41 protein-coding genes are annotated in these 46,252 nt (G+C 65.9%); 26 read left to right on the top strand and 15 right to left on the bottom strand.

The annotated features are described in order from the left end of the window. Positions 1-377: 377 nt before the first annotated feature. Together DFR45_RS13150 and DFR45_RS13155 are read right to left on the bottom strand one after the other, a co-directional pair. Positions 378-2,375 carry an acetyl/propionyl/methylcrotonyl-CoA carboxylase subunit alpha gene (locus tag DFR45_RS13150; protein WP_114484208.1) on the bottom strand — a complete coding sequence of 666 codons (1,998 nt, stop codon included), beginning with the start codon at positions 2,373-2,375 and terminating at the stop codon, positions 378-380. Positions 2,376-2,386: 11 nt separating this feature from the next. Further along, the gene (locus tag DFR45_RS13155; RefSeq protein ID WP_114484209.1) at positions 2,387-3,961 is read right to left on the bottom strand and encodes a carboxyl transferase domain-containing protein; all 1,575 of its coding nucleotides are present in this window, start codon (positions 3,959-3,961) and stop codon (positions 2,387-2,389) included. 180 nt (positions 3,962-4,141) lie between these two features. Here DFR45_RS13155 and DFR45_RS13160 point away from each other — a divergent pair, with 180 nt between their 5' ends. The 5 genes from DFR45_RS13160 (at position 4,142) to mazF (ending at position 9,005) form a co-directional block, all read left to right on the top strand. Then, positions 4,142-5,668: an acyl-CoA carboxylase subunit beta gene (locus DFR45_RS13160; RefSeq protein WP_421782803.1), complete on the top strand. Its 1,527-nt coding sequence runs from the start codon at positions 4,142-4,144 to the stop codon at positions 5,666-5,668. 119 nt (positions 5,669-5,787) lie between these two features. Further along, positions 5,788-7,320: an FAD-linked oxidase C-terminal domain-containing protein gene (locus DFR45_RS13165; RefSeq protein WP_114484242.1), complete on the top strand. Its 1,533-nt coding sequence runs from the start codon at positions 5,788-5,790 to the stop codon at positions 7,318-7,320. Positions 7,321-7,628: 308 nt separating this feature from the next. Then, complete coding sequence (locus DFR45_RS13170) at positions 7,629-7,952, top strand: helix-turn-helix domain-containing protein (RefSeq protein ID WP_114484211.1); 324 nt, start codon at positions 7,629-7,631, stop codon at positions 7,950-7,952. Between the two features lie 430 nt (positions 7,953-8,382). Beyond that, positions 8,383-8,619, top strand: a complete 237-nt coding sequence (locus tag DFR45_RS13175) for an AbrB/MazE/SpoVT family DNA-binding domain-containing protein (RefSeq protein ID WP_114484212.1) — start codon at positions 8,383-8,385, stop codon at positions 8,617-8,619. An 8-nt stretch (positions 8,620-8,627) separates the two neighbouring features. Then, positions 8,628-9,005 carry an endoribonuclease MazF gene (gene mazF, locus DFR45_RS13180; RefSeq protein ID WP_241659465.1) on the top strand — a complete coding sequence of 126 codons (378 nt, stop codon included), beginning with the start codon at positions 8,628-8,630 and terminating at the stop codon, positions 9,003-9,005. 35 nt (positions 9,006-9,040) lie between these two features. Here the strand turns inward: mazF and DFR45_RS13185 are convergent, their stop codons facing one another. Both DFR45_RS13185 and DFR45_RS13190 read right to left on the bottom strand, forming a co-directional pair. Next, positions 9,041-9,283 (bottom strand): toxin-antitoxin system HicB family antitoxin, encoded by a 243-nt coding sequence (locus tag DFR45_RS13185; RefSeq protein WP_114484213.1) that lies wholly within the window; start codon positions 9,281-9,283, stop codon positions 9,041-9,043. Beyond that, complete coding sequence (locus tag DFR45_RS13190; protein ID WP_241659464.1) at positions 9,280-9,921, bottom strand: putative toxin-antitoxin system toxin component, PIN family; 642 nt, start codon at positions 9,919-9,921, stop codon at positions 9,280-9,282. The genes DFR45_RS13185 and DFR45_RS13190 overlap by 4 nt, the downstream gene beginning before the upstream one ends. Before the next feature lie 789 nt (positions 9,922-10,710). On the opposite strand from DFR45_RS13190, the gene DFR45_RS13195 reads away from it, so the two are divergent. From DFR45_RS13195 to DFR45_RS13230, 8 genes are all read left to right on the top strand, one after another. Further along, positions 10,711-12,831 carry a flagellin N-terminal helical domain-containing protein gene (locus tag DFR45_RS13195; protein WP_114484244.1) on the top strand — a complete coding sequence of 707 codons (2,121 nt, stop codon included), beginning with the start codon at positions 10,711-10,713 and terminating at the stop codon, positions 12,829-12,831. Positions 12,832-13,052: 221 nt separating this feature from the next. Next, positions 13,053-14,552: a flagellar filament capping protein FliD gene (fliD, locus tag DFR45_RS13200; protein WP_114484215.1), complete on the top strand. Its 1,500-nt coding sequence runs from the start codon at positions 13,053-13,055 to the stop codon at positions 14,550-14,552. 85 nt (positions 14,553-14,637) lie between these two features. After that, positions 14,638-15,159: a flagellar export chaperone FliS gene (gene fliS / locus DFR45_RS13205; protein ID WP_114484245.1), complete on the top strand. Its 522-nt coding sequence runs from the start codon at positions 14,638-14,640 to the stop codon at positions 15,157-15,159. A gap of 19 nt (positions 15,160-15,178) precedes the next feature. Continuing rightward, a complete protein-coding gene (locus DFR45_RS13210) occupies positions 15,179-15,466 on the top strand; it encodes a flagellar protein FliT (RefSeq protein WP_114484216.1) in 288 nt (95 codons plus the stop codon). Between the two features lie 260 nt (positions 15,467-15,726). Next, positions 15,727-17,847 carry a flagellin N-terminal helical domain-containing protein gene (locus tag DFR45_RS13215; protein ID WP_114484217.1) on the top strand — a complete coding sequence of 707 codons (2,121 nt, stop codon included), beginning with the start codon at positions 15,727-15,729 and terminating at the stop codon, positions 17,845-17,847. 166 nt (positions 17,848-18,013) lie between these two features. After that, complete coding sequence (locus DFR45_RS13220; RefSeq protein WP_114484218.1) at positions 18,014-18,313, top strand: flagellar protein FliT; 300 nt, start codon at positions 18,014-18,016, stop codon at positions 18,311-18,313. Between the two features lie 241 nt (positions 18,314-18,554). Next, a complete protein-coding gene (locus DFR45_RS13225; protein ID WP_114484219.1) occupies positions 18,555-18,827 on the top strand; it encodes a type II toxin-antitoxin system Phd/YefM family antitoxin in 273 nt (90 codons plus the stop codon). After that, positions 18,824-19,153 (top strand): type II toxin-antitoxin system RelE/ParE family toxin, encoded by a 330-nt coding sequence (locus DFR45_RS13230; protein WP_114484220.1) that lies wholly within the window; start codon positions 18,824-18,826, stop codon positions 19,151-19,153. The genes DFR45_RS13225 and DFR45_RS13230 overlap by 4 nt, the downstream gene beginning before the upstream one ends. An 86-nt stretch (positions 19,154-19,239) precedes the next feature. Here the strand turns inward: DFR45_RS13230 and rsmA are convergent, their stop codons facing one another. From rsmA to DFR45_RS13245, 3 genes are read right to left on the bottom strand one after another with little or no spacing between them, the layout of a single operon-like run. After that, positions 19,240-20,055 (bottom strand): 16S rRNA (adenine(1518)-N(6)/adenine(1519)-N(6))-dimethyltransferase RsmA, encoded by an 816-nt coding sequence (rsmA, locus tag DFR45_RS13235; protein ID WP_114484221.1) that lies wholly within the window; start codon positions 20,053-20,055, stop codon positions 19,240-19,242. Next, the gene (locus DFR45_RS13240) at positions 20,052-21,473 is read right to left on the bottom strand and encodes a peptidylprolyl isomerase (RefSeq protein ID WP_114484222.1); all 1,422 of its coding nucleotides are present in this window, start codon (positions 21,471-21,473) and stop codon (positions 20,052-20,054) included. Before DFR45_RS13240 ends, rsmA begins: the two co-directional genes overlap by 4 nt. Positions 21,474-21,481: 8 nt before the next feature. Next, positions 21,482-23,941, bottom strand: a complete 2,460-nt coding sequence (locus tag DFR45_RS13245) for an LPS-assembly protein LptD (RefSeq protein ID WP_114484246.1) — start codon at positions 23,939-23,941, stop codon at positions 21,482-21,484. A 145-nt stretch (positions 23,942-24,086) separates the two neighbouring features. Between DFR45_RS13245 and DFR45_RS13250 the strand changes: the two genes are divergently transcribed. Together DFR45_RS13250 and DFR45_RS13255 are read left to right on the top strand one after the other, a co-directional pair. After that, positions 24,087-25,289, top strand: coding sequence for an aminoglycoside phosphotransferase family protein (locus DFR45_RS13250; protein ID WP_114484223.1), 1,203 nt, complete (start codon positions 24,087-24,089; stop codon positions 25,287-25,289). Positions 25,290-25,347: 58 nt separating this feature from the next. After that, positions 25,348-26,181 carry a 16S rRNA (uracil(1498)-N(3))-methyltransferase gene (locus DFR45_RS13255; protein WP_114484224.1) on the top strand — a complete coding sequence of 278 codons (834 nt, stop codon included), beginning with the start codon at positions 25,348-25,350 and terminating at the stop codon, positions 26,179-26,181. Between the two features lie 351 nt (positions 26,182-26,532). Here DFR45_RS13255 and DFR45_RS13260 read toward each other — a convergent pair whose 3' ends face one another. From DFR45_RS13260 to DFR45_RS13270, 3 genes are read right to left on the bottom strand one after another with little or no spacing between them, the layout of a single operon-like run. After that, positions 26,533-27,342 (bottom strand): SPOR domain-containing protein, encoded by an 810-nt coding sequence (locus DFR45_RS13260; RefSeq protein ID WP_114484225.1) that lies wholly within the window; start codon positions 27,340-27,342, stop codon positions 26,533-26,535. An 11-nt stretch (positions 27,343-27,353) separates the two neighbouring features. After that, positions 27,354-28,361, bottom strand: a complete 1,008-nt coding sequence (locus tag DFR45_RS13265) for a biotin--[acetyl-CoA-carboxylase] ligase (RefSeq protein ID WP_114484226.1) — start codon at positions 28,359-28,361, stop codon at positions 27,354-27,356. Next, on the bottom strand, positions 28,358-28,894 hold the full coding sequence (locus DFR45_RS13270) for an SET domain-containing protein (RefSeq protein WP_114484227.1): 537 nt from the start codon (positions 28,892-28,894) through the stop codon (positions 28,358-28,360). Before DFR45_RS13270 ends, DFR45_RS13265 begins: the two co-directional genes overlap by 4 nt. A gap of 286 nt (positions 28,895-29,180) precedes the next feature. On the opposite strand from DFR45_RS13270, the gene DFR45_RS13275 reads away from it, so the two are divergent. The 3 genes from DFR45_RS13275 to DFR45_RS13285 all read left to right on the top strand — a co-directional run bounded on the left by DFR45_RS13275 (position 29,181) and on the right by DFR45_RS13285 (position 34,922). After that, positions 29,181-32,183: a DNA topoisomerase III gene (locus DFR45_RS13275; RefSeq protein WP_114484228.1), complete on the top strand. Its 3,003-nt coding sequence runs from the start codon at positions 29,181-29,183 to the stop codon at positions 32,181-32,183. Between the two features lie 131 nt (positions 32,184-32,314). After that, positions 32,315-33,154 carry a tyrosine-protein phosphatase gene (locus tag DFR45_RS13280; RefSeq protein ID WP_114484229.1) on the top strand — a complete coding sequence of 280 codons (840 nt, stop codon included), beginning with the start codon at positions 32,315-32,317 and terminating at the stop codon, positions 33,152-33,154. Positions 33,155-33,251: 97 nt separating this feature from the next. Beyond that, positions 33,252-34,922: an acyl-CoA dehydrogenase family protein gene (locus DFR45_RS13285; RefSeq protein ID WP_114484230.1), complete on the top strand. Its 1,671-nt coding sequence runs from the start codon at positions 33,252-33,254 to the stop codon at positions 34,920-34,922. A 139-nt stretch (positions 34,923-35,061) separates the two neighbouring features. Here the strand turns inward: DFR45_RS13285 and DFR45_RS13290 are convergent, their stop codons facing one another. Beyond that, positions 35,062-35,616, bottom strand: a complete 555-nt coding sequence (locus DFR45_RS13290) for a Spy/CpxP family protein refolding chaperone (RefSeq protein WP_114484231.1) — start codon at positions 35,614-35,616, stop codon at positions 35,062-35,064. A gap of 209 nt (positions 35,617-35,825) precedes the next feature. Here DFR45_RS13290 and DFR45_RS13295 point away from each other — a divergent pair, with 209 nt between their 5' ends. Beyond that, positions 35,826-36,821 carry a recombination-associated protein RdgC gene (locus DFR45_RS13295; RefSeq protein ID WP_114484232.1) on the top strand — a complete coding sequence of 332 codons (996 nt, stop codon included), beginning with the start codon at positions 35,826-35,828 and terminating at the stop codon, positions 36,819-36,821. Positions 36,822-36,845: 24 nt separating this feature from the next. Here DFR45_RS13295 and DFR45_RS13300 read toward each other — a convergent pair whose 3' ends face one another. Together DFR45_RS13300 and DFR45_RS13305 are read right to left on the bottom strand one after the other, a co-directional pair. Beyond that, positions 36,846-37,292 carry a type II toxin-antitoxin system YhaV family toxin gene (locus tag DFR45_RS13300; protein WP_114484233.1) on the bottom strand — a complete coding sequence of 149 codons (447 nt, stop codon included), beginning with the start codon at positions 37,290-37,292 and terminating at the stop codon, positions 36,846-36,848. Beyond that, on the bottom strand, positions 37,292-37,609 hold the full coding sequence (locus DFR45_RS13305; RefSeq protein ID WP_114484234.1) for a type II toxin-antitoxin system PrlF family antitoxin: 318 nt from the start codon (positions 37,607-37,609) through the stop codon (positions 37,292-37,294). Before DFR45_RS13305 ends, DFR45_RS13300 begins: the two co-directional genes overlap by 1 nt. 116 nt (positions 37,610-37,725) lie before the next feature. Between DFR45_RS13305 and DFR45_RS13310 the strand changes: the two genes are divergently transcribed. Together DFR45_RS13310 and DFR45_RS14570 are read left to right on the top strand one after the other, a co-directional pair. After that, complete coding sequence (locus tag DFR45_RS13310) at positions 37,726-38,421, top strand: class I SAM-dependent methyltransferase (protein WP_114484235.1); 696 nt, start codon at positions 37,726-37,728, stop codon at positions 38,419-38,421. Positions 38,422-38,527: 106 nt separating this feature from the next. Then, positions 38,528-38,686 carry a hypothetical protein gene (locus tag DFR45_RS14570; RefSeq protein ID WP_158637006.1) on the top strand — a complete coding sequence of 53 codons (159 nt, stop codon included), beginning with the start codon at positions 38,528-38,530 and terminating at the stop codon, positions 38,684-38,686. Here the strand turns inward: DFR45_RS14570 and DFR45_RS13315 are convergent. Further along, entirely contained in the window at positions 38,650-39,438 is a 789-nt protein-coding gene (locus tag DFR45_RS13315; protein ID WP_114484236.1) for an enoyl-CoA hydratase/isomerase family protein, read from the bottom strand. The two genes, DFR45_RS14570 and DFR45_RS13315, sit on opposite strands and share 37 nt — an antisense overlap. 305 nt (positions 39,439-39,743) lie before the next feature. Here DFR45_RS13315 and DFR45_RS13320 point away from each other — a divergent pair, with 305 nt between their 5' ends. After that, positions 39,744-41,345, top strand: a complete 1,602-nt coding sequence (locus DFR45_RS13320; RefSeq protein WP_114484237.1) for an AMP-binding protein — start codon at positions 39,744-39,746, stop codon at positions 41,343-41,345. A gap of 332 nt (positions 41,346-41,677) precedes the next feature. Here the strand turns inward: DFR45_RS13320 and DFR45_RS13325 are convergent, their stop codons facing one another. Continuing rightward, positions 41,678-42,181, bottom strand: coding sequence for a flavodoxin family protein (locus DFR45_RS13325; protein WP_114484238.1), 504 nt, complete (start codon positions 42,179-42,181; stop codon positions 41,678-41,680). A 550-nt stretch (positions 42,182-42,731) separates the two neighbouring features. Here DFR45_RS13325 and rpsL point away from each other — a divergent pair. The 4 genes from rpsL to DFR45_RS13345 form a co-directional block, all read left to right on the top strand. Beyond that, entirely contained in the window at positions 42,732-43,109 is a 378-nt protein-coding gene (gene rpsL, locus DFR45_RS13330; RefSeq protein WP_114484239.1) for a 30S ribosomal protein S12, read from the top strand. A 175-nt stretch (positions 43,110-43,284) separates the two neighbouring features. Beyond that, positions 43,285-43,758 carry a 30S ribosomal protein S7 gene (rpsG, locus tag DFR45_RS13335; RefSeq protein ID WP_114484240.1) on the top strand — a complete coding sequence of 158 codons (474 nt, stop codon included), beginning with the start codon at positions 43,285-43,287 and terminating at the stop codon, positions 43,756-43,758. 134 nt (positions 43,759-43,892) lie between these two features. Next, positions 43,893-45,995, top strand: coding sequence for an elongation factor G (fusA, locus tag DFR45_RS13340; RefSeq protein WP_114484241.1), 2,103 nt, complete (start codon positions 43,893-43,895; stop codon positions 45,993-45,995). 166 nt (positions 45,996-46,161) lie between these two features. After that, positions 46,162-46,252, top strand: a 91-nt coding sequence (locus tag DFR45_RS13345) for a GTP-binding protein (protein WP_032978997.1), incomplete at its 3' end; no start/stop codon positions are given.

The following is a 46,252-nucleotide window of genomic DNA, read 5'->3' on the forward strand; positions in this document are numbered from 1 at the left end:
CAAGAGTTGGGCCAAAGAACAACTCTTGGCAGAGGTGCAAGCGCTGCTGGATGGTTACGGTAAGACATTCCACATCAGTTTCAAGTGATTACTTATTTCAAATTCGTAGTCGTAGTAGAGCCGCGCCACCTCTGTGGACAAGCGCGGTTTTCTTTGGTTTGACGGGCACTTGCGGGCCTGCAAAGGCTGTGCGCTGGTGGGCTGGGGGCCCGTGCGTGAAAGGGGACAACCCGGCCGCAGCGCGTGCGCCTGTGGACAAGGCACGCTTTGCCCGATTTTTGTCCCCAGCTTTTTGCACAGCGCCACGCCCGGCGAACGGGAAATGGGGAACCTGCCCCCATTCCTGGCCACGAATACCCGTGGCAATCCATGCGGCCTCAGGCTTCCTCGTCCGGTTCGATGACCGCAACGATGGCGTTGCGCTCCACCGTCTGTCCCGGCTGGCAGTGGATCGCCGTCACGGTGCCTGCGCATTCGGCGCAGATGCGCATTTCCATCTTCATCGACTCGAGCAGCGCCACCACGGCGCCTTTTTCGACATGGTCGCCCACGGCGGCGTTCACCTTGAGGATCAGGCCCATCATCGGCGCCTTGAGCTCGCCGCTGGCCTGCGCCGCAGCGCTGATGTATGACAGATAGGGCACGGCCTGAAACGCATGCACGCCCTGGCGGTCGTGCAGGTACAGCGTGTCACCGTCCTGGTACAGGCGCACGCGCTCGCGCCGCGCCGCAACGATGGCCAAAAAGTCGTCCCCGCCCGCGGGCTGCAGCGCCACGCGCAGGCTGTCTTCGCCCACGCCTATGCACATGCTGCCGTCGGCCTGCAGCGGCGCAAAGCGGATCGCCACGCTGCCGCCGCGATACGCCATGTGCAGGCTGGGCGCGGCGCTGAGGCTCTCGTCGCCCGTGCCCAGGCTCCAGCCGCTGCAGCCCCAGCCCTGCCACAGCGGCCGTGTCGTGTTGCGGCGCTGCGCGTAGAGCCAGTAGTAGGCCGCGAGCGCGAGCGTCTGGCGCGTCTGCTGCGCGGCGCGCAAGTCCCAGCTTGCGATCTGCTCGTCGATCAGGCGCGTGTGAAAGCGCGCGCTGCGCGTCTCGGGCAGGTCGATCAGGCGCTTGAGGAAGTCGCAGTTCGTCGTCACGCCGAAGATTGCCGTGTCGTCGAGCGCCAGGCGCAACCTGTCGAGCGCGGCGTCGCGCGTGTCGGCGTGCGTGATGAGCTTGGCGAGCATGGGGTCGTAATAGGGCGTGACTTCCATGCCCGCCTCGATGCCGGTTTCCACGCGCACGCCCTCACGCGGAAAACGCACCTGCACGAGCCGCCCCGTCGAGGGCAAAAAGCCCTGCGCCGGGTCTTCGGCGCAGATGCGCGCCTCGACCGCATGGCCGTGCAACTGCACGTCCTCCTGGCGCAGCGGCAGGCCCTCGCCCGCGGCGATGCGCAGCATGAGCTCGACGATGTCCAGGCCCGTGACTGCTTCGGTCACGGGGTGCTCGACCTGCAGGCGTGGGTTGACTTCGAGGAAGTAGTAGTCCTCGCCGCCGACGATGAACTCCACCGTGCCCACGCCGCGGTACTTCAGGCGCTGGCCCAGGCGCACGGCGTCGGCCGTCATGCGCGCGCGCAGCTCGGGGTCGAGCTGGGCCGCGGGCGCTTCTTCGATGAGCTTCTGGTGGCGGCGCTGCAGCGTGCATTCGCGCTCGAACAGGTGGATCACGTGGCCCTTGCCGTCGCCCACGATCTGCACCTCGATGTGGCGGCCGCGCTCGACCAGTTTTTCGACGATCAGCCCGGCGCTGCCGAACGAGCTCTTGGCTTCGCGCATGGCGGCGTCGATTTCGTCCTCCAGCCCCGCGAGCTGCGCGATCGCGCGCATGCCCTTGCCGCCACCGCCGGCCGCGGCCTTGAGCATCACGGGCAGGCCGGTCTGGCGCACCAGCGCGGCGATTTCGGCGCGGTCTTCGCTGGGCGTGCGGCTGCCGGGCACCGTGGGCACGCCTGCGGCCTGCGCCTCCTGCTTGGCCGCGGCCTTGTCGCCCAGGCGGTCTATGACCTCGCCCGTGGGGCCGATGAAGACCAGGCCCGCGGCCTCGACGGCGCGCGCGAACGCGGCGTTCTCGGCCAGAAAGCCGAAGCCCGGGTGGATGGCCTGCGCGCCCGTGGCCTGGGCCGCGGCGATCACCGCGTCCATGCGCAGGTAGCTCTCGGACGCCGGCGCGCCGCCGATTTCGATCGACTCGCCGATCTCCTTGACGTGCAGCGCGTCGCGGTCGGCCACCGAGTGCACGCCCGCCACTTCCACGCCCAGGCGCCGGCAGGTGCGCGCGATGCGGCAGGCGATTTCGCCGCGGTTGGCTATCAGTATTTTCTTGAACATGACAACGGCCCTCACATGCGATAGACGCCGTAGCGCGTGGGAACTTCGGGCACGCAGCCGGCCAGATCGAGCAGCATGCCCAGCACGGGGCGCGTCTCCACGGGGTCTATGACCATGTCGCACCAGGTGTGGCGCGCGAAGTTGTAGGCGTTGGCGAAGTCTTCGAAGGTCTTGCGCACGGGGGCCTTGTAGGCTTCGCGCTCCTCGTCGGTCCAGCTCGTGCCGTCGCGCTTGTGCTGGTCGTCCTTGACCATCGCGAGCGTGGTCGCGGCCTGCTCGGGGCCCATGATGGCGGCGCGGCCGTTGGGCCACATGAGCAGCGCGTTGGGCTTGAACGGGCGCCCGCACATCGCCAGGTAGCCCGCGCCGTAGGAGCCGCCGATGATCAGCGTGTATTTGGGCACGTTGGCACTGGTCATCGCGGTGATCATCTTCGCGCCGTGCTTGGCGATGCCAGCCTCCTCGGCCTCACGCCCGACCATGAAGCCGTTGATGTCGGCCATGAACAGCAGCGGAATGCCGCGCTGGCAGCACAGCTCGATGAACTGCGTGGCCTTCATCGCGCTTTCAGAAAACAGCACGCCGTTGTTGCACAGGATGCCGATCTCGAAACCCATGATGCGCGCAAAGCCGGTGATCAGCGTGTCGCCGTAGCCGGGCTTGAACTCGTGCAGCTCGCTGCCGTCGATCAGGCGCAGCACGATCTCGCGGTTGTCGGTGGGAATGCGCGGGTCGGCGCTGACGATGCCGTAGATCTCGCGCGGGTCGTGCAGCGGCGCGCGCGGCGGCGCCACGTCACGGCGCTGGCGCGGCAGGTCGCCGAGGTTGGCGACGATGTCGCGCAGCATGGCCATGGCGTGGTTGTCGTTTTCGGCCAGGTTGTCCGCGGTGCCGCTGAGCGTGGTCTGGCGCTCGGCGTCGCCGGCGGCCAGCGCGGGCTCGGGGCCGAAGGCCAGCGCGCCCTGCTTGCGCACCATCACCACCTGGTCGCACAGCGCGGGTGCAAACGCCAGGATGTCAGCCGCCGGGCCGTGCACGCTCGCGATCTGCGGCACGCCGTCGCGCGACATGCGCAGCTGGTAGTAGTAAATCGAGCCAAACTGCCCGTCGTCGGGGAACACGCCCGGTTCTTCCTTTTCAGCCGGCGGCGCGGGCTGGGCGAGCATGATGCAGGGCAGGCGGTGCTGCCAGGCAAAGCGCAGCGCGCGCACGTGCTTTTTGCAGGTGATGGCGTTGTAGCTGCCGCCATCGACGCTCGCGTCGTTGGCAATCACCATGCACGGCCGCCCCGCGACCACGCCCACGCCCGTGACGATGGCCGCGCCGGGCGGCTGCCCCGGGTACAGCCCCTCGCCGCCGAGCTGGCACAGCTCCAGAAACGGCGAGCCCGCGTCGAGCAGCGCCGCGACGCGCTCGCGCGCAAGCAGCTGCTTGGCCTGGCGCAGCTTTTCCTGCGCAGGCAGCGGGCCCGCGGCCAGCGCGGCGGCGCGGCGCGCGTGCAGGTCGGCGATGCGCGCCGCGTATGCGGCCTGGTTGGCCTGAAACTCCGGCGTGCCGGCCGAAAGCGAGGATTTCATGACACTCATTGCAAACTCCTCTCGGGCCGGGGTACGTCAGCGGCGATGGGCGCGACGTGGGGGGCGCTGCGGTCGTGGTTCATGGTGCAAGGATGGTGGGGGAAAACTGCGTTGCAAAAATCGTCCGAAGGTAGGTAAGATAACAAACATTTGTTAGTTCACCAAGCCCAAGCCATGACTTCGACTGCACTGCCCACGATCGCGTCCCAGGTCGCCACCGACGATCCGGCCTTCCAGCAACGGTGCGCGGCCTACCAGCGCTTTCTGGCGCAGCTGCAGGAGCGCAGCGCCGAAGCCCTGCAGGGCGGCAGCGCCAAGGCGCGCAAGCTGCACCAGGAGCGCGGCCAGATGCTGCCGCGCGAGCGCATCACCGCGCTGACCGACCCCGGCACGCCGTTCATCGAGCTCGCCCAGCTCGCGGGCGCCGACATGTACGAGGGCGTGCCGCCGGGCGCAACCATCATCACGGGCGTAGGCTGGGTCTGTGGGCGCGCGTGCATGCTGATCATCAACGACGCCACCGTCAAGGGCGGCACCATGTTCGGCATGACCACCAAAAAGCACACGCGCGCGCAGCTGTTCGCGTGGCAGCACCGCCTGCCCTGCATCACCATGGTGCAGTCGGGCGGCGGCTTTCTGCCCGATCTGGCCAACATCTTCCCCGACGAAGGCCAGGCCGGCTCCATCATGTACAACCAGGTCAAGATGTCGTCCGAGGCCATTGCGCAGATCGCCATCGTGCACGGCCCCTCGACCGCGGGCGGCGCCTACATCCCCGCGCTGTGCGACGAGGTGGTCATCATCCGCAGGCAGGGCGCGATGTTCCTCGGCAGCCCGCAGCTCGTGTTCGCCGCGACCGGAGAGGTGATCGACAGCGAAGCCCTGGGCGGCGCCGAAATGCACAGCCGCGTCTCGGGCGTGACCGACCACATCGCCGACGACGACCGCCACGCGCTCGAGATCACGCGCCACATCGTCGCGCACCTGGGCGAGCCGCCGCGCCTGCGCTGGACGCGCGCCGCCGCAGAGCCGCCGCGCTACGAGCCGGCCGAGCTCTACGGCCTGGCGCGCACGCACGCAAGCGACCCTTACCACGCGCACGAAATCATCGCGCGCCTCGTCGATGGCAGCCGCTTTCAGGAGTTCAAGCAACTGCACGGCGAGACGCTGGTCACCGGCTTTGCGCACATCGAGGGCATCGAAGTCGGCGTGCTCGCGGGCAACGGCGCGCTCACCGCGCAGGCCGGCGCCAAAGGGGCGCACTTCATCGAGCTGTGCTGCCAGCGCGACATTCCGCTGCTGTTCCTCGTCGATTCACCGGGCTTTCTGTCGGGCGAGGATTCCGAACGCCAGGGCGTGGGCAAGCACGGCGCCAAGCTCATGAACGCCGTGGCCAATGCCGACGTGCCCAAGTTCACGCTGATCACCGGCCACGCCTGGGGCGCCGCCTACTACGCGCTGTGCGGGCGCGCGCTCAAGCCCAACGCACTGCTGATGTGGCCCAACGCGCGCGCCGCGCTGCGTGCCCCCACAGGCGCCCCCACGGGCACGGCCAGCGGCGCGGCCGAATACGCCGGCGCCATGGACTGGGCACGCCAGCTGTGGTGCGACATGGTCATCGACCCCGTGCAAACGCGCCCCGTGCTCGCCGAGCTGCTCGCCATGGCCGGACGCACTCCCGCCAAAGACACGCAGTACGCGGTGTTTCGCATGTGAATCGCCGCTGCGCGGCCAAGGCACAATGCGCGGACTGCACTGCCCGTGCTTGCTGCAAGGGTGCGCCGCTACAGCAGGCTCGCGGCGGCACCTCCTGCGGCGCCAAGGATGAGCCCACCATGTCCACTGCCGCTTTTTCTGCCCTGACCGCGTCCCCGCAAGACCCTTCCTCCCCGCCCTCCCCCCATGCGCGCCAGCAGCGCCAAGCCGAAGTCGTGCGTGCGCTGCAGCGCGTGCTGCCCGCGCACATGCTGCTGTGGCACAGCGAAGACACCACGCCCTACGAGTGCGACGGCCTCACGGCCTACCGCCAGCGCCCACTGGTCGTGTGCCTGCCCGAAACCGAGGCGCAGGTGCAAGCCGTGCTGCAAACCTGCCACGCGCTGCAGGTGCCCGTGGTGGCACGCGGTGCAGGCACGGGGCTTTCGGGCGGGGCGCTGCCGCATGACATGGGCGTGACGCTCTCGCTCGCGCGCTTCAACCGCATCCTGCAGATCGACCCGCTTGCGCGCACCGCGCGCGTGCAATGCGGCGTGCGCAACCTCGCCATCAGCGAAGCCGCCGCGCCGCACGGCCTGTATTACGCGCCCGACCCAAGCAGCCAGATCGCCTGCACCATCGGCGGCAACGTGGCCGAGAACTCGGGCGGCGTGCACTGCCTCAAATACGGCCTCACGGTGCACAACGTGCTGCGCGTGCGCGGCTTCACGGTGGAGGGCGAGCCCGTCGAATTCGGCAGTGAGGCGCTCGATGCGCCCGGCTACGACCTGCTCGCCGCGGTGATCGGCAGCGAAGGCATGCTGGCCGTGACCACCGAAGTCACCGTGCGCCTGATCCCCAAGCCACAGCTTGCGCGCTGCATCATGGCGAGCTTCGACGACGTGCGCAAAGCCGGCGAGGCCGTGGCCGAAGTCATCGCCGCCGGCATCATCCCGGCCGGGCTGGAGATGATGGACAAGCCCATGATCGCCGCCGTCGAAGACTTCGTGCACGCCGGCTACGACCTCGACGCCGCCGCCATCCTGCTGTGCGAAAGCGACGGCACGCCCGCCGAGGTTCAAGAAGAAATCGAGCGCATGACGCAGGTGCTGCTTGCCGCAGGCGCTACGAAAATCGCAGTAAGCCAGTCCGAGGAAGAGCGCCTGCGCTTTTGGAGCGGGCGCAAAAACGCCTTCCCCGCGAGCGGCCGCATCAGCCCCGACTACATGTGCATGGACTCGACCATCCCGCGCAAGCGCCTCGCCGACATGCTCCAGGCCATCGCCGCGATGGAGCGCAAGTATCAACTGCGCTGCGTCAACGTGTTCCACGCTGGCGACGGCAACCTGCACCCGCTGATCCTGTTCGACGCCAACGACCCAGACCAGCTGCACCGCTGCGAGCTGTTCGGCGCCGACATCCTCGAAACCAGCGTGGCCATGGGCGGCACCGTGACCGGCGAGCACGGCGTGGGCGTGGAAAAGCTCAACTCCATGTGCGTGCAGTTTTCCGCCGAGGAAAACGCGCAGATGCATGCCCTCAAGGCCGCCTTCGACCCCGCAGGGCTGCTCAACCCCGGCAAGGTCATCCCCACGCTGCACCGCTGCGCCGAGTACGGCAAGATGCTGGTGCGCGGCGGGCAGCTCGCGCACCCGGAGCTGGAGCGGTTTTGAGCACCCCCCGTCATTGCGCGGGCCGCAAGGCCCGCGGCAATCCATGCGCCTTGACAACAGCACCAGCGCACGCCGCGAAGGGCAGAACTGGATTGCCGCGCCCCTATGGGGCTCGCAATGACGGCTTGCTTTGCAGCAGTCCCAATGACCGTCAGACGTTCGCCAACGCCTGCTTAGGTGCGCAGCGCCGCCGAATGGACAATCTGGGTTCCACTTGACCGAGCAGGAAGTCGTGCTGCTGGTAGCGGCATATGCCAAGGCCGACCGAGCCAACATGCTTGCGGCAGAAATCAAAAAAGGGGTGTGACATGGACATCCAGAAAATCGACATTGCAAAAGTGGCAGCGGCCATCGAAGCCGATGCCGGCGAGGCCCTGCCCGATCTGCATCAGGCGCTCGCTGAAGCAAGGGCCGGCCTTGGCCGGATGACGACGCCCGCACAAATGCTGGTGCGTCAAGCACGTGAAAGAACCGGCCTGACGCAAGCGGCGTTCGCGGCGCGGATAGCAACCCCTGTGGCCACGCTGCGCGACTGGGAACAGGGAAGATTCGCCCCGCCGGGCGGAGTGGTTTGCCTGCTGAAGCTCATCATCAAGCACCCGGAGCTGGTGCAAGAACTGGCCGCTGCATAAGCAGCGCCCCCTGTCGGCGTCGGCAAGCCAGACCTGGGTTACCTCAACTCCATCAGCTTTCGCGCCTGCCCATCCCGTTCAACCTGGATGGTTCATTCGGACGCGGGATGATCGTTCCCCGTCATTGCGAGGGCCCCAAGGCCCGCGGCAATCCATGCGGCCATGGCAACAGCACTGGCGCACGCCGCGAAGGGCAGAACTGGATTGCCGCGCCCCTGCGGGGCTCGCAATGACGGTTTGCTTTGCAGCGCCGCCGAGCGCACCTCCCGGCATCCTCCCTGCGCATTCGCAGCCGACGATTCCAAAGTCCGACAGGCTCCTAGCTTCACCCGGAAATCGGGGGCAAATTCCAACTTCCACCCATGCGCAGTTGTCAGACCTTACGTCCACCGGTATAGTATCTACATTTGTTGCTACACCAAGGTGAATCGTGAAAGTTCTCGTGAAAAAATGGGGCAATAGCGCTTCGGTACGCATCCCGGCTGCTGTCATGGCGGCAAGTCGGTTGCGTATCGATCAGCCCGTGGATGTTCGCGAGGAAGGTGGGTGCATCATCATCGAGCCGCTGCGCGAAGACGAGCTCGAGACGCTCATTGAGGGCATCACGCCCGACAACCTGCATGGCGAGGTCGGCTTTGGCCCGGCGGTCGGCAAAGAGGCTTTCTGATACAGAGGGTGGCGCAAGCGATCGATCCCCCGATGGATGAGGCACGAGAGATGGGGCTCTACGTTCCGGATGCCGGCGACATCGTTTGGCTGCTGTTCGACCCCCAGGCAGGGCACGAACAAGCCGGACACAGGCCAGCACTGGTGCTGAGTCCGGCGAGCTACAACGCGCGTGCCGGACTCATGCTGTGCTGCCCGATGACCACACAGATCAAAGGCTACCCGTTCGAGGTCTTGATCGCCGGCGCCAAGCCCAGCGCCGCGCTCGCCGATCAAGTGAAAAGCGTGGACTGGAGGGCGCGCAAGGCAACGCGCAAAGGCAAGGTAACTGCGACAGAACTGTCGCAGGTGCGCCGTAAAGCCATCGCGTTGATCGGAAAGCCCTGAGTAGAACCTTGGCATCCTCTCGGGCCCTGCCGCACTCACTTCGGCAATTCATCGCCTTCCAGCGGTTGGCGATTTTTCACCTGCAACAAAAGCTTGGCCAGATCGTCTTTTTGGGCGTTCGCGGCGCGCTGTGCAAAAAATTCGGCCGTCTCCAAGGCAGACACCTTTTCGGCCACAGCCACGGTAATGAATTGATTCAACGATGCCTGATCCCGCTCGGCCAATCGCTTGGCATGGGCGTAAAGAGATTCTGGCAAACGCAATGCAAAAGTGCTCATCGCTGCTTCTCCAGCATCAGCAGTAATTCTGCAGGGGTCAGCACCTGCAAACCAAAACTTGGGGCAACCCGCACAAAATCACGGGTGTTGTGCGTGACTATGGCCTGGACTTGCCCATTCACGGCTGCCTCCAGCACCATCTCATCGCCAGGATCACGCAATTGGGGCCGCCAAACGTAGTGCAGCATCACCGGATGCACCCAAACGGCCAGTGCCGAAAGCACGGCATCCATCTCCGCGGCACTGAAGCCGTGCAAAGCCCGGATTTCATCCCGCTTGAGCACGGATTCATACTCCAGCCAAAGTGCCGTCGATGCCGCGATTTGTATCTCCTCAGTGGCGATGGCTTGCAAAACAGCATACGAAGCGCCACGGGAACTCGTCAGACCAGCGACCAGCACATTGGTATCCAGCAACACGCGGATCATGATGCTGCCGATGGTATCACCAACCACTTCGGGGAAATTGACGCTCTGCCGTGCGGCTTCCCACGCTTGACCAAAGGCCGAGCGCAGCGTAGGCCCGTTTGGTATCCCCGCCCTTTCTGGCTGCGCCGAGGAGCGCAGCGCCCGGCGGATCAAGGGCGCGCGATTGTTTGAGCGCAGCGAGTTTCGCGCGACCCCGCCGGGCGCGAGCACCGCAGGTTGCCCTGGGCGCCGAGCAGGCGCACAGGGACGCAGACAGCAGGGTCGCCTTCTTTTGCCTACTTTTCTTGGCGAGACAAGAAAAGTAGGTGCGCCGCCGGGCGCACATCCCGGCATCCTCCCTGCGCACCATTTCCACCACCCAGAAATCGGAATCTGCCCCCCCATTCCCCGATCCCCCCGTCATTGCGAGCCCCGCAGGGGCGCGGCAATCCAATTCTGTCCATCGTGGCATGCGCCTGCGCTGTTGCCAAGACCCCATGGATTGCCGCGGGCCTTGCGGCCCTCGCAATGACGGGGCGGGGGCAGGCGTGGCGGCGCACCTTCGGCGCTTTTCCCCCGTCCGAACGGCGCTGCCACTTGTCTTTCTTATGTGCTATTTCAAATTCGTAGTCGTAGTAGAGCCGCGCCGCCTCTGTGGACAAGCGCGGTTTTCTTTGGTTTGACGGGCACTTGCGGGCCTGCAAAGGCTGTGCGCTGGTGGGCTGTGGCTCCGTGCGTGAAAGGGGACAACCCGGCCGGAGCGCGTGCACCTGTGGACAAGGCACGCTTTGCCCGATTTTTGTCCCCAGCTTTTTGCACATCCCAATCCAGCGCTGCGCCTGGCAAAAAATTTGCACAAAAAGTTACACCAGCCCTCAAGTTTTGTGCGCGTCTGGCCGAAAACCCATGCATCAAGGCCAGCGTGCCTTGTGCGAAGCGGCAGCGCAGGGTGCAGTGCCCTGGGGTGCCACCAAGGCAGCAATGCCGCACATCCGGTTTTCTCTCGAAGGAGCTATCACCATGCCATCGGTCGTCAATACCAACCTGCAGTCGCTCAATGCGCAACGCAACCTGGCCACTTCCCAAAACTCGCTCGCCACCGCAATGCAGCGCTTGTCCTCGGGCCTGCGCATCAACAGCGCCAAGGACGACGCCGCGGGCCTCGCGATTTCCGACCGCATGACGGCGCAAATCCGGGGTCTTTCGGTGGCCAGCCGCAACGCCAACGACGGCATCTCGCTGTCGCAGACCGCCGAAGGCGCGCTCGGCTCGATCACCGACAGCCTGCAGCGCCTGCGCGAACTCGCCGTGCAATCGGCCAACGGCACCAACCAGGGTGTGGACCGGGCCGCCATCAACAGCGAAGCCAAACAGCTGCTCTCCGAAATCAACCGCGTGGCCACCACCACGACCTTCAACGGCAAGAAGTTGCTCGACGGCTCGTTCAAAAACGTCAGCTTCCAGGTGGGTGCGAACGTGGGCGACACCATCTCGGTGTCGGTGGGCAAGATGGACGCCAAGTCGCTGGGCAGCGCCGCCACGGCAGCCATCACCTCGGCGCAAAATGCTTCAAACAAAGCTTTGAAAGAAGGCGACCTGTTCATCAACGGCGTGGCCATTGGTGCCTCGGTGGCGAGCGCAGACACGGCGTCTTCTACCGGCAATGACTACAGCGCCATCGCCAAAGCCGCGGCCATCAACGCCAAATCGGCACAAACCGGCGTGACCGCGCAGGTCAACGCCACCGAAGTCGGTGGCAGCGCCATGACTGCCGCGGCCAGCAGTGGCAAGGTCACCATCAATGGAGTCGATATCGACGTCAGCACGACCACGGACGCCGCTGCTTCGCGCGCTTCGGTGGTGGCGGCCATCAACGCCAAGGCCCAGCAAACGGGCGTGACAGCCATAGACACGGGGCTGGACAGCGGCGGCGTCAAGCTCGTCGCGGCCGATGGGCGCAATGTGACCGTGGAATTCGGCACCGGTGTCAGCGCTGATACCACCGGTCTGGCTAAAGCAGATACCTACACCGGCTCCTACACCCTGGTGTCCGACAAGGACATCACCATCGCCAGCAGCAATGCCGGCAACATCACGAACTCGGGCCTGCGCGCCGGCACCTTCAGCGCGCAGACTGCGTACGCCTCGGGTGTGCCGCTGACGACGGCTTTGGGTACCTCAACCACCACGGCGATCAAGGCCGGTGATTTTTCCATCAACGGCACGCTGGTGGGCGATTCGCTGGCCAGCAGCGACACGGCGTCGTACAACGCTAAGAGCAGCAGCGCCATCGCCAAGGCGGCAGCGATCAACGCGATCTCGTCCAAGACCGGCGTGACGGCTGTGGCCAATGCGAACGAGGTGGCGGGTGCGGCGATGACGGCAGCTGCGACCCAAGGAACCCTGACCATCAATGGTGTGACTACGGGAACGATCACTACCGCCGGCACCTCGGCCGCCGATGATCGCCAGGCCGTGGTCGATGCGATCAACAAAATCTCTGCGCAAACGGGCGTGGTGGCCATCAACACCAATGACGACGCCACGGGCGTGAAGCTCGTGGCCGCCGACGGGCGCAACATCACGGTGACGCAAAACACCGCAGGCACCCTGACGGCTGCATCCACGGGCTTGAACAGTGCATTGCTGGCTAATCAGACCGGTGCCACTGCCACTCCTGCAGAGAACAACGCAGGCACCTTCCTCGGCAGCGTCACGCTGTCTTCGGTCAGCGCCTTCACGATCGAGCGCGGTACCACGACGGGCGCCGTGCTCACGGACAGCCTGGGCCTCAACGTGGGCACCTACGGCGCGGGCCGCAGCGGGCAGGCACTGGACACCATAGACCTGGGCACGGCGGACGGCGCCACGGCAGCGCTCACGGCCATCGACAACGCCCTGTCCACCGTGAACAGCGCGCGTGCCGACCAGGGTGCGATCCAGAACCGCTTCAGCGCCGTCACGGCGAACATTGCCTCGACGTCGGAAAACCTCACGGCCGCACGCAGCCGCATCCAGGATGCCGACTTTGCGGCCGAGACGGCCAACCTCTCGCGCGCCCAGGTGCTGCAGCAGGCCGGCACGGCCATGGTGGCGCAGGCCAACCAGCTGCCGCAAGGCGTGCTGACGCTGCTGCGCTAAAACGCGGCGGGCGGTGCTGGCTGCGCGGAGGGTATCCGCGCAGTCGGCGCTGCCAGAAAATGGAAAGTGCAATGGGCAAAAAGCGGTGTATCGGCAGGTCCGGTGGCCGCTTTTTGCGCTTTTCAAGGGTGGCAATGCTGGCATGATGCGGCTTTTGCCGGGGCGCACGGGGGCGCGCAGGTTTGCGCGCTTTCGGCCGCCCGTTTGTTGGGAGTTTCACCATGGCGACTTCTTCTGTCGGTTCCGCTTCGGGCTCGCTGTCCTCCATCGGTCTGGGCAGCGGCCTGGACGTGAACACCATCATTTCGCAGCTGCGCACCATCGAGGAAAAGCCGCTCACGACGCTGCAGACCAAGGCCACGCTGCTCGACACCAAGATTTCGGCGTTCGGGCAGATTCAGTCGCTGTTTGCTTCGCTCGGCGATGCGGCGGGCAAGCTCGCGCAGTCTTCGACCTGGAACGCGCGCACGGTGACTTCATCCAACCCCAGCGCGGTGAGCGCCACGGCCAGCAATGCGGCGGCCGTGACCACGCTCACGGTCGAGGTGCAGCAGCTTGCCAAGCCGCAGATCGCCACGACCACCGCCGTGCCCGCAGGCAAAACGCTGGGCGCGGGCACGCTCACGCTGCAGCTGGGCACTTGGGCCGACGACGGCAACGGCGGCAAGACCTTCACCGCGGGCAGCAGCACGCCGGTGACGCTCAACATTGCGGCGGGCACCAGCCTCTCGGGCGTGGCCGCGCAGATCAACCAGGCCAACGCAGGCGTCAGCGCCACGGTGGTCAGCGGCACCAACGGCGCGCAACTCGTGCTGCGCTCCAAAAATACGGGCGCGGCGCAGGGCTTTCAGATGAGCACCACGAGCAGTGGCACACCTGCTGCTGACCAAGTGGCACTTGACACGCTCACGCTCGACCAAAGCTCGCCGGGCATGCAGTGGGCGCAGGACGCCCGGGCCAGCATCAACGGCATCGCCGTGCAGTCGGCGAGCAACACGCTCAACGATGCCGTGACCGGCATGAGCATTACGCTGGCCCAGACCACGGCAGCGGGCGCACCGGTGCAGATCGACGTGGGCAACGATACGGCATCGATGCAAAAAGCCGTGCAGGACTTCGTTTCTGCCTACAACGCGCTCAACCAGATGATCACCAACCTCACCTCATTCGACAGCAGCGCGCCGCAGGGCCAGGGCGGCTCGCTGCTGCAGGGCGACTCGACGGTGCTGATGCTGCAAAGGCAGCTGCGCAACATCGTCGGCTCGGTCGTGGGGGATGGCGGTGCTTATGGCAGTTTGGCCGACATAGGCATCAGCATGCCCAAGAGCACGGGCGGCAAGGTCACGAGCACGGACTTGCAGATCGACACCGCCAAGCTCTCGGCAGCCTTTGCCGCAGACCCGGACAAGGTCAAAAATCTGTTCACCGCCGACACGGGCAATTCCGACACCAAGGGGATCGCGCTCAAGCTGAGCGATTTCACGACGGGTGTGCTGGGCGCCCAAGGCATTTTTGCAACCAAGTCGCAGTCCTTGCAAACGCAAAAAAAATCGATCACCGACCAGGAAGACCGCATCAGCGCACGCATAGACCAATGGGAGACGAACCTGCGCAAGCAATACACGGCGCTCGATTCGACCATGGCGCAGATGACGGCGCTCAACAACTACGTGTCGCAGCAGATCGCGCAGTGGAACAAGACGGGCAATAACAACAATTGAGGCTGGCTACAGAAGGCTTTGGGCTTGAGTTTTGCGCATTTGCGCCGATACCTAAGGCATCTGCTTTTGTTGCATGGACACCATCATGACGAACCCCGCTTTTTCACGTGCTGCCACTGCGTACCAATCCACCGGCATAGAAACCAGCGTGAATGGTGCCAGCCCACACCAGCTGATCGTGCTTTTGTTCGACGGCCTGCTGCAGGCCCTGAATGCAGCGCGCGTGGCCATGCAGCGCAAAGACATCGAGGCCAAAGGCAAACAGATCGTGCGTGCGGTGCGCCTGCTGGAAGAGGGTCTCAAGGCCGGCCTCGACATGGAGCGCGGCGGCGAGATCGCACGCAATCTGCGCACGCTCTACGACTATTGCACCCAGCGCCTCACGCACGCCAACCTGCACAATGACGTCGCCGCGATCGAAGAGGTGCAGCGCCTGATCGCCCCCGTGGCCGACGCCTGGAAGCAGATCGGCACGCAGGCGCAAGAAGCAACGCCCATGGCGCAGGCGGCGCAAAGGGCGGCATCGTCGGTGCCCCCTCAGGCGGCAAAGCAGCGTCCCGGTGGCGCTTACGCTGCGGGCCTGTCCGCCTACAGCGCAATGGCTTGAGATCAGGCGTGAGCTTTTTATGCTGATAGATCGCTACAAAGCCATAGAACGCAGCAGCCAGCAAATGCTGCAGGCCGCGCAGGTCCAGGACTGGGAGGGTATGGCCCGCTGGGAGGGGGTATGCAGTGCGCAGATCGCGCAATTGCAGCAGCAGGCCCAAAACGAATCCCTCGCACCTGAACAGCGCCAGGAAAAGACGGGGATTTTGCTGCGCATTCTGCGCAATGATGCGCAAGTGCGCACCCTCATGGAGCCATGGATGGGCCGGTTGGAGCCCCTGTTGCGCCCACCCCCGCAGACGCACTGAAGTCTCGACCCTGCCGGTCAGCCCCTTTGCAGCCCAGGCCATATGGCCTGGGCTGTTTTGTTTTATCTGCCCTATAGCAGCGAACAAGGCGGTGAACAGGTGTTTTATTGACGAATTGAGTTGCCGCGTTGGCTCCAAAAATCGAGCCATCGACAAATCCGGCGGAAGTGCCCTGGGTTTTCGAGGTGTGGCCAGCGCCAACAGCTGGCGCTGGTTCGGCAGCAATGCCGATTTTTTGGTTTACCTCAAGGACTTGGATCATGCCTTCGATCATCAATACCAACCTGCAGTCGCTCAACGCGCAGCGCAACCTGGCCACTTCCCAAAACTCCCTGGCCACGTCCATGCAGCGCCTGTCCTCGGGCCTGCGCATCAACAGCGCCAAGGACGACGCCGCGGGCCTCGCGATTTCCGACCGCATGACGACGCAAGTCCGCGGTCTGGCCGTGGCTGCGCGCAACGCCAACGACGGCATCTCGCTGTCGCAGACCGCCGAAGGCGCGCTCGGCTCGATCACCGACAGCCTGCAGCGCCTGCGCGAACTCGCCGTGCAGTCGGCCAACGGCACCAACCAGGGCGTGGACCGGACCTCGCTCAACGCCGAAGCCAAACAGCTGCTCTCTGAAATCAACCGCGTGGCCACCACCACCACCTTCAACGGCAGAAAGCTGCTCGACGGCTCGTTCAAGAACATCAGCTTCCAGGTGGGTGCGAACGTGGGTGACACCATCTCGGTGTCGGTGGGCAAGATGGACACCAAGTCGCTGGGCAGCGCCGCCACGGCAGCCATCACCTCGGCGCAAAATGCCTCGAGCAGCCCATTGAAAGACGGCGATCTGTTCATCAACGGCGTAGGCATAGGCCCCTCTCTGGCCAGTGCCGACACGGCTTCTTACACCGCCAAGGACTCCAGCGCCATCGCCAAAGCCGCGGCCATCAACGCCAAATCGGCACAAACCGGCGTGACCGCGCAGGTCAACGCCACCGAAGTCGGTGGCAGCGCCATGACTTCGCCTAATACAGCGACCAGCGGCACTGTCACCATCAATGGAGTCGATATCGGCGTCAGCACGACCACGGACGCCGCAGCCTCGCGCGCCTCGGTGGTGGCGGCCATCAACGCCAAGGCCCAGCAAACGGGCGTGACGGCCATAGACACGGGGCTGGACAGCGGTGGTGTCAAGCTCGTCGCGGCCGATGGGCGCAATGTGACCGTTGCATTCGGCGGCACCGTCACCGCCGCCACCACCGGTCTGGCTGCACCAGATACCTACACCGGCTCCTACACCCTGGTGTCCGACAAGGACATCACCATCGCCAGCAGCAATGCCGGCAACATCACGCGCTCGGGCCTGCGCGCCGGCACCTTCAGCGCGCAGACCGCATACGCCTCGGGTGTGCCGCCGACGGCGGGTGTAACAACCACCACGGCGATCAAGGCCGGTGACTTTTCCATCAACGGCACGCTGGTGGGCGATTCGCTGGCCAGCAGCGACACGGCGTCGTTCAACGGCAATAGCAGCAGCGCCATCGCCAAGGCGGCAGCGATCAACGCGATCTCGTCCAAGACCGGCGTGACGGCTGTGGCCAATGCGAACGAGGTGGCGGGTGGCACGACACCCATGACCGCGGGAGCGAGCTCGGGAACGCTGGTCATCAATGGTGTGACTACGGGCGCCATCTCCACGACGGCTTCATCAACGACAGCGGACAACCGCCAGGCCGTGGTCGATGCGATCAACAAAATCTCCGCGCAAACGGGCGTGGTGGCCATCAACACCAATGACGACGCCACGGGCGTGAAGCTCGTGGCCGCCGATGGGCGCAACATCACGGTGACGCAAGCATCTGGTAATTTATCGGATGCATCCACGGGCTTGAATGCTGCACTACTCACGGTGGCTGGCACACCGACACAAGCGCAACTGGACGCAGCCACCTTCCTCGGCAGCGTCACGCTGTCTTCGGTCAGCGCCTTCACGATCGAGCGCGGTACTTCGACGGGCGCCGATCTGAGCCAAAGCCTGGGTCTTGGCGTGGGGACGTACGGCGCGGGCCGCAGCGGGCAGGCGCTCGAAAGCCTGGACTTGAGCACGGCAGAAGGCGCGACGGCAGCGCTCACGGCGCTGGACAATGCCCTTTCTACCGTGAACAGCGCGCGTGCCGACCAGGGTGCGATCCAGAACCGCTTCAGCGCCGTCACGGCGAACATTGCCTCGGCATCGGAAAACCTCACGGCCGCACGCAGCCGCATCCAGGATGCCGACTTTGCCGCAGAAACCGCCAACCTCTCGCGCTCGCAAATTCTGCAGCAGGCGGGCACGGCCATGGTGGCGCAGGCCAACCAGCTGCCGCAGCAGGTGCTCAAGCTGTTGCAGTAATTCTTCTCCGGCAAATAAGCCAAAACCGCGCAGGCAGTTGTTTGCGCGGTTTTGTTTTTGGGGCGGCAGCCTTGAGTTTTCTGGTGTGCAGCCGATAAAGAGGATACGACGATGACATAAGAATTTTGTGAGTGTGCAATCCGTACACTCGATAGGAAATTGATCCATGCCGAGTCAATTGATCGACTACTACAAAGCCCTTGAAGACAGCAGCCAAAAGATGTTGCAGGCCGCGCAGCTGCAAGACTGGGAGGGCGTGGCGCGCTACGAGGGCACTTGCGCGGTGTTGATCGAGCAGTTGCGCTACCAGGCCCAGCACGAAACCCTGGCGCCCGAGCAGCGCAAGCTCAAGGCCGCGATCATGCGCCGCATCCTGCGTAACGACGCCGAGATCCGCCTCTTGGCCGAGCCCTGGCTCGCGCAGTTCGAGCACCTGTTCGAAGGCCAGCCGATGGCGATGCACTGAGGCTTTTTTCGTAAGGGACTGAATTTTGACTATATTCGGTCCTTTGAACCCAGATTGTTCGTTAGGACGCGGGATGGTGGCGAGGCGGCTGGCGTGGCAGTTTGGTCGCGGGTGAGAAGTCCATGGCCAGTGCCATGGATGCCGAAGCCGCGGCCAAAATGACCGGCAGACGTCCGCCAACGCCCGCGTAGGTGCGAAGCACCGCCTAATGGACAATCTGGGTTGAATCATCAGCCGCGCCATGAAGCTATCCACCCAGGTCAAACCCATCAGCTACCTCAAGAGCCACGCCGCGCAGATCGTGAAAGACGTTTCCGAATCGCGCGAGTCCATCTTGATTACCCAGAATGGCGAGGCCAAGCTGGTGGTGATGGACGTGCATTCTTACGAGCAGCAGCAGGAAGCCTTGGCGCTGCTGAAGTTGCTCGCGCTGGGCAAAAGCGACATCGCACAAGGGCGCTTTCGCGATGTACAGGATGTATTTGCGGAGCTGGATCAGGAAGACAGCAAGTGAAGGCGGTTTTTCTGCCGGGTGCGGAAGAAGACCTGAAGGAACTGCGCCGCTATGTCATCCAGCGCTTCGGAAAAAACACCTGGAGTGACACCTACGGAAAAATCAAAACCTCTGTGCGCAGCCTCCAAGCATTTCCTTTGGCAGGTTCCGTTCCAGAGGAATTAGCCGATCTGGGCCTCGGGCAGTACCGCCAGGTGATCTCTGGCATGAACCGCATCATTTACGAGGTGGGCAATGAGGTGCTCTACATCCATATCGTTTGTGATACGCGCAGGGATATGCAAACGTTGCTCGTCAACCGCCTTCTGCGAATGACGAAAAAATAACGCAGAACGTTCATCCCCTGTCCTTATGAACAAGCAGGGTTTACCATGTTTTATGCTTCTAGTGCCCTAGCGATGGGCGCTAATTGCTATTTTTGAAATAGCAATTCACGCGCCAGCGCCAGGTATTCGTGCACCGGGACTTCCTCGGCGCGGCGCTGGGTGTCGAAGTGGCCCGCGTAGGCGCGCCCTTCGAGCCAGCGCCCCAGCGTGTGGCGCAGCAGCTTGCGGCGCTGGCTGAACGCGACTTGCACCAGCTCGCTCAGCAGCGCCGGCGGCAGCTCGGGCGCGCCGGGCAGCGGCAGCATGCGCACCACGGCGCTGTCCACGCGCGGCGGCGGCTCGAAGCTCGCGGGCGGCACGTGCAGCAGGTTTTCCATGGCGTAGCGCCATTGCAGCATCACCGACAGGCGCCCGTAGTCGGCCGTGGCGGGCTGCGCGACCATGCGTTGCACGACCTCTTTTTGCAGCATGAAGTGCTGGTCTGCAATCACGCCGACGTGATCGAGCAGGTGGAACAGGATGGGCGTGGAGATGTTGTAGGGCAGGTTGCCGACGACGCGCAGTTTGTGCGCCGGGGCGGCTGCGGCAGGGTTTGCGCCGGCGCCGCCCAGGCGCGCGGCGAGCGCGGTGAAGTCAACCTGGAGCACGTCGGCTTCGATCACTTCGAGCTGCGGGTGCTGGCGCAGACGCGCGGCCAGGTCGCGGTCGAGCTCGATCACGGCGAGCTGGCCCAGGCGCTCGACCAGCGGCTGCGTGAGCGCCGCGAGGCCGGGGCCGATTTCGACCATGGCCTGGCCCGGCTGCGGCGCGATGGCGCGTACGATGGCGTCGATGATGGCGCTGTCGGCCAGGAAGTGCTGGCCGAAGCGCTTGCGCGCGCGGTGTTGCCGGGGTTGCGTCACTGTGGCGGGTCGCGGTATTCGATGTAGGCGCGGCCGCGCAGCTCTTGCAGCCAGGTGGTGTAGGCCTGCTCGGCTTTTTGCTCGCGCACGGTGTCGCGCGCCATGTCGCGCAGCTCGCGCTGGCTGGGTTTGACTTCGCGGCGTTCGAGCACCTGGATCAGGTGCACGCCAAAGCGCGTGACCACGGGTTCGCTGATCTCGCCGGGTTTCAGGGCGTTCATGGCTTCTTCGAATTCGGGCACGAAGCGGCCGGGGTTGACCCAGCCCAGGTCGCCGCCTTGCTTGGCGCTGCCGTCTTGCGAGTATTCGCGCGCGAGGTCGGCAAAGTCGGCCGTGCCCGCGAGCATGCGCCGGCGCAGCTCGGCCAGGCGCGCGGCGGCGGCGGTTTCGCTCAGTTGCGGGCCGGTGCGCAGCAGGATGTGGCGCACGTGGCTTTGCGTGATGACGGCAGGAATGCCGGCGTTGTTGCGCTCCACGACCTTGAGGACGTGAAAGCCCGCACCCGAGCGCAGCGGGCCGGCGATGGCGCCCACGGGCAGCGTGGCGACGGCGTTGGCGAACAGCTCGGGGTAGCGCTCGAGCGGGCGCAGGCCCATGAGGGTGCCGGCGGCACCGAGCTGCGCATCGGCAAGTTCGCGCGCCACGGTGGCGAAGTCTTCGCCTGCGCGCAGGCGATCGGCCGCGGCCTGGGCGCGCGCCTGGCGCTGGGCGACTTCGGCAGGGGCAGCGTTTTCGGGCACGGGCACGAAGAAATGTGCGAGGTTGACTTCGGCCTTGGCCGCGGCGTTTTCGGAGCGCTGCTGTTGCAGGTATTGATCGACGTCGAGGTCGGTCACGCGCACGCGCGACTGCACTTCGCGGTCGCGCAGGCGCTGCAGGAGCAGCTGGTTGCGCAGCTCTTCACGAAAGCTCTTGCGGCTGATGCCTTGCTCGGCCAGGCGGCGGTAGAAGTCTTCGACGCTGAGCTGGTTTTGATGCGCGACGTTGCGTTCGGCCTGATCGACGGCGTAGTCATCGACGCGGATGCCGGTTTCCTTGGCCTCTTGCAATTGCACTTTTTCGAGGATGAGCTGCTCGAGCACTTCGCGCGCGAGCACTTCGCGCGGCGGCGCGGCAGCGCCTTGCTGGGCGATCTGCCGCTCGATGCGCGCCATGCGGTTGCGCACCTCATTGTTGGTGATGGGCTCGGAGTTGACGAGTGCGACGATGTAGTCGGCCTGTTGCTGCGTCTGGCTCGGGTTTGCGCTGAATGCGGGCGTGGAAATGGACGTGGACGCGGGCGTTTGCGGCGCGGGGCGCGTGAGGCCCTTGCCGGCGCCGGCCGCTGGGCGCAGGCCCTGCGCGGCGGCGTTTTGCAGCGCAAGGCCGCAAAGGCAGGCCAGACACGTCAGGAGCAGGGCAAGAAAACGGTGGTTCATGGTGGCGGTCAATCGTAATTGCTGAAGCGGCTGGGCAGCGCACGCGCCGCAGGGTCGTGCAGGGCTTGGTAGCGCGGCACATTTTGCTTGAGCGCCGCGAGCGGGTCCTGGCCCAGGCTCAGGCGCGAGAAGCCGACGAATTCGATCTGGAACAGCAGGCGCGTGTTGGCGCTGATGAGGCTGTTTTGCAGCCGGTCGATGACCACGCGGCCGACCCAGCAGCAGCCGTCGTACTCAAACCCTACGACCATGTCGACGAGCTTTTTGTCGCGCATGCTGTAGTCCAGCCGCCCCACGGTGTACCAGCGGCCGCTGCCCGTGTGCGCGGCTTTGCCGTCCTTGCGCGCGCCGGCGTCGGACGCGCTTGCACTAGCGCTGGAGCTCAAGGGCCATTGCCAGCCCAGGTCGATCTGCTCGCTGGTGCCGCGCTGCAGCCGGTACGCGGCGCTGAGGGTGCGGTAGTTGCCGGGCGTGTAGTTGGCGCTCACGGTGGAGCTGATGGAGCGGTGCGTATGCGGGTTGTATTGCACGACGGAGTCGAAGCCCCATTGCGGCGTCCAGTTCAGGCCCGCGCCCAGCAGGATGTCGGAGACGCGATCGGTGACGGGCGCTTCGCCGGGCATGGTGACTTGCTGGTCTTTGAAGCGCAGGCGCTGCGCGACGCCCAGGCGCAGCGAGTCGGCGCCGGTGTCGGGGTCGAGAAAGCGCGTGGTCACGCCCAGCGTGAGCAGGTTGTTGTCGGCGATGCGGTCGTCGCCGACGTAGGAGTTCTCGGTGTAGATGTTGGCAAAGTTGTAGTCCTTGGCCGCGGTGTCGTAGATGGGCAGCAGGTGCTGGTCGCGGTAGGGCGTGTAGGTGTAGAAGGCGCGCGGCTCGAGCGTCTGCAGGAAGTTGCGCCCGAGCAGCTGCGTGTCGCGCTCGAACACCAGGCCGCTGTCCAGACTGAAAGTGGGCACGGTGCGGCTCGCGGATTTGCTGCCGTTGATGAGCGGGCTATCGAATTGGTAGTTCGTGGCGTTGAGCTGCAGGCGCGGCGTGATGAAACTGCCCGGGGTCAGAAAGGGGCGGCTGACTTGCGCCTGCAGGTAGCTGCGGTCGGCGTTGGGCTGGTTGGTGAGAAAGCGGTCGGCCTGAAAGCGCGTGGTATCGACTTCGACGCTGGTCTCGAAGCCGTGGCGCAGGTCGCTCGGGGCGTAGCGCCATTGCAGCTGCGGCATGCGGTCGTAGGGCGGCACGATGGGCGCGTTGATGTCCTGCTGGGTTTGCCACTTGAGCGTGTGCACCTGCGCCGTCATGTCGTTGGCCGCCCAGGAGAGCATCATTTCGCTGGGCAGCAGGCGCTCTTGCGTGGGGTTGGTGCCCACGGTGGCGGCATGGCCGAAGTCGCGCCAGTAGTCGTTGTCGCTCACACGGTTGAGGTTCAGGTGCAGGTTCAGGTTGCCGATACCGGTGGCGTCTATGCTGCCGTCGTGCTTGGCGGTGTAGGTCCAGCGGTCGCGGTCGCGCAGGGAATCCGAGGGCATGTATTGGGCCTTGAGCTCGCCCTGGTAGTTGCTCTCGAGGTAGCGGAATTCGCCCCCCGCGTTCACGCCGCGGCGCGCCATCACGGTGCCGGTGAAGGTGGCGTCGCGGTTGGGCGCGATGTTCCAGTAGTAGGGCTGCGAGTATTCGAAGCCGCTGCGGCTGTCCAGGCCGAAGGTGGGCGGCAGAAAGCCGGACTTGCGCTTGTCCGACAGCGGGAAGCTGATGTGCGGTATGGGCAGCACCGGCATGCCCTTGAATTCGAGCACGCCGTCGTCGGCCACGCCCACGTCCTCCTCCTGGTCGAGGTGGATGGTCTTGGCGCGCAGGATCCAGGCGGGCTGCCAGCTCGCGCTGTCGTTTTTCTCGCAGGTGGTGTAGGTGGCGTCGTGCACCACGGAGCGGTCGGAGTCGATGAAGTCCACGCGCGCGGCGTCGCCGTAGGCGCCATTGGCCAGAAAGCGGTAGTGCGCGTCGGTGAAAAAGCCCTGGAACGCATCCACGTGCAGGTCGAGCGCGGTGCCCTCGAAGATGTTGCCCTCGCGGTTGATGTGCACATGGCCGCGCGCTTTGGCCAGGTCTTCGGGCGCGAGGTATTCGAGGCGGTCGGCGCGGATCATGGTGTCGCCGCGGCGCAGCTCGGCGTTGCCCTCGACCTGCACGTTCAAGTCGGTCTGGCCCGTGACGCGGTCGCCGCGCACGTAGATCGGCAGTTGCCGGCGCAGGTCGCGGGGGATGGTTTCCTGCAGCTGCACGCTCGGGTGCAGGCGCGGCCGGCCCCAGCCGTCCAGCGCTGCGCTGTCGGCCCCTGGGGCGCCAGCGCCGGAGGCGGATGCTGCGGCTGCGGGCGGCTGGGCGACATCCTGCGCGAACGCGCCCGCCGGCACGCAGCACCAGGCGAGCGCGAGCGCATAGGCTAGGGGGCGCAACCTTGGACGCGAGAGCATCCGCTGCGCTGCGGCAGCCGCAGCACGGGGGGTGGGTGGTTTCTGCACGGTGGAAAACTGGCAGCGGGGCACGGACGAGAAGGCGGTGAAGTGCGATGGAATGCGATCGAGAAACGCAAACGCGGCAAATAGAATCCGATTATCCATGAGCCATCCCAAGCCCTTGCCCCCGACCCCCGAGCGGGCCACGAATTGCGGCCCTGCTACCCCATCGGCGGCCGTCTCCGTGGCCGCCCCCGCTGCGCTACCCGCCGCTGCCACCGCTGCCCCCAGCGCCATCGCCTGGCCCGGCGCGGCGCGGCAGGCGGCCTTCGAAGCCTGGCTTGCGCCGCTCGCCGCCACGCACGGTTTGCGCCCCGAGAGCCTGCGCCCGGCCTCGGCGGACGCGAGCTTCAGGCGCTATCTGCGCATAGACCGCGCCGCGGGCGGCAGCTGCATCGTCATGGACGCGCCGCCCGAGCTCGAGGACTGCCGCCCTTTCGTGCGCGTGCAGGCGCTCATGGCGGCCGCGGGCCTGCGCGTGCCGCAGATCCTTGCCTGGGACGAGGCTGACGGCTTCATGCTGCTGAGCGACCTGGGCGCGCACACGCTCATCGAGGCGCTAGCCCCGGCTGCGCCTGCGGCCGCACAAGGCTGGTATCTGCAGGCCGTGGAAGTGCTGATCGAGTGGCAAAAAGCCTCGCGCCCCGGCGTGCTGCCCGCCTACGACGAAGCGCTGCTGCGCCGCGAGCTTGCCCTGTTCCCCGACTGGTACTTGGTCCGGCACCGCGGAATCCAGCTCGACGAGGCACAGCAAAACACCCTCGCGCGCGCCTTCGACGCCATCGTCGCGCACAGCCTGGCCGCGCCCAGCGTGTTCGTGCACCGCGACTTCATGCCGCGCAACCTGATGCTGCCCACGCGCGAAGGGGAGCCGCTGGGCGTGCTCGATTTTCAGGATGCGGTGTACGGCCCCATCACCTACGACATCGCGAGCCTGCTGCGCGACGCCTTCATCAGCTGGGACGAGGAATTCGTCATCGACATCACCGTGCGCTACTGGGAAAAGGCGCGCCGCGCGGGCCTGCTGGGCGCGGCCAGCGCCTCGGGCTGGGGCGCGGACTTTGGCGATTTTTACCGCAGCGTGGAGTGGATGGGGCTGCAGCGCCACCTCAAGGTCGCGGGCATTTTTGCGCGCCTCACGCTGCGCGATGGCAAGCCCAAATACCTCGCGGACGCGCCGCGCTTCATCGCCTACATCCGCGCCACCGCGAGCCGCTACCGCGAGCTTGCGCCGCTGTTGCGCCTGCTCGACCAGATCGAAGGGGTGCAGGAGCAAAGCGGCTGGGCCTTCGGCCGGGTTTCATGAGTCAAATCGGTCTCTAGTGCCCATCCAGCAAGCGCTAGCAGCTATCAGTATAGAAGCAATGCCGCGTTTTTACTGCCCCCTCGCGCTGCAGCTTGGCAGCGAAATCGACCTGCCCGCAGGCGCCGCGCGCCACGTGCAGGTGCTGCGCCTGCAACCGGGCGATGCCGTCACGCTGTTCCACGGCGGGCTCGAAGACGTGGGGGTGGACGCCGCAGCGCTCGCGGGTGAATTCGACGCCACCATCGTGCACATGGGCCGCAGCGCGGTGCGCGTGCGCGTGCAGCGCCAGCACGCCGTCGAACGCGAGGCCGCGCGCGCCGTGCATCTGGCCGCCGCCATCATGGCCAACGAGCGCATGGACTGGCTCATCGAAAAAGCCACCGAACTCGGCGCCGCGAGCCTCACGCCGCTGCTGGCCGAACGCAGCGTGCTGCGCCTGGCGGGGGAGCGCGCCGACAAAAAACGCGCGCACTGGCAGGCCATCGCCGTGGCCGCCTGCGAACAATGCGGCCGCAACCGCGTGCCGCGCGTGCACCCCGTGCAAACCCTGGCCGATTGGCTGCGTGCGCAGGGCGCCGGTCTGGCGCTTGCACCATCCGTTGCACCATCCACCGAGCCATCCGACACGGCACCCAGCGCCGCAGCGCAGCGCCTGCTGCTGTCGCTGCAGCCCCACGCCATCGCGCTGCGCGCCGCAGCCGCAAGCGGAGCCGCGGAAGGCAAAGACGGCAAAGCGGCGCCCGTGCACCTGCTCTCCGGCCCCGAAGGCGGCCTGAGCAGCGCCGAAGAAGCGCTCGCGCTGCGGCAGGGCTGGACCCCCGTCACCCTGGGCCCGCGCACCCTGCGCGCCGAAACCGCCCCGCTTGCGGCGCTGGCGGTGTTGACGATTTGAGAAAAAAATTCGAATCTGACCCCGCTTTCCCGCCCGTCATTGCGAGGGCCGTCAGGCCCGTGGCAATCCATGCCCCCGAACCCACGCAACGCCCCGAGCGCAGGCCGTAATGGATCGCCGCGCCCCTGCGGGGCTCTCAATGACCGGTACCTTGCAAAAGGCCGAGCGAAGCGCAGGCCCGTGAGGTATCCCCGCCCTTTCTGGCTGCGCAGACAGCAGGGTTGCCTTCTTTTGCCTTCTTTTCTTGGCGAAACAAGAAAAGAAGGTGCGCTGCCGGGCGCATCTCCCGGCATCCACCCTCAGCCCGGTCAGCTGCGCAAATAATCGGAATCTGACCCCAAATCCTGCGCCTCACCCCTCGCAACTACGCCAAGCCCTCCCCCCGAGCTGCGGCCGCAGCGCGTCGGCTTGGGGGCGCAGGGCCTCGGTGACGGCGGGCAGGCGCAGCACGTAGGCCGTGCCGGCGGGGCGCTCGGGCACCACGCGGGCGGTGCGCACGCCCTTGGCGCGCAGATCGGCCAGGGCGCGTTGGGCGGCTTCCTCGGTGCTGTAGCGGCCCAGCGACAGGCCGGGCTCCCAGGCGGCGCCGGGGCGGTCGAAGGCGATGCCGAGTTCGCGCAGCTCGGCCTTTTTCTTGTCGAGCACGTCCGCCTGCGGAAAGCGCCCCAGGTACACCATCCAGCGGCCCGCGACCGGGATCGGCTCCAGCGTCCAGCTGCCTTGCGGCCAGCGCGCCAGGGCCTTGCGCAGCGTCTCGGCCTGGTGCGCGTCGAAGGTGCCGGCCTGCAGGCATACCGCGGGCGCCGCTGCGGGGCGGGAGGCCGCGGCAAGGGGGGGCGGATGGGGGGTGGGAGGGGCCACGGAAGCAGCCACGGAAGCTGCCTCGGCAGCGGGGGCTGAAGCCGCAACGGGGGCGACACCGGCGCCGGGGTTCGCAGACGCAGCGGCTGTCGAATCCGCAGAAGCGGCAGAGCCCGGCGCCGAGTCGCTGGCCGGTGCCGTGCGCAGGATTTGCAGCGTCTCGGGGCGGATCTGCTGCAGCTGGTGCTGCGGCTCGGAAGTCTCGGCGGGCGCGAGGCCGAGCGCACGCAAGGCGCCGTGCGACCAGGCAAAGTAGCCGAGGTTCAGCAAAAAAAGGAGCAAGACGAAAAGGCGCAGCATGGGCAAATGGCTTATTCGATTGCGGATTGTGGCGCTGCGGGATGATCTGCAGTGGCCGCACGGATGGCATTGGAGTCATCCGCAGCGCCCGCATCGGCACCGGCGCCAGCAACAGGCGCTTCACCAGCAGCGCTGGCGCGCGGCCGCACGCTGACCTCGGAACTCGTGACGCTGCGCAGGCCCGCCGGCGTTTGCACCTGCAGCGCGCCGTCCGCGCCAACGCCTTGCGCCACGCCGCTTGCGCCGTCGCTGAGCAGCACTTCGCGCCCTGCCAAAAGATCACGCGCGGCGTAGCGTGGACGCAGCGGCGCAAAGCCGTGTGCGGCGAAGGCTTGCACGCCCTCCAGCAGCGGCGCCAGCAGGCGCAGCAGCGCGGCGGGCGCGTCCATTTCGGGGGCGATGTCTTGCAGGCAGGCGGGCGGCGTGGCGAGCCCTTGCGCGTCGCGCGGGCGGATGTTGATGCCAATGCCTATGACCACGTAGCGCGCCGCTGCGGCCGCGGCCGGCGCCCACAGGGAGGACGGAAAACCGCTGCCCACGCCCGGCAGCACGAAGCTCGCGGTCTCGATCAGGATGCCGCCGAGCTTGCGGTCGTCGGCCAGCCACAGGTCGTTGGGCCACTTGAGGCCGAGCTTCAGGGGCAGGGCAGACGCGGGAAGCTCCGGCTGCAGGCTCTCGGCCACGCTCAGGCCCACGGCCAGAGACAGGCCCGACCAGTCGCGCGGCGCGAGCGCCAGGCCGAGCGAGAAGGTCAGCGAATCGCCGGGGCTGCTGAGCCACTGCCGCCCCAGGCGCCCGCGCCCCGCGGTCTGCTGCTCGGCCACGAGCAGCGTGGGCGCGCAGCGCCCTTCGCGCGCGCGGCGCATGAGCTCGGTGTTGGTCGAGTCGATGCGCTCGAGCACTTCGACGCTGCCGCCCGGCAGGTGCGCCGCGAGCGCCTGCTGTAGCGCGGCGATGGGCCAGGCGGGCGGGGCCGCGCTTGCCGCGTCGCTTGCCGCGTGCAACGGCGCGCCTGTCATGGCTGGCCCCGGCGCGCGCCGCTGCGCCTGCGTTTGGGCGCGAGCAGCGTGCCGCGGCAGTCGGGGCTGCCGCAGCGGCAGGCGTATTCGGCCTTGAGTTTGGCCGTCTGGCGCGCGTCGATCACGAGCGCGTAGTCGAAGCTCAGCTCCTCGCCCGCGCGGATGTTGCGCAGCGCGGTGATGAAGATGCGGCCCGCGCGTTCGTCCGCGTAGCAGTTGGGCGCGCAGCTGTGGTTGATCCAGCGCGAGGCGTTGCCGCCCACCTTGCCGTCGATCACATGTTCGTCATCGATGTGGAAGTAAAACGTGTGCTGCGGCTGCGCCGGATCGTGCGGGTGGCGCGCGAGTGCCTCCTGCCAGCTGATGATTTCGCCGGTATATTCGATCAGCACTTCGCCCTCGGCGATGTCCTGCAGCGCGAATACGCCCCTGCCGTGCACGGGCGAGCGCCGCACCTGCAGGCGCCGCCCGCGGCCCCGCGCGGCAGTGGCAGGGAAATTTTCGGCCGCCGCGGCGGCATGCGTGCAAGACATGGCAAAACTCTGTTAACTTGAAATTTGCACCTGCGCGCGCGTATGTACGCATGCGTGCGCGCAAGGCCGTAAAGCCCTAAGGCTCCTGGCAGCCTGTCGGACTTTGGAATCGTCGGCTGCGAATGCGCCGCAGCGGCCCATTTTTTACCGTCTTCTTGCCCCATAGTCCCGCTATGGGGCGGCGAATCCGGCAAAAACTGGCCTCGCTGGGGCACCTTCTCGCTTTCGACGCCCAAAGTCCGACAGGCTGCTGGGCATTGTAGAAAACACTCCAAAGCATTCCCGCATGAGCAAAACCCTGGTCATCGCCGAAAAACCCTCCGTCGCGCAAGACATCGTGCGCGCCCTCACGCCCGTCGTGGGCAAGTTCGACAAGCACGACGATTACTTCGAGAACGAGCGCTACATCGTCACCAGCGCCGTGGGCCACCTGGTCGAGATCCAGGCGCCCGAAGACTACGACGTCAAACGCGGCAAGTGGAGCTTTGCGCACCTGCCCGTGATTCCGCCGTATTTCGAGCTCAAGCCCGTGGACAAGACCAAGAGCCGCTTGAACACCATCGTGCGCCTGGCGCGGCGCAAAGACGTGACGGAGCTCATCAACGCCTGCGACGCGGGCCGCGAGGGCGAGCTGATCTTTCGCCTGATCGAGCAGTACGCGGGCGGCAGCAAGAACGGCCGCCCCGTGCCGCTGGGCAAGCCCGTGCGGCGCCTGTGGCTGCAGTCGATGACGCCGCAAGCCATCCGCGACGGCTTTGCGGCGCTGCGCTCGGACGCGCAGATGCAGGGCCTGGCGCAGGCCGCGCGCAGCCGCTCCGAGGCCGACTGGCTCGTGGGCATCAACGGCACGCGCGCGATGACGGCGTTCAACTCGCGCGATGGCGGCTTCTTTTTGACCACCGTGGGCCGCGTGCAGACGCCCACGCTCTCGCTCGTGGTCGAGCGCGAAGAAAAAATCCGCCGCTTCGTGAGCCGTGACTACTGGGAAGTGCACGCGAGCTTTGCCGCGCAGGCCGGCCACTACCCCGGCAAATGGTTCGACCCGCAATGGAAGAAAAGCGACGACCCCGAAGCCCGCGCCGACCGCCTCTGGTCCGAGCCACAGGCGCGCGCGATTGCCGACGCGGTGCGCGGCAAGCCGGGCCGCGTGCACGAAGAAAGCAAGCCCAGCACGCAGGCGAGCCCGCTGCTCTTTGACCTGACCAGCCTGCAGCGCGAGGCCAACAGCAAGTTCGGCTTCAGCGCCAAGACCACGCTCGCGCTCGCGCAAAGCCTGTACGAGCGCCACAAGGCGCTGACCTACCCGCGTACCGACGCGCGCGCCCTGCCCGAAGACTACCTGCCCGTGGCGCGCGACACGCTGCGCATGCTCGCCGCAAGCGGCCTGCGCCACCTCGCGCCGTACGCGCAGCAGGCGCTCGATGGCGACTACGTGCGCCCGAGCAAGCGCATCTTCGACAACAGCAAGGTCAGCGACCACTTCGCCATCATCCCCACGCTGCAGCCGCCCAGCGGCCTGTCCGAGGCCGAGCAAAAGCTCTACGACCTCGTGGCGCGGCGCTTTCTTGCGGTGTTCTTCCCGAACGCCGAATACCTCGTGACCACGCGCATCACCACGGTGGAAGACACGCACCACTTCAAGACCGAAGGCAAGGTGCTGGTGCAACCGGGCTGGCTCGCGATTTACGGCAAAGAGGCCGCGGCCGAGACCGAAGACGGCAAAGAGGCAAAAGAAGGCGAGAAGAACCAGAGCCTCGTGCCCGTGCAGCCGGGCGAGCAGGTGCGCACCGAGCAGGCCGAGCCCAAGGGCCTGAAAACCCGCCCGCCCGCGCGCTACACCGAAGCCACCCTGCTCAGCGCCATGGAAAGCGCGGGCAAGCAGGTCGAGGACGAGGAGCTGCGCGCCGCGATGCGCGAAAAAGGCCTGGGCACGCCGGCCACGCGCGCGGCCATCATCGAAGGCCTGATCGCCGAAAAATACCTGCTGCGCGAGGGCCGCGAGCTCGTGCCCACGCCCAAGGCCTTCCAGCTCATGACGCTGCTGCGCGGCCTGGGCGTGGAAGAACTCTCGCGCGCCGACCTCACCGGCGAGTGGGAATACAAGCTCGCGCAGATGGAAAAAGGCCAGCTCAGCCGCGACGCCTTCATGGCCGAGATCGCCGCCATGACCGAGCGCCTGGTGCAAAAGGCCAAGGAATACGACCGCGACACCATCCCCGGCGACTACGCCACGCTGCAAACGCCGTGTCCGAACTGCGGCGGCGTGGTCAAGGAGAACTACCGCCGCTACGCCTGCACGGGCGCGCACGGCGACGGCGCGGGCTGCGGCTTTTCGTTCAGCAAGTCGCCGGGCGGGCGCACCTTCTCCACGGCCGAGGCCGAGCAGCTGCTGCGCGACAAGCGCATCGGCCCGCTCGAAGGCTTTCGCTCCAAGGCCGGCTGGCCCTTCACGGCCGAGCTCGCGCTCGTGTTCGACGAGGACAGCAAAAATTACAAGCTCGAGTTCGACTTTGGCGACGCCGCCAAGGCCGACGAAGCCGGCGCGCCGGTGGACTTTTCCGGCCAGGAAAGCCTGGGCCCGTGCCCGCGCTGCGGTGCGCCCGTCTATGAGCACGGCAGCAACTACGTCTGCAGCAAGTCCGTGCCCACGCCCGAGCAGCCCGTGCCGAGCTGCGACTTCAAGACCGGCAAAATCATCTTGCAGCAGCCCGTGGAGCGCGCGCAGATGCAAAAGCTGCTCGCCACGGGCAAGACCGATCTGCTCGACAAATTCATCAGCACGCGCACGCGCCGCCCGTTCAAGGCGCACCTGGCCTGGGACAAGGACGCGGGCAAGGTCGGCTTCGAATTCGCGCCGAGCAAATACCCGCCGCGCGCGAATGCTTCTGAATCAGGAGCTGCTAGCGCAGGTGCAGCAAGCGCTGGAGGGCAAATAGGCTCTAAATCTGCAGGCGCCAAAACCGCGGCGAAAACCACGGTGAAAAGCGCAGCAAAAACGGTCGCCAAAACGGCGACCAAAACCGCGGTCAAGTCCAGCGCCGCCAAAACCCCACGCGCCCCCGCCGCAGGCCGCACGCCCAGCCCCGAGCTCGCCGCCGTGATCGGGGCCGAACCCGTGGCGCGCACCGAGGCGCTCAAAAAAGTCTGGGACTACATCAAGGCCCACGGCCTGCAAGATGTCACGAACAAACGCGCGATCAACGCCGACGCCAAGCTGCTGCCGCTGTTCGGCAAGCCGCAAATCTCGATGTTCGAGCTCGCAGGCATTTTGGGCAAGCATTTGGGCTGAGCAGGTGCGAGCCCTTCTGCGCCCCTCGTGACCGCGATTGGCACCAATCGCGGCCCGGGCAAGGGGCGCCCTCCTTGTTTGCGTAAGGCAGGTGACATCTGCGAGTCAACGGCTGCGCGCAAAATACCTGCATGACTTCTTCTGCTCCTCCTTCTGCCCCCGCTTCTGCTCCGCTTTTTGCAGACGCCGCTGCGCCATCGCCCGCGCCCGCTTCCGACGCCTCCACCCCGCCGCGCGTGCTGGCGCTCGAAGGGCTGACGAACTTTCGTGACCTTGGCGGCTACCCCGGATTGCAGGGCCGGCCCGTGAAATGGCGGCGGCTGTTTCGCTCCGACCAGCTCGGCGCACTCACGCCGGCCGACCAGCAGCGCCTTGCAGAACTGGGCATCGCACGCGCGGTGGACTTGCGCGGGGTGCACGAGCGCGCGGCGCAGCCTTACGCGCTGCCGGGCGTGGCGCAGTACGCGCTGCACATCGAGCCCACGGTGGTGCAGCGCGTACAGGAGCTGCTGCAAAAAGGCAGCGCGCCCACCCCCGCCGAGACCGTGCGGCTGATGCAGGACACCTACCGCGCCTTCGTGCACGACAACGCGCCGCGCTTTGCCGAGCTGCTGCAACTGCTGCTGGCGAGCGACGCGCCGCTGGTCTTTCACTGCACCGCGGGCAAGGACCGCACGGGCTTTGCGGCCGCGCTGATCCTGCTCGCGCTCGGCGTGCCGCGCGCGCTGGTGATGCAGGACTACCTGCTGACCAACGCGCTGTACCGCCCGCCGTTCCTCGCGTCGTCCAGCACGCCGCGCGAGGTGCTCGAGGTGATCTGGTTCGTGCGCGAGGATTTCCTCGACGCCGCGCTGCGCCAGATCGACGCCGAATACGGCGGTATAGAGCCCTACCTGGAGCGCGTGCTCGGCCTGAACGCCGCAGCGCGCACCAAGCTGGCGCAGCTATACCTGCAGCCGCCCAAGGGGTGATTGCTTTTTTTTATGTAGCTGCTTACGCTTGATAAATCTGGGCTCACGGCCAAAAACACCTATACCCCGCCACCATCCCTACCGCTGAGGAGACCCCATGACCACCACCCTCGCCAGCCCCCAAGTGGGCGTCCACCCGGACAACCAGGTGCCCGAGCTCAAGGACTACAACCTCTACAGCAGCGACCCGGTGCTGCGCCGCGCCGTGGCGCGCGGCGGCGCGCAGTGGCGCGAAGCCGAGCTGCTGCGCCAGGGCGCCGAATACGGCGCCGAGGCCACGCTGCGTGCCGCCGAGGACGCGAACCGCTACGCGCCCGAGCTCGTCGCCTTCGCGCCCCTGGGTCAGCGCATCGACCAGATCAAGTTCCACCCTGCGTGGCACCAGATCATGGCGATCGCGCGGCGCAACGGCATCGCCAACCTGCCCTTCACCGACGCGCGCCCCTCGGCATGGACGGCCTACGGCGCGTCGCTGTTCATGCACAGCCAGATCGAGGCCGGCTCGGCCTGCCCGACCACCATGACCAAGGCCTGCATCCCGGTGCTGCGCCGCAACGCGCCGCTGTACGCGCTCACGGCGCCGCTGCTCGCCTCGCTCGAACACGACGCGCGCGACATTCCGCTCGTGCACAAGCGCTCGATCGCGGTCGGCATGGGCATGACGGAAAAGCAGGGCGGCAGCGACGTGCGCACCAACACCACGCGCGCCGTGCCCGCAGGCAGCGGCCCCTGGGGCGACGAATACCTGCTCACGGGGCACAAGTGGTTTTTCTCGGCGCCCATGTGCGACGGCCACCTGGTGCTCGCGCGCACCGACGCGCACGGCCCGAGCTGCTTTTTCGTGCCGCGCTGGCGCCCCGACGGCAGCAAGAACCCCATCCACCTGCTGCGCCTCAAGGACAAGGTGGGCAACCGCTCCAACAGCGGCTGCGAGGTCGAGTTCCACGAGGCCTGGGGCGTGCGCGTGGGCGACGAGGGGCGCGGCATCCCGACCATCATCGAAATGGCGACCTACACGCGGCTCGATTGCGCGCTCTCGAGCGCGGGGCTGCTGCGCCAGGCTTTGGTGCAGGCGCTGCACTATGCTCGCAACCGCCACGCCTTCGGCCGCGCGCTCGCCGAGCAGCCCATGATGACCGAGCTGCTCGCCGACCTCGCGCTCGAGTCCGAGGCCGCGACGCTACTGGCCATGGACCTGGCCGGGCGCTTCGGCTCGGCCGACGCGCTCGACGGCGCGTGGCGGCGCATCATGACGCCCGCGGCCAAGTTCTGGGTCTGCAAGCGCGCCGTGGCCCTGACCGGCGAGGCCATGGAGGTCTGGGGCGGCAACGGCTACGTCGAAACCAGCGGCCCCATGGGCCGGCTGTTCCGCGAGGCGCCGGTGAATTCGATCTGGGAGGGCTCGGGCAACGTGATGTGCCTGGACGTGCTGCGCGCCATCGCGCGCCAGCCCGAGGACGCGCAGCGCCTGCTCGAGCACCTGCACGACGTGGCCGCGGCTGCCGCCGCGCCGCAGCTCGTGGCGCAGGTGTGCCAGCTGCGCGCCGCCCTCGCGCAGCCGCCCGCCGAACTCGAACGCCAGGCGCGCCGCTTCACCCAGCGCCTCGCGCTCAGCGCGCAAGCCTGCCTGATGCTCCAGCACGCGAGCGCCGAAGCCGCCGGCGCCTTCATCAGCAGCCGCTTCGACCCCGACTGGGGGCCCGTCACGGGCATCAGCAGCGGCACGGGCGACCCGGCCGCGCTGCTGCGCGCCGCCTGGGCGGGCTGACGCTGAAAGAGGCCGCTGCTGCCAACCGTGTGCGCGGTGGCGTCCACGGCAGGGCGCAAAAAAGCCCGGCCCCATGGAGTTGGGCCGGGCAAGGCGGAGGAAATCGAGAAGAAAAAAGTCCGGCAGTGCGCGCGGAAGGTCAGCGGCTGGGCGCCGGGCCCTGACCATCGCGCATGCCGGCGTGGCCGGGGTGTTTGTCGTGCGAGCCCGTCATGCCTTGGTGCGGCATGAATTGCGCGTCGAAGGTTTTTTGCTGCTGCGGGCTGAGCTTGGCGTAAAAGGCCTTGATGGCTTCGGCGCGCTGGTCCATCTCGGCGATGTGCTGGGTGCGCAGCGCGCGCATGCGGTCCAGGCGCTCGGGGGTGCTGAGCTTGGCGAACTCGTCGGGGTTCATGTCGAGGCGCGCATGCTGCGGTTTGTGCTGCATGGCGTTCATGAAGTCTTGCCACGCGGGTTCCTGCTCGGGTGTGAGTTTGAGCGCTTCTTTGAGCGCGGCGGCGCGCTGGGCAAAGTGCTGCTCGTGGCGCTCTTGCCGGTCGTGCATTCTTTGTGCGCGCGGCGTGTCGGCGCCGGGGCCTGCAGCGGGTGCGGCGGGCTGGGCGAATACGGGCAGCGCGAGCGTGCCGAGCAGCGCGGCGCCCGCCAGACAGCGACGCAAGCGTTGCGGGCCTTGGAATCCTTGAAAGTGGGTCATGGTGTCGTCCTTTCTTGCAAAAGCATTGCTGTGACGCGATGCAGTGTACGCCGGCTTTGTGTCGCTTGCGTGATCCGCGGTTGAGCCTGTGTAAAGTGGCGCCCTCGGCTGGCGCATGGGGTTCAGGGCCGAATTGGCCGTTAGCCCTTTATTGATGTGCATAAGCAGCTATTTATTTGATACTCATTTTGTCGTTACAAAGGTCATCCATGTTCAAGAACATGATCGTTTACCGCATCGCGCAGCCCTGGAACCTGCCGCTCGATGCGGTGGATGCGGCGCTGGCGCGCATGCCGTTTGCGCCCTGCGGCGCCACGCAGGAGCTCGCGCTCGGTTGGGTGCCGCCGCGCGGCGAGGCGCACGGCGCGCTGGCCGAATCGGTGGGCGGGCAATGGATTTTGCGGCTCGTGCGCGAGGCCAAGCTGCTGCCCGCCGCAGTGCTGGCGCGCAAGGCGCAGGAAAAGGCCGCGCAGATCGAGGCCACGACGGGCCGCAAGCCCGGCAAGAAGGAACTGCGCGAGCTCAAGGAGGAAGCCAAGCTCGACCTGCTGCCCATGGCGTTCACGCGGCAGGCAGCGGTGTGGGTGTGGCTAGACCCCGAGGCCGGCTGGTTGGTGCTCGACACCGCGAGCCAGGCACGCGCCGACGAGGTCACGAGCTTGCTCGTGGAGCTGCTGCCGGGCCTGTCGCTGCGCCTGCTGCAGACGCAAACCGCGCCCGCGACGGCGATGGCGCATTGGCTCGCCACCCAGGAGCCGCCCGTGGGCTTCTCGCTGGAGCGCGAGTGCGAGCTCAAAAGCCCCGACGAGTCGCAGGCCGTGGTGCGCTACGCGCGCCACCCGCTCGACATCGCAGAGGTGCAGGCGCACATCGCCGCGGGCAAGCGCCCTACGCGCCTGGCGCTGGCGTGGGAGGGGCGCGTGTCTTTCGTGCTCACCGAGGGGCTGCAGCTCAAAAAAGTGACTTTGCTCGACACTGCGCTGGCCGAGCAGACGGGCGACGATGGCGGCTTCGACGCCGACGTGGCGCTGGCCACGGGCGAGCTGGGCCGTTTGCTGCCGGATTTGGTGGCGGCGCTGGATGGCGAGGCGGACTTGGCCGGGCCGGCAGGGGCGGCGCCTGGGGTGGCCGAGGGGCAAGGCGCTGGCGCGGCAGCCGGGGGAGACGGTGCCGCAGCAACCATGGAAGAAGGCCCGCCGTTTTGAATCGTGCTGCTGGTGGGTCGCCAGCTACGGCTGTGTGTCCCAATCTTGCCTGCTCGCGCTCACCAGATTGTCCCAATCCTCTGGTGGGTTGCCGCGCGCGAGCATTTTTTGGAATACGGCATAGGGGTCGGATTTGTCGCCTGCCGAGCGCAGCGTCTGGGCGTCATTGATCCAGGCATAGACGATGATTTTCGACTTCGAGTCGTAGCGGAAGAACAGCCGATAGCGCCGGCCGAGCTTTGCACGTCGCCAGTGTCGGTGTGCAGGCCCCAAGGTGTTGCCTTGGCGGTATTCGTCGCGTGCCGGATCGTTGGGCACCACGTCTTGCACCAAGTGAAGCAAGGCGCGGAAGAATTTGACGTTGAAGCCCTCGGGGTCGCCTTCTTGTGCGCGCAGCACGGCGGCGCGCAGCTTCAGCAGCTGCCCTATGAAGTGGTCGTGAAACAGCAGCGTCCAGCCATGCCTTTGCATCACAGGTCCACGTCTTCGTCGAAATCGTGGCCAAGGTTTACCGGGTGGCCCGCATGCTCGCGTAAGGTGCGGGCCAATTCCTCGGGCAAATCCCGCACGTGCCGGCCAGATGCGATGTCGCGCTCCAGCAGGTCCAAATATGCACCGATGGCCGGGTCCTGGTGTTCGGCCTCGGCACGGGTGACGACCACTTCGCCTTCGCGCAGTTGAAACGCGACCTTGCCGCCGGCATCGACGCCGAGCAGCAGACGGATGGACTTGGGGAGCGTGATCTGACCTTTGGAGGTCAGCGTGGCGACTTCATGAATGGCTGACATGGGAATTCTTTCGTCTGTGGGGGCAAAAGTATATGGTAAGGAAGATTCCTTACCTTTTCAATTCCCGGATTTTGGTGCCTGCGGTTATACATAGGGCTTTTCCCCGGAGCCTGCCCATGAACCCCCCTTTGATCTCCGACGAACTTGAACTTCTGCAGCAGCTCGTCGACTTGCCAAGCCACCCGCGCATCATCGAGCTCGGCTGCGGCGCGGCGCAGCTCGCGCGCAAGTTGTTGCAGCGCTTTCCGCAGTGCACGGTGGTGGGCTTGGAGGTCGATGCGCGCCAGCATGCGAAGAACCTGCAAAACCCCGCCGAGCGCCTGCGCTTCGTGCAGGCCGGGGCGCAGGCGATTCCATTTGCGGCGCAGTCTTTCGACCTCGCGCTGATGCTCAAGTCCTTGCACCACGTGCCGCTCGCTGCGATGGACCAGGCGCTGGCCGAGGTGCACCGCGTGCTGCGCGCGCAGGGGCTGCTCTACGTGTCCGAGCCGGTGTACGCGGGCGCGCTCAACGAGGTCGTGCGCCTGTTCAACGACGAGGGCGAGGTGCGCGCGGCGGCCTTGGCGGCGGTGCAGCGCGCCGTGGCTTCGGGCGGGTGGGAGCAACTCAGTGAGACGTTTTTCGACATGCCCGTGCACTACGACGACTTCGAGGACTTTGAGCGGCGCATGATCGACGTGACGTTTGCCGAGCGCCACCTCGACGCCGCCACGCGCGCGGCGGTGCAAGCGCGCTTCCTGCCGCACATGACGGCGCAGGGCGCCGACTTCGTGCGGCCCATGCGCGTGAACCTGCTGCGCAAAGTGGGCTGAGACCACCCACGGCCGCCTAGGAGGCTGTCCGACTTTGGGCGTCGATAGCGAGAATGCGCCCCAGCGAGGCCAGTTTTTGCCGGATTCGCCGCCCCATAGTGCTGCTATGGGGCAAGAAGACGGTAAAAAATGGGCCGCTGCGGCGCATTCGCAGCCGACGATTCCAAAGTCCGACAGCCTCCTAGACGTGCAGCGGCGCAATAGCGCAGCGGCGCGCAGTGACGGAAATCAGCGTGCCTGGAAGGTCGGCTTCTGGCGCGCGTAGAAGGCTTCGACGCCGGCGCGGAAGTCCTCGGTGCCCATGCAGTGCACGAAGGATTGCTTTTCGGCGTCGAGCTGCGCGGCAAAGCTGCGCTCGAAGGACTGGCGCATGAGCCGCTTCAGCGCGCCGTAGGCGAGCGTGGGGCCGGCGGCCAGGCGCTGCGCGAGCTCTTGCGTGGCGGCTTCGAGCTGGTCGGCGGGCAGCACGCGGTTGACCAGGCCCATTTGCAGCGCCTCGGCGGCGTCGAAGGGCTCGCCGAGCATGGTGATCTCGAGTGCGCGGCGCAGGCCCACGATGCGTGGCAGGTTCCAGGACATGCCCACGTCGCAGCAGGTGCCAAGGTGGATGTAGGCCGGGGCAAAGCGCGTGCCCTCGGCCACGAGGATGAAGTCGGCGAGCAGCATCAGACTGAGCCCCGCGCCCGCGGCCACGCCGTGCACCTGGGCGATCAGTGGTGCGTCCATGGCCGTGAGCAGCGGCAGCGCCTCGTTGAGCAGCGTGAGGATGTCCGACGCGCCCTGCACGGGGTTGGCGCGCAGCGTGGCCAGGTCGCCGCCCGCCACGAAGCCCTTGCCCGCGCCGCGCAGCACCACGGCGCGCACGCTGGCGTCGGTGCTGATGTCTTTGACGGCGCGGCAAAACGCCTCGGCCAGCGTGTAATCGACGGCGTTGAGCGCGGCGGGGCGGTTCAGGCACAGCGTGACGACGGCGCCTTGGCGTTCGATCAGCACGGGGGATTCGGCAGTTGCGGTCATGGACAATTCCTTCACGGTGGGGTAGTGCGGGTCGCATCAAGCGTCGAACACTGCACTAGTGCAGTGTTTGACGCTATCTGCGACATAAAACCGCGTCTTTTCGGCCTGGGCCGCGTTGCAAATCCTCGCGATACCGCCCGGTATCGCTGTGGTTTGCGCCTTGCCCAGACCAAAAATCCAACGGTTTTATTTGTCGCATCAAGCGTCGAACACTGCACTGGCAATCAGGGTTTTCGCCCTTGCGCATGGGCGCTTGCGCTGGGAGCATGGGTTTTCTACGGGTTTTTCACAAGAGGGTTTGTCCTATGTCCGCTCTGACACCGCTGCAGCGCTGCGATGCGCATCCTTTCATGGGCATGGACGTGCCCGGGCTGCTCGAGCAGCGTGCGCACGCGCGGCCCGACCATCCGTTCATCGTCTGGGAGCCGTTCGAGGGGCTGCCGGAAGTCATCAGCTACGGCATGTTTTGCGAGCGCGTGCGGCGCATCGCGGGCGGCTTGCAGCAGCGCGGCGTGCGCGCGGGCGACTGCGTGCTGATCCACCTCGAAAACTGCCCCGAAACCCTTTTGGCCTGGTACGCCTGCGCGTGGCTCGGCGCGATTGCCGTGACCACGAATGCGCGCGCTTCGGACGACGAGCTCCACTATTACGCCGAGCACTGCGGCGCCGTGGGCGGCATCACGCAGCCCAAGTTTGCCGCGCGCGTGGCGGCCTCGTGCAAAGGCTTGCGCTGGCTGGCCGTGACGGCCACCGACAGCGGCCACGCGCCGCTGCAGGGCGCGCCCGACGCGGCGAGCAGCTTTGCCGCGCTCGACGCCACGCCCGCGCCGCGCCGCCCGGCCGATCCGCTCGCGCCGTGCAGCGTGCAATACACCTCGGGCACGACCTCGCGCCCCAAGGCCGTGCTGTGGACGCATGCCAACGCGCTGTGGGGCGCGCGCATCAACGCCGCGCACGAGGACTTGCGCGCCGAGGACGTGCACCTGGTGCACCTGCCGCTGTTCCACACCAACGCGCAGGCGTATTCGGTGCTCGCGTGCCTGTGGGTGGGCGCCACGGCGGTGGTGCTGCCGCGCTTTTCGGCGAGCCGCTTCTGGCCCGTGTCGATCGCGCGGCGCGTGACCTGGACTTCGATGATCCCGTTTTGCATCCAGGCCCTGCTCGCGCACGAGGTGCCGGCCGAGCACTACTACCGCCTGTGGGGCGCCGCAGCCTGCGCGCTGCCCACGGACGCGCACTTTCGCGTGCAGACCATAGGCTGGTGGGGCATGACCGAGACCATCACGCACGGCATCGTGAGCGACCGCCACCTGCCCAGCCCGAGCATGAGCATAGGCCGCCCCGCGGCGGAATACCGCATCGCCATCGTCGAGGACGACAGCGTGCCGGTGCGCGAGGCGCGGCATGTGGAGCCGGGCGGCTCGGGGCAGTTGCTGATCCAGGGCGTGCGTGGTCTGTCGCTGTTCCAGGAATACCTGGGCAACGCCAAGGCCACGGCCGAGAGCTTCGACCCCGACGGCTGGTTTCGCACGGGCGACCGGGTGGACTTGCTCGAAGAAGGTTCGATCCGCTTCGGCGACCGCACCAAGGACATGCTCAAGGTGGGCGGCGAAAACGTCGCAGCCTCGGAAATCGAGCGCGTGATCCAGGCCGTGCCCGGCGTGGCCGAGGGTGCGGTGGTGGGGCGCGCGCACCCCATGCTTGATGAGGTGCCCGTGGCCTTCGTGATTGCGGCGCCGAATGCGCCGGCGGACCTGGCCGAACGCATCCTCGCCGCGTGTCGCCAGCAGCTCGCGGACTTCAAGTGCCCGCACGAGGTGCGCATCGTCTCCGAGCTGCCGCGCGCCACGCTCGAAAAAGTCGCCAAGGCGCAGCTGCGGCAGATGCTGGCGCAGGAGGGCGCTTGAACCCAGATTGTCCGTTAGGCGGTGCTGCGCACCTACGCGGGCGTTGGCGGACGCCTGCCGGTCATTTTGGCCGCGGCTTCGGCGTCCATGGCACTGGCCATGGACTTCTCACCCGCGACCAAACTGCCACGCCAGCCGCCTCGCCACCATCCCGCGTCCTAATGAACCATCTGGGTTGAACCCAGATTGTCCGTTAGGCGGTGCTGCGCACCTACGCGGGCGCAGGGGGTAGGTGCCGGTTTGCCTTCACTATCCAAAAGAGAGCTGCCTGCGCTTGATGGATCTGCTTTGGCTGGCAAAAACACCCCAAATTCTGCGCGGCTGGACGTCGGTCAGAAAACCCCGAGTTCTAGGCCGCAGGCCAGGGTGGCGCCGAGCTCGCTGCAGCGCGCGAGGTCTTGCGCGCCGATCTGCTTGGGCGCGAGGATGGCCTCGGGTGTTTGCGCGTGCGTGCAGACGATGAGTGCATCAGCCACGGCGTGCAAGCGCCAGCCCGTGGCGATGCGCTCGATCTGGCGCACCGCGTTGCTGCCGTCGCTGCCCGCGCAAACCATGGCGGCGTAGGGCCGTGCGGTGATGCGTTCGAGCGCCGCGTAGTAGCAGCGATCGAAAAAGTCCTTGAGCTGGCCGCTCATCGCCGCGAGATTTTCGGGGGTGGCGAAAAGAAAGCCGTCGGCCTGCAAGACGTCTGCCGGCTGCGCGGCGCTCGCGTGCAGCAGGCGCACCTGTACGGCGTGCGCATCGACCGCCTGCCGCGCACCCGCGCAAGCGGCTTCGACCATCTGGCGCGTGCCGCCGGTCATGGAGTGGTACACCGCGAGCAGGATTTTGGGCATGTGGGGTCGGGGGCGGCGCTGCCGGCCTGGCCGTAGGTGCCGTTTTGTGAGAGCAGGGCGGTCTTTTCCAGGCCCAAGTGCGCGCGCTGCCTGACGCTCAGGGCGGATGCATTGTCCTTGTACGAGGCGAGAAAATGATGCACGACTTACGCAAATCTGGCTCAGGCAAGGCGCTCGCCCAATGGCAAAACACTTTGTTGCATCCTTGTTTGCGTAAGTCCAGTCATGGTAACTCACGACGTGCCCAGTCCCGGCAAGGCCTAGGAGCCTGTCGGACTTTGGAATCGTCGGCTGCGAATGCGCCGCAGCGGCCCATTTTTTACCGTCTTCTTGCCCCATAGTCCCGCTATGGGGCGGCGAATCCGGCAAAAACTGGCCTCGCTGGGGCCCATTCTCGCTTTCGACGCCCAAAGTCCGACAGGCTCCTAGGTGCCGCCCCTTGCATCAGGCCGGGGCTTGTTCAAAGAGCCTGGGCCTGTTATATTCAAAAGCTTTTCGGAATTTCCGAAGGGCCTCACGTTTTCGTATTTTTACGTTCAGGGACGAATCAATGCCAACCATCAACCAGCTCGTGCGTCAGGGGCGCAAGGTCGAAACGACCAAGTCCAAGAGCCCCGCGATGCAAAACTGCCCGCAGCGCCGTGGCGTCTGCACCCGCGTCTATACCACGACCCCCAAAAAGCCTAACTCCGCCTTGCGCAAGGTTGCCAAGGTGCGCCTCACCAATGGCTTCGAGGTCATTTCCTACATCGGTGGCGAAGGCCACAACCTGCAAGAGCACAGCGTCGTGCTGGTGCGCGGCGGGCGCGTCAAGGACTTGCCTGGCGTGCGCTACCACATCGTGCGCGGTTCGCTCGACCTGCAAGGCGTGAAAGACCGCAAACAGGCGCGCTCCAAATACGGCGCCAAGAAGCCCAAGGCCAAATAAGGCTGGCGGTTCCAAGTTTTCATTTTCAGTCATCGGTGCTGCAGGCTGCGTGGCGCAGCGTGGCAGCGTAGTGGCCCACAACGCAAAAAATGCGCGGGTCGAGTAAGTGAGAGTCCCGTATGGCTCTCGCGGCACTGCGAAACGGTGTCAACTGAAGCAAATCAAGAGGTAAAAAATGCCACGTCGTCGCGAAGTCCCTAAACGTGAAATCCTGCCGGATCCCAAATTCGGCAATGTAGAGTTGTCCAAATTCATGAACGTGATCATGGAAGGTGGCAAGAAAGCCGTTGCAGAGCGCATCATATATGGCGCCCTGGAACTGATCGAGAAGAAAAATCCCGGCAAGGATCCGCTGGAAATCTTCACCACAGCCATCAACAACGTGAAACCCCTCGTTGAAGTCAAGTCTCGCCGTGTGGGTGGTGCGAACTATCAAGTGCCCGTGGAGGTGCGTCCTGTCCGGCGTCTGGCGCTTTCCATGCGCTGGATCAAGGAGGCGGCCCGCAAGCGCGGCGAAAAGTCCATGGCCCAGCGTTTGGCCAACGAATTGCTCGAGGCCACGGAAGGTCGGGGCGGTGCCATGAAAAAGCGCGATGAAGTGCACCGCATGGCCGAGGCCAACAAGGCTTTCAGCCACTTCCGTTTCTAAGCGCTTCATTCTTTTTGCCTACACAGGCCGCCGGCGATTTGCCTGCGGCCTTGTGTTGATTCTGGCTACTAAAAATTCACGGGCTGCCCTCTCAAGCGCCCACCCTCACGCACACGATCAACGAGGAACCTATCATGGCTCGCAAGACCCCCATCGAGCGCTATCGCAACATCGGTATTTCTGCGCACATCGACGCCGGCAAGACCACCACCACCGAACGTATCCTGTATTACACCGGCGTCAATCACAAGATCGGCGAGGTGCATGACGGTGCTGCCACCATGGACTGGATGGAGCAAGAGCAGGAGCGCGGCATCACCATCACGTCCGCTGCCACCACCTGTTTCTGGCGCGGCATGGACATGTCGTATCCCGAGCACCGTTTCAACATCATCGACACCCCCGGCCACGTGGACTTCACCATCGAAGTGGAGCGCTCCATGCGCGTGCTCGACGGCGCCTGCATGGTGTATTGCGCCGTGGGCGGCGTGCAGCCGCAGTCTGAAACCGTGTGGCGCCAGGCCAACAAGTACAAGGTGCCGCGCCTGGCCTTCGTCAACAAGATGGACCGCACGGGTGCCAATTTCTTCAAGGTCTATGACCAGATGAAGGTGCGCCTGAAGGCCAACCCCGTGCCCATCGTGATCCCGATCGGCGCCGAAGACAATTTCAAAGGCGTGGTCGATCTGCTCAAGATGAAGGCCATCATTTGGGACGAGGCCTCGCAGGGCATGAAATTCACCTATGAGGACATTCCGGCCGATCTCGTGGACAGTGCCCAGGAGTGGCGCGAGAAGATGATCGAGGCTGCAGCCGAGGCGAACGAAGAGCTGATGAACAAGTACCTCGAGGAGGGCGACCTTTCCGAGGACGAAATCAAGCAAGGCTTGCGCATCCGTACGATCTCCACCGAAATCCAGCCCATGCTGTGCGGCACGGCCTTCAAGAACAAGGGCGTGCAGCGCATGCTGGACGCCGTGATCGATTTTCTGCCTTCGCCGGTGGATATTCCGCCCGTGTCGGGACTCGATGAAAACGACCAGCCGGCAACGCGCAAGGCCGACGATAACGAAAAATTCGCAGCACTGGCTTTCAAGCTGATGACCGATCCATTCGTGGGCCAGCTGACTTTCGTGCGTGTGTATTCGGGTGTGCTCAGCAAGGGAGATACCGTCTATAACCCCGTCAAGGGCAAAAAAGAGCGCATCGGCCGTATCGTGCAGATGCATGCGAACAATCGCCAGGAAATCGAAGAAATCCGTGCCGGCGACATTGCCGCCTGCGTGGGTTTGAAAGAAGTGACGACCGGCGAAACCCTGTGCGACCCGGATGCCATCATCACGCTCGAGCGCATGGTCTTCCCCGAGCCCGTGATTTCCCAGGCCGTCGAGCCCAAAACCAAAGCCGACCAGGAAAAAATGGGCATCGCCCTGCAACGTTTGGCGGCCGAAGACCCGTCGTTCCGTGTGCGCACCGACGAAGAATCCGGCCAGACCATCATTTCGGGCATGGGCGAGCTGCACCTCGAAATTCTCGTCGACCGCATGAAGCGCGAGTTCGGCGTCGAGGCGAACGTCGGCAAGCCCCAGGTGGCGTACCGTGAAACCATCCGCAAGACCGTTTCCGACGTGGAAGGCAAGTTCGTGCGCCAGTCGGGCGGCAAGGGCCAGTATGGCCACGTGGTGTTCCGTGTGGAGCCCAACGAGGCCGGCAAGGGTTTCGAATTCCTCGATGAAATCAAGGGCGGCGTGGTGCCGCGTGAATACATCCCCGCTGTGCAAAAAGGGGTTGAAGAAGCTCTGCAGGCAGGCGTTTTGGCGGGTTACCCCGTGGTCGACGTCAAAGTCGCCCTGACTTTCGGCTCGTACCACGACGTGGACTCGTCCGAGCAGGCGTTCAAAATGGCCGCCATCTTCGGTTTCAAGGAAGCCTGCCGGCGCGCCAACCCCGTCATCCTCGAGCCCATGATGGCCGTGGAAGTCGAGACACCCGAAGAATACGCAGGCAACGTCATGGGCGATTTGTCCTCGCGGCGCGGCATGGTGCAGGGCATGGACGACATGCCTGGTGGCGGCAAGGTCATCAAGGCCGAAGTGCCGCTGTCGGAGATGTTCGGCTACTCCACCACGCTGCGCTCCATGTCGCAAGGCCGCGCCACCTACACGATGGAGTTCAAGCACTACGCCGAAGCACCGAAGAACGTCGCCGAAGCCATCATCGCGGCGAGGGCTAAATAACCCTTAGCGTGCCAGACCAAATTCGCGCAGCGATTTTGTCCTGGCACTCCTCTTGAATGACCCCCGGTCTGCGATCCGGTGCCGCCCTGTTCCCGTGCGGGGCGATCCAGCAACTGGATGCAGACCTTAAACCGATACACGGGATTTGCTCTTTGGAGATTGGAAAATGGCAAAAGGAAAATTCGAACGCACGAAGCCGCACGTCAACGTGGGCACGATCGGTCACGTTGACCACGGCAAGACCACGCTGACGGCAG

The organism is Extensimonas vulgaris, from assembly GCF_003337425.1.
Taxonomy (GTDB): domain Bacteria; phylum Pseudomonadota; class Gammaproteobacteria; order Burkholderiales; family Burkholderiaceae_C; genus Extensimonas; species Extensimonas vulgaris.

What these genes read in the sequence shown, in the direction of transcription:
- DFR45_RS13240 (WP_114484222.1), bottom strand. Translation starts at nt 21,473, where the DNA reads ATGAACCACCGTTTTCTTGCCCTGCTCCTGACGTGTCTGGCCTGCCTT.
- DFR45_RS13310 (WP_114484235.1), top strand. Translation starts at nt 37,726, where the DNA reads ATGAACCCCCCTTTGATCTCCGACGAACTTGAACTTCTGCAGCAGCTC.
- DFR45_RS13300 (WP_114484233.1), bottom strand. Translation starts at nt 37,292, where the DNA reads ATGCAAAGGCATGGCTGGACGCTGCTGTTTCACGACCACTTCATAGGG.
- DFR45_RS13295 (WP_114484232.1), top strand. Translation starts at nt 35,826, where the DNA reads ATGTTCAAGAACATGATCGTTTACCGCATCGCGCAGCCCTGGAACCTG.
- rpsL (WP_114484239.1), top strand. Translation starts at nt 42,732, where the DNA reads ATGCCAACCATCAACCAGCTCGTGCGTCAGGGGCGCAAGGTCGAAACG.
- DFR45_RS13255 (WP_114484224.1), top strand. Translation starts at nt 25,348, where the DNA reads ATGCCGCGTTTTTACTGCCCCCTCGCGCTGCAGCTTGGCAGCGAAATC.
- DFR45_RS13215 (WP_114484217.1), top strand. Translation starts at nt 15,727, where the DNA reads ATGCCTTCGATCATCAATACCAACCTGCAGTCGCTCAACGCGCAGCGC.
- DFR45_RS13285 (WP_114484230.1), top strand. Translation starts at nt 33,252, where the DNA reads ATGACCACCACCCTCGCCAGCCCCCAAGTGGGCGTCCACCCGGACAAC.
- DFR45_RS13270 (WP_114484227.1), bottom strand. Translation starts at nt 28,894, where the DNA reads ATGTCTTGCACGCATGCCGCCGCGGCGGCCGAAAATTTCCCTGCCACT.
- DFR45_RS13325 (WP_114484238.1), bottom strand. Translation starts at nt 42,181, where the DNA reads ATGCCCAAAATCCTGCTCGCGGTGTACCACTCCATGACCGGCGGCACG.
- DFR45_RS13150 (WP_114484208.1), bottom strand. Translation starts at nt 2,375, where the DNA reads ATGTTCAAGAAAATACTGATAGCCAACCGCGGCGAAATCGCCTGCCGC.
- fliD (WP_114484215.1), top strand. Translation starts at nt 13,053, where the DNA reads ATGGCGACTTCTTCTGTCGGTTCCGCTTCGGGCTCGCTGTCCTCCATC.
- DFR45_RS13170 (WP_114484211.1), top strand. Translation starts at nt 7,629, where the DNA reads ATGGACATCCAGAAAATCGACATTGCAAAAGTGGCAGCGGCCATCGAA.
- DFR45_RS13220 (WP_114484218.1), top strand. Translation starts at nt 18,014, where the DNA reads ATGCCGAGTCAATTGATCGACTACTACAAAGCCCTTGAAGACAGCAGC.
- DFR45_RS13315 (WP_114484236.1), bottom strand. Translation starts at nt 39,438, where the DNA reads ATGACCGCAACTGCCGAATCCCCCGTGCTGATCGAACGCCAAGGCGCC.
- DFR45_RS13185 (WP_114484213.1), bottom strand. Translation starts at nt 9,283, where the DNA reads ATGAGCACTTTTGCATTGCGTTTGCCAGAATCTCTTTACGCCCATGCC.
- DFR45_RS13195 (WP_114484244.1), top strand. Translation starts at nt 10,711, where the DNA reads ATGCCATCGGTCGTCAATACCAACCTGCAGTCGCTCAATGCGCAACGC.
- DFR45_RS13250 (WP_114484223.1), top strand. Translation starts at nt 24,087, where the DNA reads ATGAGCCATCCCAAGCCCTTGCCCCCGACCCCCGAGCGGGCCACGAAT.
- DFR45_RS13320 (WP_114484237.1), top strand. Translation starts at nt 39,744, where the DNA reads ATGTCCGCTCTGACACCGCTGCAGCGCTGCGATGCGCATCCTTTCATG.
- DFR45_RS13155 (WP_114484209.1), bottom strand. Translation starts at nt 3,961, where the DNA reads ATGAGTGTCATGAAATCCTCGCTTTCGGCCGGCACGCCGGAGTTTCAG.
- DFR45_RS13290 (WP_114484231.1), bottom strand. Translation starts at nt 35,616, where the DNA reads ATGACCCACTTTCAAGGATTCCAAGGCCCGCAACGCTTGCGTCGCTGT.
- fusA (WP_114484241.1), top strand. Translation starts at nt 43,893, where the DNA reads ATGGCTCGCAAGACCCCCATCGAGCGCTATCGCAACATCGGTATTTCT.
- DFR45_RS13265 (WP_114484226.1), bottom strand. Translation starts at nt 28,361, where the DNA reads ATGACAGGCGCGCCGTTGCACGCGGCAAGCGACGCGGCAAGCGCGGCC.
- DFR45_RS13165 (WP_114484242.1), top strand. Translation starts at nt 5,788, where the DNA reads ATGTCCACTGCCGCTTTTTCTGCCCTGACCGCGTCCCCGCAAGACCCT.
- fliS (WP_114484245.1), top strand. Translation starts at nt 14,638, where the DNA reads ATGACGAACCCCGCTTTTTCACGTGCTGCCACTGCGTACCAATCCACC.
- DFR45_RS13225 (WP_114484219.1), top strand. Translation starts at nt 18,555, where the DNA reads ATGAAGCTATCCACCCAGGTCAAACCCATCAGCTACCTCAAGAGCCAC.
- rpsG (WP_114484240.1), top strand. Translation starts at nt 43,285, where the DNA reads ATGCCACGTCGTCGCGAAGTCCCTAAACGTGAAATCCTGCCGGATCCC.
- DFR45_RS13260 (WP_114484225.1), bottom strand. Translation starts at nt 27,342, where the DNA reads ATGCTGCGCCTTTTCGTCTTGCTCCTTTTTTTGCTGAACCTCGGCTAC.
- DFR45_RS13245 (WP_114484246.1), bottom strand. Translation starts at nt 23,941, where the DNA reads ATGCTCTCGCGTCCAAGGTTGCGCCCCCTAGCCTATGCGCTCGCGCTC.
- DFR45_RS14570 (WP_158637006.1), top strand. Translation starts at nt 38,528, where the DNA reads ATGGGGCAAGAAGACGGTAAAAAATGGGCCGCTGCGGCGCATTCGCAG.
- DFR45_RS13210 (WP_114484216.1), top strand. Translation starts at nt 15,179, where the DNA reads ATGCTGATAGATCGCTACAAAGCCATAGAACGCAGCAGCCAGCAAATG.
- DFR45_RS13280 (WP_114484229.1), top strand. Translation starts at nt 32,315, where the DNA reads ATGACTTCTTCTGCTCCTCCTTCTGCCCCCGCTTCTGCTCCGCTTTTT.
- DFR45_RS13275 (WP_114484228.1), top strand. Translation starts at nt 29,181, where the DNA reads ATGAGCAAAACCCTGGTCATCGCCGAAAAACCCTCCGTCGCGCAAGAC.
- DFR45_RS13305 (WP_114484234.1), bottom strand. Translation starts at nt 37,609, where the DNA reads ATGTCAGCCATTCATGAAGTCGCCACGCTGACCTCCAAAGGTCAGATC.